Here is a 56,456-nt window from a genome sequence, read left to right as displayed (position 1 = left end):
TCCAGAGCAGCGCGGGCCTGTTTCCACAGGTCGATCACTGACGCACGAGTGTTGATGCGCTGCCCGGTCGGGCCGCCGATGCCTGGGGCTTCGCTGGTGCCGGCTTCAGGATCGGCGCTGATGTACATCTTCGGCACGCCGAGGCGTTTGCCGGCCAGTGCATCGGACTTCACGGCCAACTCGGCGTAGGAGGCCGGGCGCACCGAGTCGACGCTCGGGATCGGCACCCACGGCTGCAGGCGCCACAGATCGCCACGGGTGTCAGGGTCTTCCGCGACCACCACGTCGAGCACTTCGAGCAGGTCGGCCATGGTTCGGGCGTACGGCACCACCACGTCCATGGTCGGCGTCAGCGGCCAGTTGCCGCGCACCGAAATCACCCCGCGTGACGGCGTGTAGGCGCACAAACCGTTGTTCGACGCCGGGCCGCGACCACTCGACCAGGTTTCTTCCGCCAGACCGAACGCCGAGAAACTGGCGGCAGTGGCGGTGCCGGCACCGTTGGACGAGCCGGAGGCAAACGGCGCGGTCAGGTAGGCCGCGTTGTACGGACTTTCGGCACGGCCATAGACACCGCGTTGCATGCCGCCATTGGCCATCGGCGGCATATTGGTCTTGCCCAGGCAGATCGCTCCGGCGGCACGCAGGCGTTCGATGGTGAAGGCGTCGCGATGTGCCACCAGATCGGCGAATGCCGGGCTGCCCGAGGCGGCGGTCAACCCCTTGACCAGATAGCTGTCCTTGGCGGTGTAAGGGATGCCGTCGAGCGGGCCGAGGGTTTCGCCCTTGGCGCGGCGTGCATCGGACGCCTGGGCCTCTGCCAGTGCTTCGGGATTGCGTACGACCACGGCATTCAGTGCAGTGGCGGTGTTCGGGCCGTCATAGGCGTCGATCCGGGCCAGATAGGCCTGCACCAGTTCAACCGCGGTGGTCTGGCCGGCTTCGAGCGCCGCGCGTAATTGAGCAATGGAGACTTCAGTGACTTCGATCATGCTGTTACCGCCGACAGGTTCGCTAAAGGGGTGGGTCATTATGGTTATGGTCGAAACGCATAGAGAATTTCGTATGGACGAAACTCTACCCTGAACTTTGCCGAATGGCATGTGCTAATTCGATAAATATCGACAAACTCAGCGAAAAAATTCCCCCGGTGTCTCGCCAAACTGTTGCCGGAACGCAGCGATGAAAGCCGAGGTCGAGTCATAACCGCAGGCCAGAGCCACGTCGGTGACGCGTTCGCCACGTTCCAGCGGGGTCAGTGCGCCCAGCAATCGCAAGCGCTGACGCCAGGCACGGAAGGTCAGGCCGGTGTCACGTAAAAACAGGCGGCTGAGGGTTTTTTCGGTGACGCCGAATTTGTCGCTCCAATGGTGCAGCATGGTCTGCTGTTCCGGATGTTGCTCCAGGCTTTGATAGATTTGTCGCAGACGGCTGTCCTGGGGCAATGGCAGCATCAGGTCGATCTGCGGCGCCTCGGCCAGTTGATCGAGGATCACCTGGGCCAGGCGGCCATGCGCGCCGCGCTCGTCGTACTCCACCGGGACCAGACTGAACGCGCGAATCAGCTCGCGCAACAGGTCGCTGACGCCCAACACATGACAACGTTCAAGCGCCCAGCCGGCCACGCTGCAGTCGATGTACAGGCTGCGCATTTCCGTGTGCGGCGAGCTGAACACACGGTGCGGTACGCCCGCCGGAATCCACACCGCGCGCTCCGGTGGGGCAACGAAGCGCCCAGCGCCGGTCTGCACTTCGAGCACACCCTGAATCGCGTAAGACAATTGCACCCACGGGTGACTGTGGCGCCGGGTCAGTGCACGATTGGGCAGCGATTCGGTGCGCCCGTATAGAGGACGCGGCAGGCTGGGCAGTCCGGGAATGCTGCGCCGGAAGCTTTTCTCATGTCCTTTAGGCGGCATCTGTTGGCTCTTCGGCGTTAGTCGGTAATTCCCACTCACGTTAGAGTCGCAATCACGTACTGGCAACCCCCGGATGAGCAAACCATGACCCGCCCAAGATTCCTGCCCGACAACTTCACCCTGACCCTGATCAGCGTCGTGCTGCTGGCCAGTTTCCTGCCGGCCAGCGGGCAGGTCGCGGTGGGGTTTGGCTGGCTGACCAACATTGCCATCGCGCTGCTGTTCTTCCTCCACGGCGCCAAACTGTCGCGTGAATCAATCATCGCCGGTGCCGGCCACTGGCGCCTGCACCTGTTGGTGTTCGGCCTGACCTTTGTGCTGTTCCCGATCCTCGGCCTGGCATTGAAACCGCTGCTGTCTCCGCTGATAGGCGACAAGCTGTACATGGGCATGCTCTACCTCTGCGCGTTGCCCGCCACCGTGCAGTCGGCGATTGCCTTCACCTCGCTGGCCCGGGGCAATATTCCGGCAGCGATCTGCAGTGCGGCGGCCTCGAGCCTGTTCGGGATTTTCCTCACGCCGTTACTGGTGACCCTGCTGTTGAACGTACACGGCGATGGCGGCTCGACCCTCGATGCGATCCTGAAGATCAGCGTGCAACTGCTGCTGCCGTTCATTGCCGGGCAAATCGCTCGCCGCTGGATCGGTGCGTGGGTCGGACGCAACAAGAACTGGCTGAAGTTTGTCGATCAGGGTTCGATTCTGCTGGTGGTTTACAGCGCGTTCAGCGAGGCGGTCAACGAAGGCATCTGGCATCAGATCCCGGTGGTCGATCTGCTGGGGTTGGTGGTGGTCTGCTGCATCCTGCTGGCGCTGGTGCTGCTGGCGTCGACCCTGCTGGGCAAGGCGTTCGGCTTCAGTCAGGAGGATCGCATCACCATTCTGTTCTGCGGTTCGAAGAAGAGTCTGGCCACCGGCGTGCCGATGGCGCAGGTGTTGTTTGCCGGCAGCACCATCGGCGTGTTGATTCTGCCGCTGATGCTGTTCCATCAGATTCAGCTAATGGTTTGTGCGGTGCTGGCGCAGCGTTATGCCAAGCGGCCGGAATCGGTGCCGGAGTTGATGGCGCAGGTTGATCCATAAACACTGCTTCCCTGTAGGAGCTGCCGCAGGCTGCGATCTTTTGACTTTCAAGATCAAAAGATCGCAGCCTGCGGCAGCTCCTACAGGGGATTTTGTTGTGTCAATCCTGAGTAACGTGTTTCGGCCCGGCCAGTGCCCAGGCGATCAGGCCAAACAACGGCACGAACACGATGGCGATAATCCACACGCCTTTGTTGCTGCCTTTACCGGCGCTTTTGCGCACCCGGTTGATCGCCCACAATTCAATGAGCACAAGAACGGCGGCGAGTACGATCCAGACGGGTTCAATTTGCATGGGCTACCTCCTGATGGTCTTTCAGTTAGGTGAGCCTCGGCGCGCAGGGTTCATTTAAATTGCGCCACTGCCTCCCGAATACTTCACCGCCGCGGCTGCCCGCGACGGCACATTGAGCGTGCGCAACAACGACGACACATGGATGCGCACGGTGAACGGCGAGATATCCAGTTCCCGGGCGATTTCCTTGTTGGTCTTGCCTTGGGCGATCAGCCGCAACACATCCTGCTGACGCGGGGTGAGGGCGGTGCCGGTCTCCAGCGGCAACAGCCCGGAAGGCGCAAACCTGACCAGCACTTCGCCTTCACGGATCGCCAGAATCGCTTCGCCGATCTCATCCGGGGCGATGTTCTTGCCGATGAAACCGTCGATGCCGGCCGCCATCACTTCACTGATCAGCGCCTCGTCGTCGACCATCGACACCACGATCAGCGTGGTGCGCGGCAGTTTTCGGCGCAGGTCGGCGAGTTGGCTGATGCAGGTCAGGCCAGGGAAGCGCAGGTCGAGAATCAACGTGTCCGGTTCGCTGCCGTTGGGCAGCAAGGCCAGCACGGCGTCGAGGTCCCCGGCTTCTTCGATAGTCGCTTCGGGCAGCAGGCGCTGCACGGTGCGCAGCATGGCCTCGCGAAACATCGGGTGATCGTCGGCTATGATGATGCGGCATGTCATGGCGTGACCCTCCCTGGATCAGTGTTGTTTATGGCATGCACCATAGCACCGCGCGCCAGGGTCGCCTGTCGATTGGTGTTGAATCTGACGACTGTTGCACAAGGACGTTGCCCATGAAGTTCGAGAAAAACACCGAACTCGACCAGGCCAATCTGCGGATCATCATCGCCAGCATTGCCATGGTTTACATCGGCGTGCTCGGTTTGCTGCCGGGTCAGCGCTTCGATACTTATCTGCCGGTAATGACTTACATCTTCGTGTTTCTGCTGGTGTCGGTCGGCTTGCGCCAGGCCATTGCGCGCTGGCCCGGGCATTACCCGGCGCGGCGGATTTTCGGCATGGTCCACGATTACACCGGCACCTGTTTCGGCCTGGTGCTCGGCGGTGAAGCGGCGTTGCCGCTGTATGCAGTGATCATCTGGGTCAATCTGGGCAACGGCATGCGCTACGGCTCGCGCTATCTGGCGATTGCCACCGGTCTGGCGCTGGTGGCGCTGCTGGCGGTGTATCGCTTGACGCCGGTGTGGCAGGCGCAACCGTTCATGGTGTTGATGTTGATGCTCACCAGCACGGTGATCCCGTTCTACGCGCACTTGCTGCTGGAGCGCACGCGCAAGGCGTCGGAAGAAGCCGTCGCGGCCAATCTGGAAAAGTCGCGGTTTCTCGCCCAGGCCAGTCACGATCTGCGTCAACCGATTCACTCCATCGGTCTGTTTACGGCGTGCCTGCGCGAGTCGCGGCTGGGCGAGCAGGAGCGGCAACTGGTCGACAACATCGACCGTTCGTTGCTCAACGTCTCGCAGTTGTTCCGTTCGATTCTCGACCTTTACACCCTCGACAACGGGCGCATCCTGCCGAGGCTGCAGGTGTTCAATCTCGGCGAGTGGCTGGCCGACCTGATCCGCCAGAACGCCGAGGCCGCGCGCTGGGCCGGCGTGGAGTTGCGTCTGCGCCCGTGCAAACACTGGGTGCAGAGCGATCCGGCATTGCTCGCGACCATGGTGCAGAACGTGCTCTCCAACTGCTTCAAGTACGGCGCGCAACGCCCGGTGCTGATTGGCGTGCGCAAACGCGGCGCCGGGCTGGCCATCGTGATTTATGACCGCGGCAACGGCATTGCCGAGGAGCATCTGCCGAAAGTGTTCGAGGAGTTTTATCGGGTGCGTCAGGTGCGCGACAAAGACGTGGAAGGCGTCGGCCTCGGGCTGTCGATCGTCAAGCGTCTGGGGCAGTTGATTGGCGTCGATGTCGCGTTGCGCTCGCAGCTTGGGCGCGGCACGGCGGTCACGCTGTACGGCTTGCCGCTGGCCATGGCACCCCAGTTGCCGGTCAATCGTGACGATGTGCGGCAGGTCGGCCTGTTGACCGGGCTGAAGGTGTGTCTGGTGGAAGATGACCGCAACGTGTTGCTGGCGACGTCCGCGCTGCTGGAGCGCTGGGGCTGCGTGGTGCAGGGCGAGTTGAGCGGACAGGGTCTGGTCACCGATTGCGACATCATCGTCGCCGATTACGATCTGGGAACGCATTCCACGGGTATCGAGTGCATTGACGCTGTGCGGCGCCAGCGTGGTTTTGCGGTGCCGGCGATGATCATCACCGGGCATGACATCGAGAAAATACAGGCGGCCTTGCACGACCGCCAAATTGCCATCCTGTCCAAACCGGTACGCCCGGCCGAGCTGCGCGCGACCTTGCGAACCCTGCGCGACCGGCAAACCGAGCCGGCCGAGCAGGTCTGATTTCAACGCTTGCAGAGGTAGTCCTGAGTGATGGTGGTTTGCAGGCAGTTGAACTGGCCCATGGTGCGGCAGATATTTTTCTCCGAACCGGTCACCTCGGCGTTCTTGTAGCCCCAGGTCTTGCAGCGCTCCATCGCGACAGTCAGGCCTTGCGCGGCGTTGGTTTGGCCGCTTTCAAACTGGCCCAATTCATAGGAGACCTGGACGACACCGTCGTTCTTGCTGCCGCCGGTGGCTTCCCACTGTTTGGGCGTGGCGCAGCCGCTCAGGGCGAGGGCGGTGAGGGTGAGAGTTGCGATCAGGGTTTTCATGATGGAACATAGTCCTTTACCGGGGATGAGGGATTACTGGAACGGAATCGGCGAGGCGCCTTTCGGCAGGCACGACAGTGGCGGGCTCATGATGCCCATGCTCGCCACGGCGACAATCGCGCCGCTGGGCAACTCGCAGTTGTACTCGCCGGCCGGGGTGTAGGCGGTGTAGTAGGTGAGGGTACTGTCGCTGCGGATGTTGTCGATTTTCGACACCGGTTTACCGATGACCGTCTGGGCCCGCTCTTTCATGCTGGCTTCGGTGGGCTTGGCGGTCTGGCAGCCGCTGGCGCCAAGCAGCAGAGCGCTGACGATGGCCACTCTGCAGAGGTTGGAATGCAGTTTCATGGTGTTTCTTCCTTGGTGTTGTTCTGATTTCCAGGCACAACGATCCCGCGCACTGCACAGCGGCAATGTTGGGGAGCATCGGGGGTTGCGAGGGAATATAACGCCGGGTGGCGGGGCGGTCGATTAGCACAAATGTGCTAGTGCGACCTGAGGCGATAGTCGTTTCGCTTCCTTGCAGGCCGGTGCAAAAAAGGAAATCAGTCTAAAAACACTGAGGCGGATCTTGTGGCTTTTGCTAGGCTCAAGGATGTAGGCGAAGACGCAGACTGATGCGCAAGCGGATAGCAAGGGGACGTGGGGCGCGTTCCGAAGGGTACACGGTTAGAAAGATCTCCGCGCTGAGATCCAGCCCTTATGCCGTGTGAGGCAGCAGAGCACCGCTCTTTTTCCATGGTTGCTTTTGTACTGTGAGAGGCCCGATAAACCTTGTAAGCCAGAGACCAGCACTGGCCGCCTGCTCGAACACCAAAGCCCGCATTGCTGCGGGCTTTGTCGTTGTTGCAGGATCAGATTTTCGTCAGTGCGTGCGCCAGATCGGCGCGCAGGTCTTCGAGGTCTTCGACACCCACCGACAGACGCACCAGGCCATCGCCGATTCCAAGTTTTGCGCGGGTTTCAGCGGGAATGGTCGCGTGGGTCATGATCGCCGGGTGCTCGATCAGGCTTTCGACACCGCCGAGGCTTTCGGCCAGGGCGAAGATCTTCACGTTTTCCAGAAAGCGCCGTGCGCCCTCCAGATCACTGTTCAGATCCACCGAGATCATCCCGCCAAAACCGTGCATCTGCCGCTTGGCCAACTCATGTTGCGGGTGCGACGGCAGGCCCGGGTAGTAGACGCGTTTGACCTGCGGTTGCTGTTCCAGCCACTTGGCCAGTTCCAGCGCGTTGCTGCAATGACGCTCCATGCGCAGCGCCAGGGTTTTTACCCCGCGCAGGGTCAGGAATGCGTCGAACGGGCCGGAGATCGCGCCGACCGCGTTTTGCAGGAAGCCGAGTTTTTCCGCCAGTTCAGGGTTCTGCCCAACCACTGCGATACCACCGATCACGTCGGAGTGACCGTTCAGGTACTTGGTGGTCGAGTGCAGCACGATGTCGAAACCCAGTTCCAGCGGGCGCTGAATGTACGGGCTGGCAAAGGTGTTGTCGGCGACGCTGATGATCCCGCGTGCACGGCAGATGCGCGCAATCGCGGCCAGATCCGACAGGCTCAGCAGCGGGTTGGTCGGGGACTCGACAATCACCAGGCGTGTGTCGTCCTGCAGCGCCGCTTCGAACGCCGACAGGTCAGTCAGATCGACGTAGCTGAAACGATGCCCGGCACTGCGCTGGCGCACCTTGTCGAACAGGCGGAACGTGCCGCCGTACAGGTCATTGCCGGAGATCACGTGCGATCCGGCATCGATCAGTTCGAGGACAGTGGAAATCGTCGCCAGCCCGGAAGCGAAAGCGAAGGCGCGGGTGCCACCTTCCAGATCCGCCACACAGCGCTCCAGGGCAAAGCGCGTCGGGTTGTGCGAGCGCCCGTAGTCGAAGCCCTTGTGTACGCCGGGGCTGTCTTGCAGGTACGTGGAGTTGGCGTAGATCGGCGGCATCAGCGCACCGGTGGTCGGGTCAGGCTCTTGCCCGGCGTGGATCACCCGGGTCGCGAAGCCTTGGGATTTATCGTCGTGCTGACTCATGCGAGGGATCTCCGTAATTGGTTGAGCATGTCGGTGCGGGTGATCAGGCCGTGGAAGCCCGAGGCGTCGGCGATGATCGCCACCAGGCCGCGACTGAGCACTGATTCCAGCTCAGAAAGGGGCGCACCGGGGGCGAGGGTTTGCAGCTTGTCGGTCATCACGCTGGAGACCGACTGACTGAAGCGCGCGGCGTCTTCGTGCACGGGCAGCAGGATGTCCGATTCGTCGATCACGCCGACCAGTTGTTTGCCTTCAACCAGCACCGGCAGTTGCGAAACGTCCGCCAGACGCATGCGCTGGAACGCCGTCAGCAAGGTGTCGTCAGGGCCGACGCTGATCACGCGGCCATCTTCGAAACGTCGGGCGATCAGATCGCGCAGGTCGCCATAGCGTTTGCGCTGCAACAGGCCCTGATCGGTCATCCACTGGTCGTTGTAGACCTTCGACAGATAACGCGTGCCGGTGTCGCAGACGAAGCTGACCACGCGTTTCGGCTCGGTCTGTTCGCGGCAGTAACGCAGCGCGGCGGCGAGCAGGGTGCCGGTCGACGAGCCACCGAGAATGCCTTCGGCGCGCAGCAACTGGCGCGCGTGGTCGAAGCTTTCTTCATCGCTGATCGAGTAGGCGTGGCGCACGCTGCTGAGGTCGGTGATCGACGGAATGAAATCTTCGCCGATGCCTTCCACCGCCCACGAACCGGGGGTCGGCATCGTACCGTCACGGCTGTACTGAGCCATTACCGAACCGACCGGGTCGGCGAGGACCATCTCCAGATCCGGTTGTACGCGTTTGAAGAAGCGACTCAGGCCGGTCAGAGTGCCGGAGGAACCGACACCGACCACGATCGCGTCCAGATCATGCTCGGTCTGCGCCCAGATCTCCGGCGCGGTGCTGCACTCGTGTGCCAGCGGGTTGGCGGGGTTGTTGAACTGGTCGGCGAAGAACGCGCCGGGAATGTCTTTTGCCAGTCGTGCGGCCACGTCCTGGTAATACTCGAGGTGGCCCTTGCCGACGTCCGAGCGGGTGATGTGCACTTCGGCGCCCATGGCTTTCAAGTGCAGGACTTTCTCGGTGGACATTTTGTCCGGGACTACCAGCACCACGCGGTAGCCTTTAGCGCGACCGACCAGTGCCAGGCCCAGACCGGTGTTGCCGGCGGTGGCCTCGACGATGGTGCCACCCGGTTGCAGGCGGCCGTCGCGTTCAGCGGCATCGATCATCGCCAGACCGACGCGGTCCTTGATCGAGCCGCCGGGGTTTTGTGATTCCAGTTTGAGAAACAGTGTGCAGAGGCCGGTATCGAAGCGGGTAACTTGTACCAGCGGCGTATTGCCGATCAGCCCAAGTACGGCAGGGCGTGAATCCTTTGACATTTCTTCACCTCTTGTAGTGGTGTTGATCGCGTTCCATTCGCGGGGAAAAGCTCGCGTGCAACATAGGCGCAGACATGATCTGTCGCAACCTTTAGTCAGCCGCCGATACAGCCATTTCGATCTAACCATAGAACAGAATCGAAGCCTGCAAAGGCTGGGTTCCAGAGGGTTTACATCAAGGCGCCATTGAGTATTCAAAGGGCGTCGTAACCGTCCCCCACAGCTTGATATGCGGACGAATATCCTGCAGGGCAAACGGTGTTTTAAGCGAGCACACAGCTGATGACTGATCATGAGAGAAACTCGTGATCATCAAGATTAAAATGAGTTTGTCTCACTAGCGCTCGATCCCGACAATGGCCGCCATCAACAAGACATTGGAGTTGTTTGTCATGGCACTGGCCCATTCACTCGGATTTCCGCGCATCGGTCGCGACCGCGAACTGAAAAAAGCGCAAGAGGCGTTCTGGAAAGGAGAACTGAACGAGGCCGGCCTGCGTGAAGTGGGTCGCGAGTTGCGCAAGGCCCACTGGGCGTTGCAGAAGAACGCCGGGATCGAGCTGCTGCCGGTGGGCGATTTCGCCTGGTACGACCAGGTGCTGACCCACTCGCTGATGTTCGGGGTGATCCCCGAGCGTTTCCGTCCGCACGATGGCAAGGCCAGCCTGCAGACCCTGTTCAGCATGGCCCGTGGCGTCAGCGACAGTTGCTGCGGCGGTGCGCACGCGCAGGAAATGACCAAGTGGTTCGACACCAACTACCACTATCTGGTCCCGGAATTCAGCGTTGATCAACAGTTCCAGCTCGGCTGGGAGCAGTTGTTCGAAGAGGTCGAAGAAGCCCGCGCACTGGGGCATAACGTCAAACCGGTGATCATCGGGCCACTGACTTATTTGTGGCTGGGCAAGGCCAAAGGCGCCGAGTTCGACAAGCTGGAACTGCTCGATCGCCTGCTGCCGCTGTACGGGCAGATTTTCGCGCGGCTTGCCGCCCTCGGCGTGGAATGGGTGCAGATCGACGAGCCGATTCTGGTGCTCGACTTGCCGCAGGAGTGGAAGAACGCTTTCGAGCGTGCCTACAACCAGATCCAGCGTGATCCGCTGAAGAAACTGCTCGCCACCTACTTCGGTGGTCTGGAAGAAAACCTCGGTCTGGCCGCCAATCTGCCGGTCGATGGCCTGCACATCGATCTGGTGCGTGCAGCGGAACAGTATCCGACCATCCTTGATCGCCTGCCGGCCTATAAAGTGCTGTCGCTGGGTGTGGTCAACGGTCGCAACGTCTGGCGCTGCGATCTGGAACATGCGCTGGCGACTTTGCAGCATGCACATGAGCGCCTGGGTGATCGCCTGTGGGTCGCGCCGTCCTGCTCGTTGCTGCACAGCCCGGTGGATCTGGGCCGTGAAGACAAACTCGATGCGGAGTTGAAAAGCTGGCTGGCGTTTGCCGTGCAGAAGTGCGAGGAAGTCGCGGTGCTGGCGCAGGCGGTCAACCAGCCGGAAGCGCCGAAAGTGCTGCGCGCCTTGGCCCAAAGTCGCTCGGTGCAGACCAGTCGCGCCGCCTCGCCACGCATTCATAAACCGGCGGTGCAGGCCCGTGTGGCGGCCATTACCGCGCAGGACAGTCAGCGCCAATCGCCATTTACCCAGCGCATTGCCCAACAACGCGCCGGTCTTGATCTGCCGCTGTTTCCGACCACGACTATCGGTTCGTTCCCGCAAACCGCGTCGATCCGTCTGGCGCGGCAGTCGTTCAAGCAAGGCAAGCTCAGCGAAGCCGAATACACCGAAGCCATGTACAGCGAAATTCGCCACGCCGTACAAATCCAGGAACAGTTGGGCCTCGATGTGCTGGTGCACGGTGAAGCCGAGCGCAACGACATGGTCGAGTACTTCGCCGAGCAACTCGACGGCTACGCGTTCACCCGTTTTGGCTGGGTACAGAGCTACGGTTCGCGCTGCGTGAAACCGGCGGTGATCTTCGGTGATTTGAGCCGTCCGCAAGCCATGACCGTGGAGTGGATTCGCTACGCGCAGGGCCTGACCGGCAAGGTCATGAAAGGCATGCTGACGGGGCCTGTGACCATGCTGATGTGGTCGTTCCCGCGCGAAGATGTGTCCCGTGAAGTGCAGGCGCGGCAACTGGCGCTGGCGCTCCGTGACGAAGTGGTGGATCTGGAAGCCGCCGGGATCAGGATCGTGCAGATCGACGAAGCCGCATTCCGCGAAGGTCTGCCGCTGCGCCGCGCGCAATGGCAGCACTATCTGGACTGGGCAACCGAAGCGTTCCGCCTGTGTGCCTCCGGTGTACGCGACGAAACGCAGATCCACACGCACATGTGCTACAGCGAATTCAATGATGTGATCGAGTCCATCGCCGCGATGGACGCCGACGTGATCACCATCGAAACCTCGCGCTCGGACATGGAACTGCTGGAGGCGTTCGAGGCCTTCGATTACCCGAACGAGATCGGCCCGGGCGTCTACGACATCCACTCGCCACGGGTGCCGGATGCTTCGGAAATGGCCAACCTGCTGCGCAAGGCAGCGCAGCGGATTCCGGCGGAACGGTTGTGGGTCAATCCGGATTGCGGCTTGAAAACCCGTGGCTGGCCGGAGACAGAAGCGGCGTTGGTGCACATGGTTGCCGCTGCCCGCCAGTTGCGCAAAGAATTGGCGTAAAGCGCTAACTCCGTCTCTGTGGGAGCGGGCTTGCTCGCGAAAGCGGAGTGTCAGCTAAATAATTTTCGACTGACACTCCGCCTTCGCGAGCAAGCCCGCTCCCACACTGGAGTGTGCAGGGTGTCAGTGACGGCTCATCAAGCCGTGCAACACACCCAGGCGCAGCCCCGGTTCCGACGGCACCATCTGCGAAATGCCAAACACCTTGAACGCCGCCAGCATCAGCACCAGCCCACCGGGCAAAATGCTCTGGCGATGCGACTGCAAACCTGCCAGCTTCAATTGCTGAACGTTCTTCACTTTCAGCAGCAACAGCGACAAACGCAACAACCCGCCATAGGTAATGCCGTCCTGACCGAAATCGTTCAAGCGATTGGCCTTGAGCACTTTGGCCAGCATCCGCGCCGTGCCCGACGAGCCAATGGTCTGTTGCCAGCCCTGAGCGCGATAACGGCGGGCGACTTTCTCGAATTGCAGGATCGCCACGCGCTCGGCTTCCTGCAGCGCACCGGGCGCAATCCGTCCGTCAGGGAAGTAGCGTGCACCCAGAGTGCCGCTGCCGATGGCGATGCTTTCGGTGAGCAGTGGCTGCGAACCCTGGCCGAGAATCAGCTCGGTGGAACCACCGCCGATGTCGACCACCAGGCGCATGTCTTCAGCGCCCGGCAGGGTATGGGCGACGCCGGCATAGACCAGTCGCGCCTCTTCATGGCCGGAGATGACGTCGATGCGAAAACCCAGATGACGTTCGGCACTGTGCAGAAACAATTGCGCATTGTCGGCCTCGCGCACCGCGCTGGTCGCCACTGCCCGCACCTTGCCGGCCTCGAACCCGCGCAGTTTCTTGCCGAACCGCGCCAGCGCCTGCCAGCCACGATCCAGCGCCATTTCGTCCAGCGCACCGCCATCGAAGCCCTCGGCCAACCGCACCGGTTCACGCAGGGTTTTGACCTCCTGAATCATGAAACCCTTACGACTGCGCACCGACTGACCGATCATCATCCGAAACGCATTCGAACCCAGGTCGATGGCGGCAAACAGCGAGGCGTCTTCTTTCATGGGAATCCCTGCAAAGCATCCGTCGAAGGCTCAAGACGGTTTGCGAGGATTCTGCGGTGCGCTTGATGACATCCTGATGACGGGGCAGGGGCGGTTCAGTGAATTATCGGCTGTCATGACACTGTCATTATCCGGCGACTATCCTGAGCCCAATACATCGCGTGTTCTTAAAGTTTTTGCTGCCTCTTTGGGCAGCTTTTTTTTGCCCGCGATTTGGCAATCCCTACGCAAGGTTTGCAATCGTGGGCGTCGTCTGGCTAATATACGATCCATATATACTTCGTATCGGATTCGGATATGGGCATCGTAAAGATTTCAGAAGACATGCACGAAAACCTGCGCATCTCCAGCAACGCGCTCAGCCGCTCGATCAACGCGCAGGCCGAGCACTGGATGCGCATCGGCATGCTCGCCGAGTTGCACCCCAACCTCGACCACAGCGCCATTTGCCGCTTGCTGATCCGCGCCGAACAGAACGGCGGGCTGGATCTGCATCAACTGACTCAGGAAGCCGTCAGCGCATGAGAAACCAGATCAAGATCAATACCCCCGCCGAAATCGCCCAGTCCCGTGCTGCCGGCAAGCTGGCCGCCGACGTGCTGGCGATGCTGGTGCCGCACGTCAAGGCCGGGGTGACTACCGATGAGCTGGATCGGTTGTGCAACGACTACATCGTCAACGTGCAGAAAGCGATTCCGGCCAACGTCGGTTATCACGGTTTCCCGAAAACCGTCTGCGCTTCGGTCAACGACGTGGTGTGCCACGGCATCCCGTCGGGCACGCCGCTGAAGGATGGCGACATCGTCAACCTCGACATCGCGGTGATCAAGGATGGCTGGTTCGGCGACACCAGCCGCATGTACGTGGTCGGCGAGGCGACGCCTGAAGCACAACACCTGATCAAAACCACCTACGACGCGATGTGTGCGGGCATTCGCATGGTGCGTCCGGGCGCGACACTGGGCGACATCGGTCATGCGATCCAGAGCCTGGCGGAGAGCGAAGGTTTCAGCGTGGTGCGAGAGTATTGCGGGCATGGCATTGGCAAGGTGTATCACGATGAACCGCAGATCCTGCATTACGGCTTTCCCAATCAGGGCATGAAGCTCAAGGCGGGGATGATCTTCACCATTGAGCCGATGCTCAATGCCGGCAAGCGCCATGTGAAGAACATGCCGGACGGCTGGACGGTGCTGACCAAAGACGGCTCGCTGTCGGCGCAGTGGGAGCATATGGTCGCGGTGACGGAGACCGGCTTCGAAATCCTGACGGCGTGGCCGGATCAGATTGAAGGGTTTGCACCTATTAGCTAAGCGCCACAAAAAAACTGTGGGAGCGGGCTTGCTCGCGAAAGCGGTGTGTCATTCAACATAAACAGTGACTGACACACCGCCTTCGCGAGCAAGCCCGCTCCCACAAGGGGATTTGCGGTGTTACCGAGATCCTCAGTGGGCCCCGGCGGCTTTGTTGAGGTCGCTGTCGGTCCATTCGGTGTAGACGCAGGCGTCCGCCGTAGCCCAGCGCACTCGCACCGGATCGCCAGCCTTGAGCGGCATGCCCGCCGCCGACAGCGCTTTAACCGTCATCGAAGTACCGCCCGACGTCACCACGCTGCAGGTCTGGCTTTCGCCAAGAAATAGCACCTCCATGACCTTGGCCGACACTTCATTCCAACCGGCGGCCAACGGCTCGTCGCTCGCCTGCTGCACGCTCAGCGCCACAGCTTTTTCCGGGCGCACCATCAGCAGCACATCCTGCTCGGTGTGCAAGCCGGCAGTCAGGCGAATCGACAACGACTGCCCCTCAAAGCTCGCCGCCGCATTGCCTTGGGCCTTGAGCTTGAGGAAGTTCGAGTTGCCGAGGAACGACGCAACAAACGCATTCGGCGGGTTCTGATACAGGTCATAACCGCTGCCCAAACCAACAATCTTGCCGTGACTGAAAATCGCGATGCGCTGCGAGAGACGCATCGCTTCTTCCTGATCGTGGGTGACGTAGACGATGGTGATGCCCAGGCGCCGATGCAGCTGGCGCAGTTCATCCTGCAAGTCTTCACGCAGTTTTTTATCCAGCGCGCCGAGCGGTTCGTCCATCAGCAGAATCCGTGGCTCATAGACCAGCGCCCGGGCGATGGCGACGCGTTGCTGTTGTCCGCCAGACAACTGCGAAGGGCGGCGATGGGCGAACTGTTCGAGCTGCACCAGTTTCAGCATGGCATCGACACGCTTGTCACGTTCGGCGGCAGCGAGTTTGCGAATCGCCAACGGGAAAGCGATGTTGTCGCGCACCGACAGATGCGGGAACAGCGAATAACGCTGGAACACCATGCCGATGTCGCGTTTGTGCGGCGGCACGTTGACCAGCGACTGACCGTTGACCAGGATCTCGCCGCTGCTCGGGGTTTCGAAGCCGGCGAGCATCGACAGCGTGGTGCTTTTGCCCGAGCCGCTGGAGCCGAGGAAGGTCAGGAACTCGCCGTCCTTGATGTCCAGCGAGATGTTGTCGACGGCGGCAAAGTCGCCGTAGTGCTTGTTCAGATTGCGCAGGCTGACCAGGGGTTTGTCGTTCTGCTGGGATGCGTCTTTGATCACGGCACTCATGTCGTACTCCTGGGCGCTCAAGCGCTGATTTCGTTGCGCCGGCGCAGCGCGGCGGCGATCACCATGACCAACACCGACAGGCCGATCAGCAGCGTCGAAGCGACGGCGATCACCGGGGTCAGGTCCTGGCGCAAAGTGGTCCACATTTTCACGGGAAGGGTTTGCAGGGTCGGGCTGGCCATCATCACGCTGAGCACCACTTCGTCCCACGACACCAGGAAGGCGAAGAGGGCGCCGGCGACCATGCCCGGGCGGATCGCCGGAAAGGTCACCTTGAACACCGCTTGCAAGCGTGAGGCGCCGCAGATCACCGCCGCGTCTTCAATCGACTGATCGAACAGCTTCAGCGAGTTGATGATCGAGATGATGGTGAACGGCAGCGCGACGATCACATGGCTGACCACGAACGCAAACATGGTCCCGGTGTAACCGAGCTTGAGAAACAGCGCGTACACCGCCACCGCGATGATTACCAGCGGCACGATCATCGGCAGGGTGAACAGGCCGTAGAGCATTTCCCGACCGGGAAAACGCCCGCGTACCAGAGCAAACGCGGTTGGCAGACCGAGGGCCACGGCGCAGATCGTGGTCAGCACGGCAACCTTGAGGCTGGCCGCAGCGGCGTTCATCCAGTCGGCGTTGGAGAAGAACTGGCCGTACCATTTCAGCGTCCAGCCCGGCGGCGGGAACACCAGCCACTGCGACGAGCCGAACGACAGCAGAACGATGAACACGATCGGCAACAGCAGGAACAAACCGATCAGCCCGGTGGTTGCATACAAGCCGAAGCGCATCCGCCGGCTCATGGCATTGGGAGTCAGGAGCATCTCGGCTTACCTCGCGTTGCTGGCGCCAACCGGGGATTCCGGCTGAAGCTTCAGGTAGAAGTAGAACAGCACCAGGGTGATCGCGATCAGCAACGCGGCGCCGGCACTGGCCAGGCCCCAGTTGAGGAACGATTGCACCTGCTGAATGATGAACTCCGGCAGCATCATGTTCTGCGCCCCGCCGAGCAGCGCCGGGGTGACGTAGTACCCGAGCGACATCACGAACACCATCAACCCGCCGGACGCCAGACCTGGCCGGCACAGCGGCAGGAACACCCGGAAAAAGTTGGTCCACGGACTGGCGCCGCAGATCGAGCCGGCCTGCAGGATCATCGGGTCGATGGCCTGCATGGTCGCCTGCAACGGCAGGACGATGAACGGGATCATGATGTAGCTCATGCCGATCACCACGCCGGTCAGGTTGTGCACCATTTCCAGCGGCTGATCGATGATCCCCAGCGCCATCAGCGCCTTGTTGATCACGCCCGAGGCTTGTAACAGCACCAGCCACGAATAGGTGCGGGCGAGCAGGCTGGTCCACATCGACAGCAACACGATATTGAGAATCCAGCGGCCCCAGCCGCGCGGCACCAGAGTGATCGCCCAGGCCAGCGGAAAGCCCAGCAACAGGCTGAAAATCGTTACCAGTCCGGCCACCGAAAAGGTGTTGAGCAGCACCCGTGCATACGCCGAGTTGGCGAACAGTTGTTCATAGTTGCCAAGGCCCGGGGTCGGTTCGAGCACGCCGCGCAACAGCAGGCCAATCAACGGCGCGAGAAAGAACAGGCCGAGGAACAGCAGTGCCGGCACGAGGTTGCCGGCGCCGCGCCAGCGTTGTCTGAGGGATGGGGCTTGCGCCATTGCACTCGCCTTGCCTGTGGCCGGACCGGCAGCGCTCGTGGCGCTCCCGGTGGCAGTGGAGGGACGGGACGCGGTGGCCGCCATTTTCATTTGACCAGCCATTCGTTCCACCGTGTCGCGATGGCTTGACCGTTCTTGGCCCAGTACGCGAAATCAAGAGTGATCTGATCCTTAGCGTAGGCAGTCGGCAGGTTCGGGGCCAGCACCGAGTCCAGGCGCGCCACGCTGTCGACGTTGACCGGGGCGTAGGCGGTCAGGTTGGAGAAGTCGGCCTGGCCTTTGGCACTGCTGGCGTTGGCCAGAAACTTCATCGCCGCGTCCTTGTTTTTCGAGCCTTTTGGAATCACCAGAATGTCGGCCATGACCAGGTTCTGTTTCCAGCTCACGCCGACGGGTGCGCCGTCTTCCTGCAGGGCGTGAATGCGGCCGTTCCAGAACTGGCCCATGCTCGCTTCACCGGAGGCCAGCAGTTGCTGCGACTGCGCGCCGCCGCCCCACCAGACGATGTCTTTCTTGATGGTGTCGAGTTTCTTGAAGGCGCGATCAAGGTCCAGCGGGTAGAGCTTGTCGGCCGGCACGCCGTCGGCCAGCAGCGCCAGTTCGAGCACGCCGGGGCTTGGCCATTTGTACAGGGCGCGTTTGCCGGGGTAGGTCTTGGTGTCGAACAGCGCGGTCCAGTCTTGCGGCTTGGCCGCGCCGAGCTTGCCTTCGTTGTAGCCGAGGACGAAGGAGAAGAAGAACGAGCCGACGCCGTAGTCGCTGACGAAACGCGGGTCGATCTTGTCGCGCTGAATGACTTTGAAGTCGAGAGGTTCGAGCAGGCCTTCGGCCGCGGCGCGCAGGGCGAAATCGGCTTCGACATCGACCACGTCCCACTGCACGTTGCCGCTTTCGACCATGGCTTTGAGTTTGCCGTAGTCGGTCGGGCCGTCCTGCACCACGGTGATGCCACTGGCCTTGCTGAACGGATCGGCCCAGGCCTGTTTCTGCGCATCCTGGGTGCTACCGCCCCAGCTGACGAAGTTCACGCTTTCGGCGGCCATTGCAGCCTGGCCGGTCACGCTCAGCAGTCCCGCAAAAAGGATTGCGGTTGCAGCTTTGTTCAACACCATTTTCACGCCCTCATTGTTGTGTTTTTGAGCGGGCTTGCGTTGTTGCCCGCCTGTCGGGAGCAGTAGCCGGACGGTTTTTCAGGTCGTTCGGTCTATGGAATATCATATTATGGTATTCCAAACTTTGTGCAAGCACTTTGCCTTACCGGTTATCTGGCGGAGCCCTTTTTTGTCGTTCGAGGAAATGGGGCTGAAACGCAAAACCCCTTGTGGGAGCGGGCTTGCTCGCGAATGCGTTGGGTCATTCAACATTGATGTCGACTGATACGGCGCCTTCGGGAGCAAGCCCCCTCCCACAGGGGAACGTGGTGTTCTGTGGAGTTATTCGCTGAAGGGGATACTCTCCACCACCTCCAGGTCATACCCGGTCAGCCCCGCATACTTCAGCGGCGGCCCCAGATGCCGCAGCTTGCCCACCCCCAGATTCTGCAGAATCTGCGCCCCGGTACCGACCTCGGAGTAAATCCGCGATTGCGAACGACTGAACTGTCGCGGCGGCTGGGTCAATTGCGGTACGCGCTCAAGCAATGCCTGGGACGATTCATGGTTGGCCAGCACCACCACGACGCCATGACCTTCAGCCGCGACCCGTTGCAGCGCCGCCCACAGCGTCCAGTTGCTCGGCCCGCTGTATTCGGCGCCGACCAGATCACGCAGCGGATCGATCACATGCACGCGCACCAGCGTCGGCTCTTCGCGACGCAGATCGCCCATGACCATTGCCATGTGCACGCCGCCCTCGATGCGGTCTTCAAAGGTGATCAGGCGGAACGTGCCATGCACCGTCGGCAGCTCGCGTTCGCCGATGCGCTCAATGGTGTGCTCGGTGCTCAGACGGTAGTGGATCAAGTCAGCGATGGTGCCGATCCTGATCCCGTGCTTACGGGCGAATACTTCCAGATCCGGACGCCGGGCCATGGTGCCGTCATCGTTCATCACCTCGACGATCACCGAGGCCGGGGTGAAACCGGCGAGGCGGGCCAAGTCGCATCCGGCCTCGGTGTGGCCGGCGCGGGTCAGCACGCCACCTTCCTTGGCGCGCAGCGGGAAGATGTGCCCGGGCTGCACCAGGTCTTCAGCACGGGCGTCTTTCGCCACCGCGGCAGCGACAGTTCGCGCGCGGTCAGCCGCAGAGATGCCGGTGGTGACGCCGACTGCCGCTTCAATCGACACGGTAAACGCGGTGCTGAACACGCTGCCGTTGCTCGGCACCATTTGCTCAAGGCCCAGGCGCTGGCAGTGCTCGTCGGTCAGCGTCAGGCAAATCAGCCCGCGCGCCTCACGCGCCATGAAGCTGATCGCCTCGGGCGTGCAGCAGTCAGCGGCCAGCAGCAGGTCGCCTTCGTTTTCCCGATCTTCGTCATCGACCAGCAGGACCATTTTGCCGAGGCGATAATCTTCGAGGATTTCTTCGATGCTGTTGAAGGCCATGCTGGACTCTCAGGGTTTGTTGGAAATATATTGGTATACCATAATACAAAATCAACAAAGAGGTCACTATGAAGGCGTACTGGATTGCCCACGTGGATGTCGACGATGCCGAGCACTACAGCCAATACACCCAGCGCGCACCGAAGGCGTTTGCCGAATTCGGCGCGAATTTTCTGGCCAGGGGCGGGCGCAGCCAGGCGCTGGAGGGCAGGGCTACGCCTCAGCGTAGCGTGGTGATCGAGTTCGAGAGCTACGAGCAGGCGCTGGCGTGCTACCACTCGGCGGCGTATCAGGAGGCGAAAAGTTATCGCGAGGAATGGGCGAGGGCGGAGATCGTCATTGTCGAGGGCATTGCTCCACTTTAAGCAACACCCCAAATCCCCTGTGGGAGCGGGCTTGCTCGCGAAGGCGTCGTGTCAGTCGATAGAAATGTCGAATGATTGACCGCCTTCGCGAGCAAGCCCGCTCCCACAGGGGGATAGGTGGTGATCAGCGGATGAAGTGGATTTTCCCGCTGTCATCATTGCCCATATAGATCCCATACACCCCGGCCTGACGCTCCTCGATATAGCGCTCGAGGATCTGCCGGATCGCCGGGTAATAGATCTTGTCCCACGGAATGTCCTCGGGGGCGAAGAATTTGTAGTCCAGGGTTTCCGGGCCGAACTGGCCGGTGATCTCCAGCGCGAGGGCGCGGAAGATGATGTACACCTCGCTGATCTTCGGCACGCTGAAAATCGAGTAGGGCGAGACGATTTCCGCGCGCACGCCGCTTTCTTCCCAGACTTCACGCAGCGCCGCCTGCTCGGTGGTCTCGCCGCTTTCCATGAAGCCGGCCGGCAGCGTCCAGGTGCCCGGACGCGGGGGGATCGCCCGTTGGCACAAGAGGTATTTGCCGTCCTGCTCGATGATGCAGCCGGCGATGATCTTCGGATTGACGTAGTGGATATAGCCGCAGCCGCGGCACATCAGGCGCTCGTGCGTATCGCCCGGCGGTACCTGCTGACCGAGGTCAGGGCCACCGCATTTCGGGCAAAAGCTCGGGCTGAACATGTCAGTGACCTATGCGCGGTTCTTTCAGCGCGATCGGCAGGGTGATGTTAGGCGTCGCGCCGGTCTCTTCCTGTTTGCGTTTGAGGTAATCGAGGGCCACGGCGGCCGCGGCGCGCACGTGATCGACGCAGGCCTGATGCGCCGCCAGCGCATCACCGCTCTTGATCGCCTCGACCATTTTTTCCATTTCCTGATTACTCGCGCCGCGACGGTTTTCCTGGGACACCGAAGTCGCCCGCAGGTAGCTGATGCGTGCCTGCAACTGGCGCAGTTGAGTGGCCGCGACATGGTTGCCCGAGCCTTCGAGCAGCACGTCGTAAAAGCCCTGCACCGAGTCGATCACCTGTTGCAGTTCGCCGTCCTTGAGTGCCTTGCGGTTCTCGTCGAGGGCTTTTTCCAGGGCCTTGATGTCCTTGGCCTTGGCGCGCAGGGTGAACAGCTGGACGATCAGGCCTTCGAGCACGCAGCGCAGCTCGTAGATGTCGACCGCATCGGCGAGAGTGATGATCGCCACCCGTGGGCCTTTGGCATCGGCGAACTCGACCAGACCTTCGGACTCCAGGTGACGCAAGGCTTCGCGCACCGATGTGCGACTGACACCGAGGCGATCGCACAGATCGCGCTCCACCAGACGATCGCCGGGCATGAGCTGAAAATTCATGATCGCGCTACGCAGTTTATCCAGCACGATTTCGCGCAGGGTAACGGGGTTGCGATTGACCTTGAAGCTGTCGTCGAGTGGCTGGCGTTTCATGGGGTCCGCTCTTTACTGTGGCTGTCCATGCCAGACGGGCATCAAAACAGCCGAGGGGTTAACTGGAGGCCTCGGCGTCGGCTTCGGCGAAGGCTTCACGGGCGAGCCGGAAACTGTCCACGGCTGCCGGGACGCCGCAATAAATACCGACCTGAAGCAGAATTTCGCGTATTTGCTCACGACTCAGGCCGTTACGCAAGGCGCCGCGCACATGCAGCTTGAGTTCGTGCGGGCGGTTGAGCGCCGAGATCATCGCCAGGTTGATCATGCTGCGCTCCTTGAGCGACAAACCCTCACGCCCCCAGACATGGCCCCAGCAGTATTCGGTGACCATTTCCTGCAATGGACGGGTGAAGTCGTCGGCGTTCTCTATTGAACGCTGCACGTAGGCTTCGCCCAGCACCTGGGTGCGGATCTTCAGGCCTTTTTCGTACTTTTCGTTGCTCATCATTCCTCCTGTCACCCTGGTTCTCCTTGTGGGAGCGGGCTTGCTCGCGAAAGCGTCGTGTCAGTCGACATCAATGTTGAATGATCCACCGCATTCGCGAGCAAGCCCGCTCCCACACGGGGACCTGTGTATCCATCAGGCCAATGTTGGCAACGGCCCGAGCTTGCCCTTGTGATAAATCATCGGCGTCACCGGCTGCTCGGGCAGGATCAGGTTCTTCACCGCGCCGACAATGATCGCGTGATCACCACCGTCGTATTCTCGCCACAACTCGCACTCGATGATCGCCGTGGCCTTGGCGAGGATCGGGTTACCGAGTTCGCTCAAATGCCACTCGATGTGCTTGGCCTTGTCCTTGCCTTTACCGGCGAAGGCGTAGGCCTCGGCGGTCTGGTCGGCGGACAGCAAATGGATCGCGAATTTCTTGCTGTCGCGCAGCACCGGGTAGGTGTCGGAGGCGTAGTTGGGGCAGAACAGCACCAGCGCCGGATCAATCGACAGCGCGCTGAAGGCGCTGGCGGTGATGCCGACGATGGCGCCCTCCGGGTCGAGGGTGGTGACCACCGTGACCCCGGACGGAAACGAGCTCATGACGTCTTTGTAAATGCCGGGTTCGATCATGTCGCAGGACTCCTAGCGCATCACAAACGGATCAGGCATCGGGGCCTGAGAGAGATTGATCCACACCGTTTTCAGTTCGGTGTAGGCCAGCACCGAATCGATGCCGCTTTCGCGTCCATAGCCACTGTTCTTGAAGCCGCCGATCGGCGCCATCGCCGACACTGCACGGTAGGTATTGACCCAGATGATCCCCGAACGCACGTCGCGCGCCAGGCGATGGGCACGGCCCAGATCGCGGGTCCAGATGCCGGCGGCGAGGCCGAACTGCGAGTCGTTGGCAATCGCCAGCGCCTCGGCCTCGTCTTTAAAGCGAATCACTGAAGCCACCGGGCCGAAGACTTCTTCCTGCATGATCTTCATCGAGTTGCGGTCGCACTCGAACAGCGTCGGCTCGTAGAACCAGCCGTCACCCAGATCCGCCGGACGCTTGCCGCCGGTGCGCAAACGCGCGCCTTCAGCGATGGCATCGGCCACCAGCCCTTCGACCACCGCCAGTTGCTGCGCGGTGGCCATCGGGCCCATTTCGCTGTGGTCTTCCTGCGGGTTGCCGATGCGGATGCGCTGGGCGCGTTCGACCAGGCGGTTGACGAACTCGTCGTAGATTTCGTCCTGCACCAACAAACGTGAGCCGGACACGCAGCTCTGGCCCGAGGCCGCATAGATCCCGGCAATCGCGCCGTTGATCGCGCTGTCCAGATCGGCGTCGGCGAAGATGATGTTCGGCGACTTGCCGCCCAGTTCCAGCGACAGCTTGGCGAAGTTTTCGGCGCTGCTGCGCACCACGTGCCGGGCCGTGGCCGCGCCGCCGGTGAAGGCGATCTTGCGGATCAGCGGATGACGGGTGAGGGCGGCGCCGGTGCTCGGACCGTAACCGGTGACGACGTTGACCACGCCCGGCGGAATTCCGGCTTCGAGGGCCAGACGCGCCAGCTCAAGGATGGTCGCCGAAGCGTGTTCGGACGGCTTGATCACAATGGTGTTGCCGGCGGCGAGGGCCGGGGCCAGTTTGATCGCGGTCAGGTACAGCGGGCTGTTCCACGGAATGATCGCGGCGACCACACCCATCGCTTCGTGCACGGTGTAGGCAAACAGGTCGGGCTTGTCCAGCGGCAGGGTGCCGCCTTCGAGCTTGTCGGCCAAGCCTGCGGTGTAATGGAAGAACTCCGGCAGATAGCCGACCTGACCACGGGTTTCGCGGATCAGTTTGCCGTTGTCGCGGCTTTCCAGCTGCGCCAGTTGTTCCTTGTTGTCCGCGATCAGGTCACCGAGACGCCGCAGCAGTTTGCCGCGGGCGGTGGCGGTGAGGCCGCGCCAGGCCGGGCTGTCGAAAGCCGTCTGCGCCGCTTGCACGGCGCGTTCGACATCGGCTTCACCGGCGTCAGGCAGTTCGGCCCAGGCTTGCGCGCTGGCCGGGTTGAGGCTTTCGAAGGTCTTGCCGGAGAGGGCGTCGACCCATTCTCCGCCGATGCACATCTGGAAGCGTGCGAGTGTCATGCAACGATCCCCTTTATATGGTTTTGTCGGGAGTGTGCGTATTCGAGAAATTCCAGCAGCGTCTGGTTGACCAGGCGCGGCGACTCTACCGGCATCATATGCCGTTGCTCGGGCAGCACCGCAACCTTCGCGCCGGGGATGCGTCGGGCCAGTTGCTCGGCCATTTCCGGGGTGGACCCGGGGTCGAGTTCGCCGGTGGCGATCAGCGTCGGCGCCTGAATACTGCCCAGGTCGTCGGCGCGGTACATGTCCTGGGTCGCGAACAATTCGTAGGTGGTCAGGTAACCCTGCGGATCGTTGCCGGCCAGGGTCTGGCGAATGGCCGCGATCTGCGCCGGGTTGGCCGCCTGATATTCACGGCTGAACCAGCGTGACAGCGCCGCTTCGGCGTTGGCATCCGGCCCGTGTTCAGCCGCCTGCGCGGTCCGGGCGATAACCCCGGCACGCTGTTCTTCGCTGCGGTTGAACACACTGTTGAGCACCACCAGGCTTTGCAGGCGCTCCGGGTAGTGCAGGGCAAACGCCCGCGCCACCAGCCCGCCCATGGAGAAACCGATCACCGCTGCCTGAGGCAGATTCAGGTGATCGAGCAGCTCCAGCAACTGATCGGCATAACCGAGCAGGCCGGTGCCGCTGGCCGGGCGCGGGCTGGCGCCGTGGCCGAGCATGTCGTAGGCGATCACCCGGTATTGGGCAGACAGGCCAACGATCTGGCCGCCCCACATTTCTTTGTTCAGGCCCACGCCGTGGATCAAGACCACGGGCTGGCCTTGGCCGGTCGCCAGGTAACTGGTGCCAGCCGGGGTGAGTTCAGCGGTGAGCCGAATCATGGAGCGCTCCTGCAATGCCTTTTTATTGTGATTACTGGGCTTTTTCGGCGGCCAGTTCTTCCAGATCGATGTAGCGGTTGCCGATGCGCGGGTGCAGACGGCCACCGTCGGCGCAACCGAGCACCACCACGATTTCGTCGGCACGCGGCGCGTCTTCGATCTGCATTTCCAGAGTGATGTAGTGCGAACGCTGGCCTTCGTCGTCCTTGTGCATCATCGGGATCTGAATCGAAGTGCCCGGGCCGCCGCGCTTGTTGGTGAAGCTCAGGTAGCTCTTGGCCTTGACCGCTTCGCGGTAGTGATTGCCGAAGCGCAGGGTGTGGATCACGGCCGAGGCGTGTTCGATTTCGCCGTCGGCGCCGACCACTGCAGCCTTGCCGTAAGCCTCGATCTTCTCCGCACCGCCGATGATGCCCACCAGGCGCTCGACCATCAGCGCGCCGAGGTCGGAGCAGTTGGCGCGGATCTGCGGTTTCAGATCCTCGACGAAGCCGTTGCCGACCCAAGGGTTCTTCATCACCACGGCCAGGCCGACCATGGTCACTGGCTTGTCCGTGGCCTTGCCGCCTTCGATGAAGGTTTCTTCGACATAGCTGACGATCTTGCGAATTTCGAAACTCATGAGCTGCTCCGTAGGGGGATTGAGAGTGTCTGTGCGTCTGATGGTATACCATAATACCGATCGTGCAAGTCCCCCACGCAAGATTTGCCGCATCCATCCGGCGAATGGCGGTGTATTCATCCGCCAGCCCCAATCTCACAAACACCATTGCACCCTGTGGGAGGGGGCTTGCTCCCGAAAGCGGTGGATCAGTCGACATCTTTGGTGTCTGACACATCGCCTTCGGGAGCAAGCCCCCTCCCACAGTGGAAATCACCGCTGACAGGAGGCCCATCCGGTTAACAAAAGATAACGTGGCGCCGATTGTCAGACGTTTCCAAAGCCCGATAGGATGAGCCAGCTTCCCAAGGCGCTCTGGACTGCGGGTTTCACGGCTATGCTTGTGACCTGTCAGTCACCACGAGCACCCTTGCGGCGCCCTAAGGCCGAATGGCCTAACAATAATAAATAGGGGAAGGTCTATGAGTCGTTGCCGCCCGCCGGCGTTTCGCAACACCGCGTTGCTGGCCACAGCACTCACCCTGCTGGGCTGTGCTGCCTTGTCGGCACCCGTGCTGGCCGCTGAAGCGCCAGCCGACGGGGTGTATTCCACCGAATCGGCCAAAGCCGCAAAAAGCCTGATGCTCGATGTCGTCCACGCCGGCACCCGGTTGGTGGCGGTGGGGGATCGCGGGCACATTCTCTATTCCGACGACCAGGGCAAGACCTGGACCCAGGCCAAGGTGCCGACCCGGCAACTGCTGACGGCGGTGTATTTCGTCGACGACAAGCACGGCTGGGCGGTCGGCCACGACGCGCAGATCCTCGCCAGCGAAGACGGCGGCCTGACCTGGAGCAAACAGTTCGAAGACCTCAAGCGCGAAGCACCGCTGCTCGACGTCTGGTTCCAGGACGTTAATCACGGTGTTGCGGTCGGTGCTTACGGTGCATTGCTGGAAACCACCGACGGCGGCAAGAACTGGCAAGACGTCAGCGACCGTCTCGACAACCAGGACCAGTTCCACCTCAACGCCATCGCCGCCGTCAAGGACGCCGGGCTGTTCATCGTCGGCGAGCAGGGCAGCATGTTCCGTTCCCCGGACTGGGGCCAGACCTGGGAAAAGCTCCAGGGCCCGTATCAAGGCTCGCTGTTCGGTGTGATCGGCACCGCACAACCCCAGACTCTTCTGGCGTATGGCCTGCGCGGCAACCTCTATCGCTCCACCGACTTCGGCAGCACCTGGCAGCAGGTTGAACTCAAGGCCGCGCGCGGTGCGCTGGAGTTCGGTCTGTCCGGCGCGACCCTGCTTGCCGACGGCTCGATCGTGATCGTCGGCAACGGCGGCTCGGTCATCAGCAGCAGCGATAACGGCGAAACCTTCAGCGTGTTCAACCGCCCGGACCGCATCTCGCTGTCCTCGGTGACGGCGGCCGGCGACGGTAATCTGATTCTTACAGGGCAGGGCGGCGTGCACACCACGCAGCCAAACGGCGCCGAGATCAATAATAAGAAGGCGGGGCTATGACTTCCTTGAGCAATCATCATCAGGACAAGGCGACGTTCCTCGAACGTCTGATTTTCAACAACCGCCCGGCAGTGATCCTGATCTGCCTGGTGGTCAGCATCTTCCTGTTCTGGCAGGCCACGCTGATCCGGCCGTCCACCAGTTTCGAAAAAATGATTCCGCTCAAGCATCCGTTCATCGAGAAGATGATGGAGCACCGCAACGACCTGGCGAACCTGGGCAACACCGTGCGCATTTCGGTGGAAGCCACCGACGGCGACATCTTCTCCAAGGAGTACATGGAGACCCTGCGCCAGATCAACGACGAGGTGTTCTACATCTCCGGCGTCGACCGTTCCGGCCTCAAGTCGCTGTGGAGCCCGAGCGTACGCTGGACCGAAGTGACCGAAGAAGGCTTTGCCGGTGGTGAAGTGATCCCGCAGAGCTACGACGGCTCGCCGGAAAGCCTCGACATGTTGCGCAACAACGTCCTCAAGTCCGGGCAGGTCGGGCGCCTGGTGGCCAACGACTTCAAGTCGAGTATCGTCGACATCCCGCTGCTGGAGTCCTACCCGGACCCGCAGGACCAGGGCAAGTTGCTGGCGCTGGACTATCGCCAGTTCTCCCATGAACTGGAAGACAAGATCCGCAACAAGTTCGAAGCGCAGAACCCCAACGTCAAGATCCATATTGTCGGTTTCGCCAAGAAGGTCGGTGACCTGATCGACGGTCTGGTGATGGTGGTGATGTTCTTCGGCATCGCCTTCGTCATCACCCTGATCCTGCTGCTGTGGTTCACCAACTGCCTGCGCAGCACCGTCGCGGTGTTGAGCACCACACTGGTGGCGGTGGTCTGGCAGCTCGGGCTGATGCACTTCTTCGGTTTCGGACTCGATCCGTATTCGATGCTGGTGCCGTTCCTGATCTTCGCCATCGGCATTTCCCACGGTGTGCAGAAGATCAACGGTATCGCCCTGCAATCCAGCGAAGCCGATAACGCCCTGACGGCGGCGCGGCGCACTTTCCGGCAATTGTTCCTGCCGGGGATGATCGCGATTCTCGCCGACGCCGTTGGCTTCATCACGCTGCTGATCATCGACATCGGGGTGATCCGCGAACTGGCGATCGGCGCCTCCATCGGCGTGGCGGTGATCGTGTTCACCAACCTGATCCTGCTGCCGGTGGCGATTTCCTATGTCGGCATCAGCAAACGCGCGATTGCCAAGAGCAAGAAGGACGCGAATCGCGAACATCCGTTCTGGCGTTTCCTGTCGAACTTCGCCAGCCCGAAAGTCGCACCGATCTCCATCGCTCTGGCGCTGATCGCTTTCGGCGGCGGCCTCTGGTACAGCCAGAACCTGAAAATCGGCGACCTCGATCAAGGTGCGCCGGAGCTGCGCCCGGACTCGCGCTACAACAAGGACAACAATTTCATCATCAACAACTATTCCACCAGTTCCGATGTGCTGGTGGTGATGGTCAAGACCGCCACCGAAGGCTGCTCGCGCTACGAAGCCATGGCGCCGATCGATGAGCTGATGTGGAAGATGCAGAACACCGAGGGCGTGCAGTCGGCGATCTCGCTGGTGACCGTGTCCAAGCAGATGATCAAGGGCATGAACGAGGGCAACCTGAAATGGGAAACCCTGTCGCGCAACCCGGATGTGCTGAACAACTCGATCGCCCGCGCCGACGGCCTGTACAACAACAGCTGTTCGCTGGCGCCGGTGTTGATCTTCCTCAACGACCACAAGGCCGAAACCCTCGACCGTGCGGTACACGCGGTGCAGGAATTCGCCAAGGCCAACAACAAGGACGGTCTGGAATTCATCCTCGCCGCCGGTAACGCCGGGATCGAAGCGGCCACCAACGAAGTGATCAAACAGGCCGAACTGACCATCCTGATCCTGGTGTACATCTGCGTCGCGGTGATGTGCATGATCACCTTCCGTTCATGGGCGGCGACTCTGTGCATCGTCCTGCCGCTGGTACTGACCTCGGTGCTGGGCAACGCGCTGATGGCGTTCATGGGCATCGGCGTCAAGGTCGCGACCCTGCCGGTGGTGGCGCTGGGTGTGGGGATTGGCGTGGACTACGGGATCTACATCTACAGCCGACTGGAAAGTTTCCTGCGCGCCGGGCTGCCGTTGCAGGAAGCCTATTACCAGACCCTGAAATCCACCGGTAAAGCGGTGCTGTTCACCGGTCTGTGCCTGGCCATCGGCGTGTGTACCTGGATCTTCTCGGCGATCAAGTTCCAGGCCGACATGGGCCTGATGCTGACCTTCATGTTGCTGTGGAACATGTTCGGTGCGCTGTGGCTGCTGCCGGCCCTGGCGAAGTTCCTGATCAAGCCGGAGAAAATGGCGGGGCAGAAAGGAAATTCGTTGTTCTCCCACTGATCCGAATGCCGAAACAACAAAGCCGCAACCCGAGGGTTGCGGCTTTTTTTATCCAGTGAACATCACACAATCCCTTGTAGGAGTGAGCCTGCTCGCGATAGCGGTATATCAGGTAGAGAATCACCGAATGACACACCGCTATCGCGAGCAGGCTCACTCCTACAAGGGGAATTGTGCTGTTTCAGGAGCGTTCGGTGCCGAGCACAGCACTCAACGCACTACGCGCATCATCCAGCTGCACCAGCGTCGCGTGGCGGGCACCTAGCGCATCACGGTTTTCGATGGCGGTAAGAATCGCCTTGTGCCGGGGCAGCGCCAGCTCATGCAAATTCGGTCGCTGGTTGGAATGCTTCAACGCCTCGGCAATCGCCACCGACAACATGTTGCACAGGTTCGCCAACAGATCGTTATGGGTCGCATCGGCGATGCGGCTGTGGAAGTCCAGGTCCGGTTGCAGCAAGGCTTCCGGGGTCGGCGCGGCTTCCATGCGCTGATAGGCTTCGCCGATGGCGGCGATGTCGGCCTCGGTCGCGTGCTGGGCGGCGAGGGCGGCGGCGGCCGGTTCGATGATGCTGCGCACGCTGGTCAGCACATTGAAGAATTCATTCTGCGGGCTGCTTTGCATCAGCCAGTGCAGCACGTCCGGATCGAGCATGTGCCATTCACGTCGGGCCTTGACCACCGTGCCGACACGCGGTTTGGAGTACACCAGTCCCTTGGCCACCAGCACTCGCGTGGCTTCACGCAACACCGGGCGGCTGACCGCGTATTCCTCGCACAACAGCGCTTCGGCGGGCAGTTTGTCGTCGGGCAAAAAACGTCCGGAGACGATCTGCATGCCCAGTTCCTGGACAATGCGCGAGTGCATGCTTTTGCGGTCGGAAGGTTTGCGGTAATCCATGGGGAACGGCGCGATCCTGAGCGATGGAGATGCCGCGCATCATAGCAGGCACGACACTGTATTGAGGCAGACACAGTAGCCAAATGTGGGAGCGGGCTTGCTCGCGAAAGCGGAGTGTCAGCCAAAAATATGGCACTGACACTCCGTCTTCGCGAGCAAGCCCGCTCCCACAGTGGGAATGCATTCCAAGGTAGGGGGTGCCGCAGGCTGCGATCTGTTGCTGTTAATGGGAATGGCGGGGGACTTCAGCACCTCGGCAGCCGACCAGGAAATCAAAGTCACAACCCTGATCCGCCTGCAGCACATGGTCGATGTACAACTGACGATAGCCGCCGACCAGTAGCTGCTGCGGTGGCTGCAGATCCGCCATGCGCGCCGCCAGTTCGGCATCCGGAATGTCCAGATGCAAACGCCCGCTGGCGCAATCCAGCTCGATCCAGTCGCCTTCCTGCACCACCGCCAACGGCCCGCCGGCCGCCGCTTCCGGGGCGACGTGCAACACCACCGTGCCGTACGCGGTGCCGCTCATCCGTGCGTCGGAAATGCGCACCATATCGGTCACGCCCTGCGCCAGCAGTTTGGCCGGCAAGCCCATGTTGCCGACCTCGGCCATGCCCGGATAACCCTTTGGCCCGCAGTTCTTCATCACCAGAATCGAATCTTTATCGACATCCAGTTCCGGATCATTGATCCGCGCCTTGTACATATCGAAGTTTTCAAACACCACCGCGCGACCCCGATGCTGCATCAATTCAGGCGTGGCGGCGGATGGTTTGAGCACCGCACCCAGCGGCGCCAGATTACCGCGCAACACGCAGATACCACCGTCAGCGCGGATCGGATTGTCGAGGGTGCGGATCACTTGGTCTTCGCCGTAGATCGGCGCGTCCTGGGTATTCTCGCCCAGCGTCTTGCCATTCACGGTCAGGGCATTCGGATTGGGGATCAGATTGGCCTCGCCGAGACGGCGCAGCACCGCCGGCAAGCCCCCGGCGTAGTAAAACTCTTCCATCAGGAAACGCCCGGACGGTTGCAGGTCGACGATGGTCGGCATGCCGCGCCCGATGCGCGTCCAGTCGTCCAGATCCAGTTCAACGCCGATGCGCCCGGCGATGGCTTTCAAGTGGATCACCGCGTTGGTCGAACCGCCAATAGCCGCGTTGACCCGAATGGCGTTTTCAAAGGCTTCTTTGGTCAGAATCTTCGACAGTCGCAAGTCTTCGCGCACCATCTCCACCGCGCGCATGCCGGACATGTGCGCCAACACATAACGCCGCGCATCGACTGCCGGAATCGCCGCGTTGTGCGGCAACGACGTGCCCAGTGCTTCGGCCATGCAAGCCATGGTCGACGCGGTGCCCATGGTGTTGCAGGTGCCCGCCGAGCGTGACATGCCGCCCTCGGCCGCGAGGAAATCGTCGATGGTGATAGTGCCGGCCTTGACCTGTTCGCTGAGCTGCCAGACCACCGTGCCGGAGCCGATGTCCTTGCCCTTGTGCTTGCCGTTGAGCATCGGCCCGCCGGTGACGACGATCGCCGGCACATCGCAACTGGCCGCGCCCATCAGCAGCGCCGGAGTGGTTTTGTCGCAGCCGGTCAGCAGCACCACGCCGTCAATCGGGTTGCCGCGAATCGCTTCTTCGACGTCCATGCTCGCCAGGTTGCGAGTGAGCATGGCGGTCGGGCGCAGGTTCGACTCGCCATTGGAGAACACCGGGAATTCCACCGGAAAGCCGCCAGCCTCGATCACCCCGCGTTTGACGTGCTCCGCAATCTGGCGGAAATGCGCGTTGCACGGGGTCAGTTCCGACCAGGTGTTGCAGATGCCGATGATCGGCTTGCCATGAAACTGGTGGTCGGCGATGCCCTGATTCTTCATCCAGCTGCGGTACATGAAGCCGTTCTTGTCGGCCGTGCCAAACCATTGGGCCGAGCGCAGGGTGGGTTTCTTCTCAGACATGATCGGTTCTCTTATTGTAAGACTATTGTTTGCGAGCCATGGCTAAACATAAGCGCAAAATCGCCGCTTTGGAAGTGTTGTTGGGTAATTAGTATTACTATATAGTCGTTTTCGGTGGAGGGATTGACCCTGGCGGTTTTCCGCGAGAGGCGTCCCCCGAGGTTCTATAAAAACAACAATCGGAGACCGATCCCATGAGCCAGGAACTGCGGCTTGTCCGGCGCATCACGCTGAAACTGATTCCCTTCCTGATCCTGCTGTACCTGATCGCCTATGTGGATCGCTCGGCCGTCGGCTTCGCCAAGCTGCACATGGGCGCCGACATCGGCATCGGTGACGCAGCCTATGGCCTCGGTGCCGGGCTGTTTTTCATTGGCTACTTTCTTCTCGAAATCCCCAGCAACCTGATGCTCGAACGCTTCGGTGCGCGGCGCTGGTTTGCGCGGATCATGATCACCTGGGGCGCAATCACCATCGGCATGGCCTTCGTCCAAGGGCCGCACAGTTTCTACGTGATGCGCTTTCTGCTCGGCGCGGCGGAGGCGGGGTTCTTCCCAGGCGTTCTGTACTACATCACCCAATGGTTCCCGGTGCGCCATCGCGGCAAGATTCTCGGCCTGTTCATCCTCTCTCAACCGATCGCGATGATGATCACCGGCCCGGTGTCCGGCGGCTTGCTGGGCATGGACGGCATCCTCGGTCTGCACGGCTGGCAGTGGCTGTTCATCGTCATCGGCACCCCGGCGATCCTCCTGACCTGGCCGGTCTTGCGCTGGCTGCCCGACGGCCCGCAGAACGTGAAGTGGATGGATCAGGCCGAGAAAGACTGGCTGACCGGCGAACTGAAAAAAGATCTTCAGGAATACGGCCAGACCCGTCACGGCAACCCGCTGCATGCGCTCAAAGACAAACGCGTGTTGCTGCTGGCGCTGTTTTACCTGCCGGTGACCCTGAGCATTTATGGCCTCGGCCTGTGGCTGCCGACGCTGATCAAACAGTTCGGCGGCAGCGATCTGGTGACCGGTTTTGTCTCGGCGGTGCCGTACATCTTCGGCATCGTCGGTCTGCTGATCGTGCCGCGCAGTTCCGACCGCATGAATGATCGCTACGGCCACCTCGCGGTGCTCTATGTACTGGGCGCGCTGGGCCTGTTTTTCAGCGCGTGGCTGACCTTGCCGGTGGCGCAATTGGCGGCGCTGTGCCTGGTGGCGTTCGCGCTGTTTTCCTGCACGGCGGTGTTCTGGACCTTGCCGGGGCGGTTCTTTGCCGGCGCGAGTGCAGCGGCGGGGATCGCCCTGATCAACTCGGTGGGCAACCTCGGCGGCTATATCGGGCCGTTCGTGATCGGGGCGTTGAAGGAGTACACCGGGAATCTTGCTTCGGGGTTGTATTTCCTGTCGGGCGTGATGGTGTGCGGATTGATCCTCACAGCCATCGTCTACCGCGTGCTCGAGCGCAAACACGTGCTGCCGGCCGAGCAATTTGCCGCCAGCGCACGCGGTGCCACAAGAACCTGACTGGCCGACACCGACCTTGTGGGAGCGAGCTTGCTCGCGAAGAGGTCGGCACATTCAACATTTGTCGTGACTGTTACACCGCCTTCGCGAGCAAGCTCGCTCCCACAGGAATCAGCGGTGTTTTTGAGGGAATAGGAGAAGAATATGCATCTGGTTCAATTCGAATTGATTAACGGCGAGCGCCGCGTCGGCGTGGTCGACAACGGTCTGATCCGCGAAGTGCAGGACGCCCGCACTGTGCGCGATCTGGCCCTGGCCGCGATCGAGGCCGGCAATACCCTTGAACAGCAAGTTCAGACCCTCGGCCTGGGCATCAGTCATGACTATGCGCAGTTGCTCAAAGACCGGCGCATCCTGCCACCGCTGGACCATCCCGATCCTGCGCACCTGCTGGTCAGCGGCACCGGCCTGACGCATTTGGGCAGCGCTTCGGCCCGGGACAAGATGCATCAACAGGCCGGCGACGAAGCGCAAATGACCGACACCATGCGCATCTTCAAATGGGGAGTGGAGGGCGGCAAACCGGCGGCGGGGCAGGCGGGCGTGCAACCGGAATGGTTTTACAAGGGCGACGGCAGCATTGTCGTGCGTCCGGGCGAGGCCTTCCCGTTGCCGCCGTTTGCCGAGGATGCCGGCGAGGAACCGGAAATGGCCGGGCTCTACGTCATTGGTCACGACGGCAAACCCTGGCGCCTCGGTTTCGCGGTGGGCAACGAGTTCTCCGACCACGTCATGGAGCGCAAGAACTACCTGTACCTGGCCCACTCGAAACTGCGCAGTTGCAGCTACGGCCCGGAACTGCGCACCGGCGAACTGCCGCAGCATCTGGCCGGCACCAGCCGCATCCTGCGTGACGGTGAAGTGCTGTGGCAGAACGAATTCCTCAGCGGCGAAGCCAACATGTGCCACAGCCTCGCCAACCTCGAATACCACCATTTCAAATACCGCCAGTTCCTGCGTCCCGGCGACGTGCACATCCACTTTTTCGGCACCGCGACCCTGTCGTTCGCCGATGGCATCCGCACCCAACCGGGCGACCAGTTTGAAATCAGCCAGGCCGAATTCGGCGCACCGCTGGTCAACGGCATCGCGCCGGCAGCAGCGGCTTTCCAACCGGACAGCATCGGCACCCTTTAAGGAGCTCCCATGACTCAGATTCTCGGTCACAACTACATTGGCGGACAGCGCAGCGCCGCGGGCAACGTCAAACTGCACAGCGTCGACGCGACTACCGGCGAACACCTGCCGTACGATTTCATTCAGGCGACTGAAACCGAAGTCGATGCCGCCGCCAAAGCCGCCGCCGCAGCGTATCCGGCCTATCGCAGCCTCAGCGCTGAACGCCGCGCGCAATTTCTCGACGCGATTGCCGATGAGCTGGATGCGTTGGGTGATGATTTCGTGGCCGTGGTCTGTCGCGAAACCGCGTTGCCGGCGGGGCGGATTCAGGGCGAGCGCGGGCGTACCAGCGGCCAGATGCGCCTGTTCGCCAAAGTCCTGCGGCGCGGTGATTTCTACGGCGCGCGAATCGATCTGCCACTGCCGGATCGCCAGCCGTTACCGCGCCCGGATCTGCGCCAGTACCGCATCGGCCTCGGCCCGGTGGCGGTGTTTGGCGCGAGCAACTTTCCGCTGGCGTTTTCCACTGCCGGTGGCGATACCGCTGCCGCGCTGGCCGCTGGTTGCCCGGTGGTGTTCAAGGCGCACAGCGGACACATGGCAACTGCTGAACTTGTCGCCGATGCGCTGATTCGCGCCGCCGAAAAAACTGCGATGCCCATCGGTGTGTTCAACATGATTTACGGCGGCGGTGTGGGCGAGTGGCTGGTCAAGCATCCGGCGATTCAGGCCGTCGGTTTCACCGGTTCACTCAAGGGCGGTCGGGCACTGTGCGACATGGCGGCGGCGCGGCCGCAACCGATCCCGGTGTTCGCCGAGATGTCGAGCATCAACCCGGTGATCGTTCTGCCGCAAGCCTTGGCTGAGCGTTCGGAGTCCATCGCCCGCGACCTGACCGCCTCGGTGGTGCAGGGCTGTGGTCAGTTCTGCACCAATCCCGGTTTGGTCATTGGTATTCGCTCGCCGCAGTTCAGCGCATTTGTCCAGCAAGTGGCCGGGCTGATCGGCGATCAACCGGCGCAGACCATGCTCAACGTCGGCACGCTTGGCAGCTACGGCAAAGGCTTGCAGAAACTCTTGGCGCATTCCGGGATCGAGCATCTGGCGGGCCAGCCGCAGCAGGGCAATCAGGCGCAGCCGCAATTGTTCAAGGCCGATGTCAGCCTGTTGATCAACAGCGATGAAGTGTTGCAGGAGGAAGTGTTCGGCCCGACCACGGTGATCGTCGAAGTGGCGGACAAGGCCGAGCTCAGCGCGGCACTGCAGGGGCTGCACGGCCAACTGACGGCGACGATGATCGGCGAGCAGACCGACTTCGAGCGCTTCCCGGAGCTGACACCGTTGCTTGAGCAGAAGGTCGGGCGGATCCTGCTCAATGGTTATCCGACCGGGGTCGAGGTGTGTGACTCGATGGTGCATAGCGGGCCGTATCCGGCGACGTCCGACTCGCGCGGCACGTCGGTGGGGACGCTGGCGATCGAGCGCTTCCTGCGTCCGGTGTGCTTCCAGAATTACCCCGACAGTTTGCTGCCGGAACCGCTGAAGAATGGCAATCCGCTGCGCATTCAGCGTCTGGTGGATGGCAAGCCTTCGCGCGACGCCTTCTAACCCACACCGCAAATCCCCTGTAGGAGTGAGCCTGCTCGCGATAGCGGTTTCACATTCGACATCTTGGTTGGATGACACACCGCCATCGCGAGCAGGCTCACTCCTACAAGGGCCGGGCACGACAATGAGCTATCATTGGCCCTTTCCCCCCTAAGAAGGACTGTTTGCCATGACTGCCCAAACCCTTCTCAACGCCCTCGAACACTGCGGCATGGTCGAAATCGATGGCTTGCACGCCTTCGAATTCGCCCTCGATAAAGAAGACAATCTGCACATCGAATGCATGGTTGGAAATAAATCCCTGCATTTCGAATTCACTCCGGCGGAAGTTGAAGCAGCGACGTTTGACGCAGACTTGGAGAGCTGGCTGATCATTGGCTATGCCAGCGACACCAAAACCACCGGCGAGCACCGTCTGGTCTGCGTTGGTGATGTAGTCAGCAGCAGCGATGACGAGGATGAAACTGATGAACATGCGTAAATTCTGGCCGCTGCTGATGGCCGGCAGCGTCGGTGCGATGGGCCTTTCCAGTGCCAGCGCCGAGAACTATCAATTGCTGGTCGGCTCCTACACCGCGGGTACCAGCCAGGGCATCTATCGAATGAATTTCGATAGCGCCACCGGCCAGATTGCCGCCAAGCCGCTGCAAGTGGTGAAGAGCGAAAACCCGTCATGGCTGACCCTGTCCAAAGACCAGCATCGGCTGTTCGTGGTCAATGAAAACGGACCTGGTCAGAAAGACCCGGTCGGTCGCGTCAGCAGCTACTCGATTGATCCGAAGACCCACGCCCTGACCCTGATCAATCAGGTGCAGAGCCTGGGCAACGAGCCGACCCACTCAAGCCTGAGCGGCGACGCCAGCCACCTGTTCGTCAGCAACTATTCGGTGATGGAAGATCCGGGTGGCACCCTCGCGGTGTTGCCGGTCGGTGCCGATGGCAAGCTCAAACCGGTGGTGCAGATGAGCGCGCACCCGGCGAGCCGGGTCAACCCCGAGCGTCAGGCGTCGAACCACGTGCACTCGACCGTTTCCTCACCGGATGGCCGCTACGTGTTCTCCAACGACCTCGGTGCGGACAAGGTCTTCATCTACAAATTTGACCCGAAGGCCAACCCGGACCTGCCGCTGACTCCGGCAAAAACCGCTTCGATTGCCTTGCCGGCCGGCAGCGGCCCGCGTCATTTGCTGTTCAGTGCTGACGGCAAACATGCCTGGCTGACCATGGAAATGAGCGCACAGGTGGCGGTGTTCGACTACAACGACGGCGTGCTGACCCAGACGCAACTGGTCGATCTGGCTGCCGGCCAACCGACTTCGGACAAGGCCGGTGCGGCGCTGCATGCCTCGGCGGATGGCAAGTTCCTCTACGTCAGCAACCGTGGCACGGCCAATCAGTTGGTGGTGTTCAGCATCGACCCGGCGACCGGTCAGCTCAAGGAGCTGCAAAAACGCTCGGTGGAAGGTGATCACCCGCGTGAGTTCAGCCTCGATCCGAGTGGCAAATTCCTGCTGATCGCCAACCAGAAGAGCAACGAAATTGTTGTCGTCGAGCGCGATGCCAAGACCGGTCTGCTTGGCAAAACCGTGCAAAAACTACCGATGGACGCCCCGAGCGACCTGAAGTTTCTAGTGCGACAATAAGCCACAGGCCCCGGTTTATGGGGCCTGTCTCTTTGTATTAATCGCGCTGATATCCGGTAATGCTACAAAGCATTTCAAGCGATCAACCCTCGAGCGTTAAGTTTGCTTCACGGCCCAACCGGGCAAAGCAAGCCAACCGAACACGAGGGTTACCGCCATGAACTTCAATCTCTTCTCCGTTATCGCCGCTTCCGCCATCTCTGCCACCGTTGCATTGCCAGCCAGTGCCAACGCTGAAGTCAGCAGCAAAAAATCCCACACCCAGAGCTACACCCAGAAATACCTGCAACAGAGCGCCAACTTCTACGCTGCGCTGGATCACAAAGCCCAACACTGAAATGCCCGCTTCGAACAACTCCCTGTAGGAGCTGCCGAAGGCTGCGATCTTTTGATCTTGAAAGTCAAAAGATCGCAGCCTTCGGCAGCTCCTACACGTATGCGTGATCGAAAAATCTGCGCTCGATAGGTTTTCTCCAACACCGAGATAGAACGCCTAAATAATCAACCAAGCTGATGGTTACTATGGGAAACCCTGAGTGGTTACCGCGGCTTTTTTGATCGATCCTGACGGCACTGAAACATGCCCACGGAGAACATCATGGCCAGTTCAATCATCACCTCAGCCAAGCGCGGCGCTTACCTGGCCATCGGTCTTTACCTGGCCCTGGTGCTGTTCGTCAGCATCGCCGCGCAAACCCAACACAGCTTCGACGCACCGATCGAAGTCGCACACCCCGGCATCCAGTTCGAACACCGCGCAGACGTGCTGGTTGATCGTGCTGAACTCGCAGGAGTGGGCGGAGCATGAAAGGTTACAGACTCTGGGTCATCGCCGGATTGGCACTGATGACCAATGGCGCCGCGTTACTCGGCTTCGGTCAAGGCTCGGTCGGCGCGCTGGCTCGGGCCATAGAGGCCAATCACAGCATTGCTCACAACATCGAACGGGCAAATACCCTGGGGCTGATGGCCGGCAACCCACCGGTAAAAGTCTCGGCCGATTTTCTCGGCCCCTTCGAAGTGGATTGCATGGCACTCGGCATGTGCAACGCACTCGCCTAGACAACACGAACCACTGTGGCGAGGGAGCTTGCTCCCGCTGGGTTGCGAAGCAGCCCCAAATGCGGCGATCGCCTATTTCTGATGATCCGTGTTGAATGGTTTTGCGACTGCTGCGCAGCCGAGCGGGAGCAAGCTCCCTCGCCACAGGTGCTGTGTGAAGCGGGCGTCGGGGTTACTTCTTCATGATCGCCGTAAACAGCTCGGACTCAAGAAAACCCTGCAACCACGCCTGCAATCGCACATAAGGCGTCTGCGCAAACCACTCGCGATCCACATGCGCAAACTGCCGAACGAACGGCAGCAACGCGATATCCGCAAGACACGGATGATCACTCAGCAAATAATCCCGACCTTCAAGCAACCCATCCAGCCTCTGCAAAAACAACGCGCCCTCAGCCCGATAAACCTCCATCGGCTGCTCGGGATAGCGCTCGGCGTATTTGTAGCGATTCAGATGCAGCTTGAATGCCTGATCGTTGGCTTCGATCAACTCGGCAATCCGTGAATCACCGCCAAGCAACCAGTTGTCAGGATCATTCTGTGCCAACGCCCAGCGCATGATCTCCAGGCTCTCATCGACCACCCGACCCGCCGCATCCAGCACCGGCACCGTGCCTTTGGGCGAGATCGCCAGCATCTCGGCCGGTTTGGCCTTGAGGCTGACTTCGACGATCTCCACCGGTACGCCCGAATAACGCAGAGCCATTCGCGCGCGCATCGCGTAAGGGCAGCGGCGGAACGAATACAGCGTGTTCATTTCACCTCCAGCGTGCTCAAACCGTTGCCTTGGCGTTGTACCTGAATCTGCACCGGAATCCGTTCGTGCATTTCCTGGACGTGGGAAATCACCGCGACCTTGCGCCCCTGCGCCTGCAAGCCGTCGAGTGCATCCATGGCCAGTTGCAGCGACTCCGGATCGAGGCTGCCGAAGCCTTCGTCGATGAACAGCGATTCGATCTTCAGCGTGCTCGACGCCATCGATGCCAGGCCCAGTGCAAGGGCCAGCGACACCAGGAAGGTTTCGCCGCCGGACAGCGAATGCACCGAGCGCAGTTCGTCGCCCATCTCGGTGTCCATCACCAGCAGGCCGAGCATGCTGCCGCCGCGTTTCAGGCGATAGCGTTTGACCAGTTGGCGCAACTGCACGTTGGCGTGATGCACCAGCAAGTCGAGGTTGTAGGCCTGGGCGATCTTGCGGAAGGTGTCGCCGGTGGCCGAGCCGATCAAGGCATTGAGTCGCGCCCAGCGCTGGTACTCGGCATAGGCGTCGGCAATCTGCTGCGCGAGTGCCTGATTGGCGTTTTGCCGGCGCTGATCTTCGGCCTGTTCGGCGCGCAGTTCGGCGCACTGTTGCTCGCTGAGATTGAACTGGTTCTGCAGATCGGCGAGGGCGCTGGCGAGTTGTTCGGCATCGAGGTTGCCGTTGTGCTGCGCCTGATGATCGGCCAGACGCTGATCACGTTCCTGCAGCAGCACCTTGGCCTGTTCGATGGCTTTTTCGTTGTGCTGCAAGCGCTGGCGCAATTCGCTGAGCTGCGTGTCATCGACCCGCAGCAAGTCTTCGAGACCACCGTCATCCAGCTCCGGATGACGGCCGCGCCAGTCGGCAATCTTCTGTGTCAGCTCATTGTCTTCGTTTTGCAGTGCCTGCAAGCGTTCCTGCTGCGCCTTGAGTTCGGCGCCAATCTGCACCCGTTGCGTGCGCACGTTCTGCAGTTCCGCAGCCGTGCTGGTCTCGGCGTTGCGCGCCTGCTCCACGGCCTGCTCCAGTTGCTGCTGCCAGTGCTCGGCGCTGTTGTGTTCACCCAGCAGCTGCGCGAGTTGCGCCTGACAGGCCTGTTGCTGTGCGGCCAGTTCGCTGAACTGCTGCTCGGCGCTTTGCAACTGCTGGACGCGGCTGTGCTGGCGATCCTGTTCTTTCTCCAGGGTCTGCTGGCGTTGTTGCTGTTCCGCCAACTCTTCCTTTTGCTGCTCGACATGCGCCAGACGCTCGGCAATCTGCCGATCCAGCTGCATGAAGGTCGCCGCCGGCTCGACGCGCAAGGCTTCGAGTGTGTCGGCCGGCAGCAGGCTGGCGAACGCGGTGAGCTCTTCGTCGAGACGCTGACGGTCGCTGCTCAGTTCGCGCTGTTGGTTGCTCAGGTGCTGCGCCGCTTGCTGATGCGCGGTTTCGGCGTTGCGCAGTTGCTGGGTCAGGCGCGCAGCATCCTGTTGCAGGGTGAGCAGGGCGCTCTGGCGTTGTTCGTCCTGGGTGATGCTCTGGTTCAGCTGATCGGTTTGCCGGGTCAGCCAGGCGTCACGCTTGTCGGCATCCTGATTCAGCAACTGAGGGGCCAGCGGATGCGCCTCCAGACTCGGCGCCAGTGCCTGAAGCTGGGCGGTCAATTGCTCCTGCTGTTGCAACAGCTCTTTCTGTCGGGCGATCACGCCACCGACTTCGGCGCGCAGCTCGGTGAGTTTTTCCTTGAGCTGATCCACCGCTTGCTGCGCGCTGGCCTGCTCGGACTCATCGTGACGGCCGAGGCTTTGCAGCAGCGCTTCCGGCTGATGATACGGATGCTCGTTGCTGCCGCAGACCGGGCAGGGCTGGTCGTCCTGCAACTGCGCGCGCAACTCTTCGACACTGGCACTGCGCGCCAGACGCTGGCGCTCGAGCAGTTCACGGGTGACGCTGAGGGTTTGCTCGGCGATGGTCAGTTCGGCTTTGCTTTTCACCCCATCCTGGGTCAGGCGTTCGCGTTCCTGCTGCGCGTCGAGCAGGCGCTGTTGCAGCTCGGCGCCGCGTTTTTCCAGCTCCTGCTGACTGGCCCACAGCCGCGTCAGGTCTTCGATGGCGCGCAGCTGTTTACGGTTGTCCTGCAACAGAGTGCCGAGGATGCCGATCTGCTCGGCGACCGCATCCGGCTCGGCGCCGGCCTCCTTGAACAGCACTTCCAGTTGCTGCTTTTGCGTGGCCAGCGCTTCGGCGCATTGGCTTGCATTCTGTTCGAGGGTCGCCAGTTCGGCTTGCCCTTTGTTCAGTCGATTACCGATCAGCATCAACTGTTGCAGGCGATCGCGGTAGGCATTCCATGCATCGCTAAGCGGTGCCAGATGAGCGCTTTGTTCGAGCTCGGCGGCCATTTTTTGCAGGCGTTCAGCAACTTCAGTCTGTTTTTCCTGCAAGGCTTGAATGGCGCTCTGGCCTTGCGTGCAGGCCTGCTCGGCGGCTTGCCGGGCGTCGGCGCTGAGGGCGGTGTCTTTGGCGAGGCGGGCGAGGGTGCTTTGCTCTTCAAAAGCCTGACGCAGCAGCGGGGCGCTTTCGCTGTGCCGTTGCTGCGCTTCGGTCAGGGCGATTTTTGCCGCATCGAGTGCCTGCTCCAGTTGCGTCTGACGCTCATTGAGTTCGCTGTGCTGGTGGGTATGCGCGGCAATTTGTGCGGCCAGCGGCGTCAGCTGCGCATCGAGTTCAGTCTTGCGCGCGAATTGGTGCCGTTGCGGGGCAAGTTGTTCCAGGCGCGTCAGCTTCAGGCGCTCGCCGGCCAGGCTTTCCCACTGTTGCTGCGCACTGTGCAGTTGTTCGGCAGCCGCTTGCTGCGCGTCCTGCAACTGGCGCAAATCCTTGAGCCAGCTGTGCTGTTGTTCCAGTTGCTTGAGTTGTGCCTGCTGCAATTTCAACTGTTGCTGGGCCGCGTTGAAACGCTCATCCAGTTCGGCCCGGGCTTCGGGGGCCAGCGGGGTGACGCCCGTGGCTTGATCCTGCAGCAGCTTGTGCGCTTCGCGGGCCTCTTTGGTCTTGTCGAACGCGCGGCGGCCAAGGCGGGTGTAGAGCGCGGTGTCGGTGAGTTTTTCCAGCAGTTCGCTGCGGTCGTTGTCGTCGGCCTTGAGAAACGCACTGAACTCGCTCTGAGCCAGCAGCACGGCGCGGGTGAACTGTTCGAAGTTCAGACCGAGTGCGGCTTCGAGTTGGGTCTTGTACTCGCCTTTCTGGCTGGCGAGCAGTTGATCCTGATCGATGTCACGCAGGCTCTGACGGCTGGCCTGCAACTTGCCGCCAGCCTTTTCCCGGGCGCGGTTGGCTTCCCAGCGTGCACGGTAACGGCGGCCGTCGACGCCAACAAAATCCACCTCGGCATACCCTTCGCCGGTGCCGCGCCGCAGCAAGGTGCGCGGGTCGCCGGTGGCGATTTCACCGTCAGCGTCCGGCACCTTGGCATCGCGACCGGTGTTGTTCAGGCGCGGGACCGCACCGAACAGCGCCAGGCACAGCGCGTCGAGCAGGGTACTTTTCCCGGCGCCGGTCGGCCCGGTGATCGCGAACAGCCCGGCACTGGCCAGCGGTTCGGCGGTGAAATCAATCTCGAACGGCCCGGCCAGCGAGGCGAGGTTCTTCAAGCGAATGGCGAGAATCTTCATGGCTGCTCGCCCTCCAGTTGCACGTCTTGCAGCAGTTCGGCGAAGTCCTTGAGCGTCTGTTCATCGACCTCGTTGCCGTAATTGTCGAGCCAGGCGCGACTGAACAGTTCCTGCGGGGTGAGTTGATCGAGTTCGATCAATGCGCTGCCTTCTTCGGCACCGTCAGCACCGCGATTGCCGGCGTATTCGGCGGCAATCCGCACCAGGCGCACGGCCTTGCCTTGCAGGGCGTTTTCCACTTGATGGCGCAGATCCGGCTGTGGCTCGTCGAGGGTCACGCGCACTTCCAGCCATGGCTGGCGCTGGGTTTCAGCAAGCAGATCGATGTTCGGCAGGTCAGCCAGTTGCAGCAGAATCTCCGCCAGCGGCGCCGGGCCGATGCGTTGCAGGTTAACCGAGCGCGGGATCAGTTTCGGCTCAACGCTGACCAGCGTTTCGCCGTCGAGGATGACGTCGAGAATCTGGTGCTGATAACCGATCTCCGAGAACGACAACGGAATCGGCGAGCCGCTGTAGCGAATGCGCTCTTCACCGTTGACCTTCTGCGGCTTGTGCAAATGACCGAGGGCGACGTAGCTGATGCTCGGCCCGAACAAACTGGCGGGCAGCGCTTCGGCGTTACCGATGATCAGGCTGCGCTCGGAGTCTTCCGAAACCGAACCTCCGGCCATGTGCGCGTGGCTGATGGCGACCAAGGCCTGACCCGGTTGGCGCTTGGCATTCGCCGCTTCGATCAGCCATTCATGCACCTGACCGATGCCACGCAAATAATTGTCGCCCAGATGCGCTCCAGTCACTTCCGCCGGACGCAGGAACGGCAGCGCCAGGCACCACGCGGCGATCTCGCCTTGGGCATTCGGCAGCGGCAGCAGCAGACGTTCGGCGTCGAGCTGGCCGTCATCCAGCCACAACACCCGACCCAGCGCATGGGTGCGCAAACGGCGCATCAACGGCGCCGGCAGCTCGATGCGCGAGCCGGAATCGTGGTTGCCGGCGATCATCACGATGGTCAGCAACGGTTGCTGCTCGTGTGCGCTGACGATGAAGTCGTAGAGGCGTTCCTGGGCTTTGACCGGCGGATTGACCGTGTCAAAGATGTCCCCGGCAATCAGCAGCACATCCGGCTGCGCGAGTTGCAGTTGGCGCAGCAGCCATTCGAGAAAGCACGCATGCTCGAAATCGCGCTCCTGGCCATGCAGGTTTTGCCCAAGGTGCCAGTCGGAGGTGTGGAACAGACGCAAGGTGGACTCCGCTACAGAAATAGGTGATGGCCGCGGGGGAAATGATGGGCGGCTAAAGAGGGGGGAGTTTACTGGCAAACGGGCGGGCTTGCCCAAAGGCTTGAAAAGATCAAAAGATCGCGGCCCCCGAGCCTGAGGCAGCCTCTGCACAAGTCATGCAGGAGCCGCCGCAGGTTGCGATCTTTTTGCTTTTTCTTGGGCAAGCCGTTTGCCGTCCGTCGCTACTGTCAGATCTGACAGTAGGCAGCCACCAGCACCGAGTGGTGGGATTACCGCTGTCGCCAGGCTGTCAGGCCGGGTTGTCTGCCACTCACGGAGTTGCTTGCATGGAAACGAAATCAACATCTGAAGCCACGAATTCTGATCCTGATATCGACGCACTCAGGCCCATGTCCATCAGTAACCTTGCGACCCCCGTGGAGGGCTACGACGGTGGTTTGGGGGTGGCCGGTGTGGAAGGGGGCGTGCATTTTCGGGTGAACCCCTGGCTGCACATGGATGAGGGCGACAAGATCGGGGTTCATTGGGGCGACAGGACGGTGCCGGTCTGGACTAAAACCATCGAACTCGAGGATAAAGACCAAACCGTCAAAGGGGTCATCGACGAGGGGCACGTCCGCAGGGGGGATGCCTATCCCGTGTTCTACAGTGTGACCCGCGCGAACCAGTTCCCCGAGGAGTCGCCGCTTCAGAGGGTTCTGGTCAAACTTGATCGCCCGGGCGGTTTCGATGACGACTTTTCCACGCCCGGCAACCAGAACCTGCGCTACAGCATTCCTCAGAGCATCATCGACAATGGCGTCGGCCCCGAAGAAGCAGCGGCGGGAGTACCGATCACGATCCTGCCGTACCCCTTCATGCGCATCAACGACCGTGTGAAAGTGGCATGGGGCAGTGTGGAGATAACCGTCAAGGTTGAGCAAAGACACATCGACGACCCTGTGCGTAACCCGCTGATCGTGACCTTCGAAAAGAGACTGATCGAGCAGGCAGGTGATAGCGCCGGGGTGATCGTGGTGTACCAGGTGATCGATGAGTGTGGCAATTATCCGGATCCACGGTCACCGTGGTCGGAGGAAACCCGCATCTTGGTGGATCTGAAGGAAAGTCGTCTGGATGCACCTATCGTGCTGGAGGCCGATCCTGTCAGCAATGTCATCGATCTCGACGAGTTGCAAGATGACGACGTGACCGCTCTGGTCAATACCCCCGCTAGCGTCTTCAAGTTGCAGGACATTGTCGCATTGACCTGGCTAGGCACTAACGCCGAGGGCGCGCCAATCAATCATGGCCCGCTGGAGTTGCCGGTGACGCGAGTCGGCGTTGCGCTGACGTTCACTGTCCCGAACGACAAGGTGTGGGCCATCGCCAAAGGCCGGGCCAGTGTGTCTTACATACTCAAGCGAACAGGCGAGGCTGATCGGCCGTCGAAGAGCGTCGGTATCACGGTAGAGGGAGAGACCCTCCGTCTTCCGGCTCCTACGGTGGATGAAGCCCCCGCCGGTACGCTGGACCCGGACGAGCATTGGGCCACCGTGCGCATGCCATGGTTTGCCGGACGTGCCTCCACAGACCTGCTGACACTGATCTGGGAAGCCGCACGCCCCGGTGGAGGCACCGTGTATTACGAAGACCCGCGTCCGGTCGGCGATGTACCGGATAACGAGCCAGTGCTACGCAACGTCTCGAACACGGTGATCCAGCGTTTCGACGGGTTGAAGGTCTCGGTGTTCTATACCGTTGCCAATGATGATGAGGCGACACTCAACGTGCGTGAGTCTTTGCCGTTCGAGATGCAGGTCGGGGAGGTGGTCCCCCTGCTCGACGGACCGTGGGTGGACGAAGCGCGCCGCGAAACGTCTTCGATCGATCCGGAGGACGTGCCGCCGCTGGGTTGCAAGTTGATTGTGCCGTACCTGGAGACGCTGCCCGGCGACGTGGTGCATTATCGCTGGCGCGGTTCGAACAGTGATGGCAGCACCAGAGGTTCGATACCGCTGACGTCGCAAACCGCTGGCAAGGAAGTGCCTTTCACAGTGGCCAGACAATACGTGAGCAATAACCTCAATCACCTGGTCGTCATCGATTACTTCATCGTGCGAGGCGGCAAAACCCTGGCGTACTCGTTTCCCCTGACATTGCGAGTCCTCTCTGCTCATCTGGATCTTGATCCACCAACCGTCGATGGCGCGCGCGGCGGCCAGATCGACGCCAGTGCGGTACCCGGTGTCGGCGCAACCGTAAGACTTGTAGCAGCCTACGGTCTGAAGGTAGGTGACAGCGGTGAGATTCGCTGGATCGGAGCGCCCGGAGGCGGTACCGCCACTGTACCGTTCCAGGTGCAGGCCGGAGAGGCAGGGCGCGACAAGCTCGTGACCGTACCGAGGTCGGTGGTGCTGGAAAACGTCGGGCGGGAAATATCCTTGGATTGCACGGTACTGCGTCAGGTCGGAGGGCGGCATAATTCGCGCGTGGCCGTTTACGACGTGCTCGCCTCCAAAGGCTCTGGACGGTTGCTGGTGATGGGCGCGCGGTCGCGTGGCGATTACCAGATCTATGCTGGCGGGACTTTGTGGCTGACCGCACTGGATGCGACTACCCGGCAGCCGATCAATGCCTCGTGGCGTTACAACGGCGAAGCGGACGAGATCAGCGGCACGACGTTCCGTGATACCCGGCCGGACCGGCTGCTGCATGTGCGGATCAGTGATGATCAGGTGACGATCAATCCGATGAACTTGTGTGGGAACGGTAACCTTATATCCATCCCGCTATTAAATCACGCGGCCTTTGCGGCGCGAACGGAGCGCGGAAACCTTGTGGCATGGGGCAATCCTGGTCGTGGTGGAGATTTGGGGGATTCGTTACCTTCAATTACTGATGCCATATCGCTGAGTGCCTGTGGTTACGCTTTTGCTGCATGTCAGGCCAGTGGCGGTGTGGTGGCTTGGGGGCTGAGTGGGAATGGAGGAGACGTACCTGAATCCATTCGTCTTATGGGGGATATCGTGGCGGTCAGCGGCAACGGTTATGCGTTTGTTGCGTTGCGTCGCAACGGTAGTCTGGCGGCGTGGGGAAATCTTGAATTTGGCGCAACACTCCCAGAGCCGATAGCTGCATTGAGGGACGTTGTCAAAGTGATTGGCAACCTCCGCAGCTTTGCCGCGCTTCGGGCTGATGGTTCGGTAGTCGCTTGGGGGAACCAAGATTGGGGAGGTAAGGTACCGGAGTCCATCGAAGTATTGACTGGCATTGTCGATATAGTCGCTAACGCTTACACCTTTGCTGCCCTGTGCGCCAATGGCGCGGTAGTTGCGTGGGGATACCACGTGACTGGGGGAATCGTGCCTGCCGAGATTGAAGTGCTTACAGGCATTGTTGAACTGCGCGGAACCGAAAGAGCCTTTGCCGCGCGATGCAGCAATGGAAGCGTTGTAGCTTGGGGAGATAGCGCATATGGCGCAAGCGTTCCTGCGCCGATTGCAGAACGGATTGATATCCGCACGGTGACGGGTATCAGTAATTCATTTGTCGCACTGCTTGACAGCGGGCATCTAGTAGGTTGGCCTCAGGCAATTCCTGCGCCGATTGACGCATTACCTGACGTCGTACAGGTTGTATGCGCAAGGACTGCTTTTGCCGCATTGCGCGCCAACGGCACTGTTGTAGCCTGGGGGGCTGCTGATCGGGGTGGTCAAATTCCGGACGCCATTGCGGCCAGATTGGTCAATGTCCGTGCCATTTATGGCAACACCCATGCCTTCGCCGCACTCACCTCCAGCGGAGAAGTAGTGACCTGGGGCAGTGGGCCGGCCGGCGGCAACAGCGATGCCGTCGCCGACCAGCTCAACGGCAAAGTTTTCTACGAAGCCACAGCGTTATCCCGTGGTCTGGGAATACGTGAGGAACGCCTGGCGGCAGTGGAAACCGAGGCAGCAGAAAGTGACGTGAACACGACGGGATAATTGCCCGAAAGCCTGAAAGATCGCAGCCTGCGGCGGCTCCTGCAAGAATCAAGTGCAGGAGCCGTCGCAGGCTGCGATCTTTTTGCTTTTTACTTCGGGTAGAGCGGCGGCAACCCACTGTCACCCACCGGATCCTGCACCCGCTCCGCCGCCGGAATGGTGCGGATTGCCCGCCACAGATCTTCGCCTTGCCAATGCTGCCCCGTCTCGCTGTACAGCGCACCATTCAGGCCATCCAGCGCATCCGACAACGGCACAAACCGCGCCGCCATATCGGCAAGGGTCTCCGGCTGCTGCCGCGCCCATGCATCCAGTGCCTGACGTGTCGCTTGCGGATCGTTGGCTTGACTCGCACGCTTGATGTCGTCCAGCAATGTGCGCGGGCTTGGGCCGGTTTGTGCGGCGCGGTGCACCGCCGGTTGCCAGCGCGCACGCCACCACAGGCCGAAGCCGAGCAGGGTGGTGCAGGCGAGGATCAGGGTGCTGAGTTTCCACCACCACAGCACATCGTTATCGACGACGCTCGGTTGCAGATTGCCGGCCGGGGTGTCGACCTGCAGGCTCGGGTTGTTCGCCACTTGCAGGGTGCGCGCCGGCAGGCTGGTGTGTTCCAGATGATCTTCGAAGGTGTTCCACCAGATCACGTCGACGCTCGGCAACTCGATCGCACCGCTGCGGCTGGGCACCAGCGCTTCGCGTTCTTCACGGCTGCCGATCAGGCCGCGCTCGCCGCTCTGGTTGCTCAGCACCGGTTGATCCGGGTAACGGCGCAGGCCGTTGGCGTCGGTGGCGGGCAGGGCCGGCAGTTGCGAACTGGCCAGACCTTCGGCTTTCAGGGTCAGGCTGCGGGTCAGCGAGTCGCCGACCTGAGTGTGATCCGGCTCCGGGTTCCAGCTTTCGCTCAGACTCAGGCTGCGGGCGGGCAGCCAGGGTGCGTCGGCCGGGTAAGTCAGCGGTTTTGGTTTGACCGTCAGCGGAATCTCCGAGGAACTGACGCGCAGCAGCTTGCCCGGTTTCGGGCCTTGCGCGGTCGCGTCCTGGGCGGGCTGGGTATCGACCAGCGTGGCACTGAACGTCTGCGGGGCGATGGTCAGCAAACCGCTGTGCTGCGGATAGATCGCGTAGCGCATCTCGATCACGCCATGACGCACGCCGTTGATGTCTTTCTCGTAGGTGCGCGTGTCGCCCAACTGCTCGATACGCGCGTCGGCAATCTGCAACGGGGTCAGGCTGCTGTCGTCGTACAGCGACACCGAGTGATAGATGCGCAGGGTCAGGATCGCTTGCGCCTGCACATACACGCTGGACTGGTCGAGGCTGGCCTCGATGAACACCGGATCCGGATTGTTTTTCTCTTCGCGGGTATCGCTCTCGACCACTTGCACGGTGATCGGCTGGCTCTGCACCTCACCCAGTTGCAGCGGCGGAATCGTCACGCTGCCGTTCTCTTTCGGCAGCAGGGTGATGATCCAGCGCGTGGTCGCACGGTTGTCGCCATTGAGGGTGTTCAACTGGTTGACCTGGCGCGTGCCACGCACCTCGAACAACGGTTCCAGCGGCGTCAGGTCGGGCTTGCCGAACTGCGTGACATCGTTGGTTTCGAGGGTGAGTTCGACCGTCTCGCCGGTGTTCAGGCGACTGCGATCCACGCTGGCCGTCAGCTCGGCCGCCTGGGCGGTGGCCATGCAGATCAGCAGGGGCAGCAAGAGAGCGGTGAAGCGGGTCATCGAGTTTTTCCCTGATCCTGATGTTGTTGCTGTTCGTACCAGAATTTGCGTCGCAGCAATTCCCCCGGGTTGTCCGGAATCTTGCCCAGCCATTGTTCCAGTGCCTGACGCTGTTCGCCTTCGAGGGTGTCCTCGCCGGGTTGCAGGATCGGCGCAGTATTCGGTGATTCATCCGGCGGGTTGCCCGGCACTTCGTTGGGTCCCGGTTGCGGTGGTGTGGTCGGCGGCGGTTCGTTGGCCGACTCGCCGGGCTGGGCCTCGCTTGTGGTGTCACTGTTGACCGCCGGTGGCGGCGCGGTCGCTGGCGGTGGTTCATCGCCGGGTACGTTCGGCTGGGCCGTTTGCAGCTGCGGCTCGGCCGGCGGCGGGGTGTTCTTCTGCTTGAGCAGGTTTTCCACCAGAGCCTTGTTGGTCAGCGCCGGACGCAAGTCCGGTTGCAGTTCCAGCGCTTGTTCGTAGGCGTCGATGGCCGCTTCCAACTCGCCACTTTTCGCCAGGGCGTTGCCACGATTGTAGTGGGCGCGGGCATCGCTGCCTTCGGCGAAACGCTGAGCGGCGCCACTGTAATCGCCGGCCTCGTACAACGCCAGCCCTTGCCACTGGTGATCTTCGAAGTGCTCGGCGGCTTCGGCCGGGCGCTTCTGCTTGAGCAGGTGCAGGCCCTGTTGGTCAGGGCGCAGCCACAGGTCTTCGAAATCGAAAGCGTAGCTCGGCTGGGGCAGACAAAACAGCAATGGCAGACAGAACAACCAGCCACGGCGTCCGGCGCAAGCGGCCAGCAGCAACAGTGGCAACAACAGCCAGTAACCCTGATCGGCCCAAGTGTCGAGGCGCACGGTCTGGCCATCGTTGCGCAGACTGCGCGGGCCATCAAGCAGGCCGAGGGCGCGCAAATCGCTCTCGTCCAGACGCGCGCTGTGGTAGTCGCCGCCGACGCTGGCGAGGAATGCGCCGAGGCTCGGGCTGTCGAGTTGCGGCACGCGGATCGCGCCTTGTTCATCCTTGAGGAAACTGCCGTCCTCCTGAGCAATCGGTGCGCCTTCAGCGGTGCCGATGCCGAGCATCAGCAGTTGCGCCGATTGTTTGCCGAGGGCGCGGCGGATGCCTTGGCGTTCTTCTTCGCTCAGCGACGAGCCGATCAGCAGAATCCGCCCCTGCCCGAGGGCGCCTTGCTTGAGCAATGTCAGCGCCTTGATGACCCCGAGGTCAGCGCGGTTGCCGCTTTCCGGCATCAACGACGGCTTGAGAGCGTCGAGCAGATTGCGACTGGTCGCCAGGTCATCCGACAGCGGCACCAGCGTGTGCGCACTGCCGGCGTAGACGACGATCGCGGTCTGCGCATCGCTGCGTGCCTGCAACAGGTCGAACAGTTTGCGCCGGGCCTGTTCCAGTCGCGTTGGCGGTGAGTCGGTGGCGAGCATTTCCGGGGTCAGCTCCAGCACGACAACCAGCGGGTCGGCAGGCTTCTGACTGGTCTGTTCGACCCGCTCCCAGCTCGGTCCGAGCAGGGCGACGATGGTCAGCAGCCACGCCACGCCAAGGGCGACCCACGGCAGCTTACTGTCGCGCCCATTGCCACCGCTGAGCAGCGTCGAGTGGAACGCCGGCGGCAGAATCATCTGCCAACGCCCGGCGCGTTTCTGTCGGTGCCAGAGTTGCCAGAGCAACCAGCCCAGCAGCGGCAGGAGTAGCAGCCACCAGGGGCGGAACCAGTGCGGCCAGAGCGCGATCATCGGCGCCTCCGCAGACGCAAACGCTTGAGGCGTTCGCGCCAGTCAGGCAGCGGACTTTGCAGATACAGCTCCTTGGTGAACAGGCGTTGCAACGGGTTGTCCGGCCACAACTCACGGGCGACCAGCAGCAGGCTCAACAGTAACGCCAACGCCAGCGGCCACTGATACAAGGCTTGCGCGGGGCGCGCCTGGGTCGGTTGCTGAGTGACCGGTTCGAGCTGGTCGAGGGTGTTCTTGATCGCTTGCAGCTCTTTACCATCGCGGGCACGAAAATACTGACCGCCGGTGGCCTGGGCGATTGCTTTGAGCGCCGGCTCATCGAGATCCAGGCTCGGATTGACCCCAAGCAGGCCGGTGCTGCCGCTGGCTTCAGGGTCGGCACCGATGCCGATCGGATAGATCTTTACGCCTTCGCTGGCAGCCAGTTTTGCCGCGGTCAGAGGATCGATTTCGCCGCCGTTGTTGGCGCCGTCGGTCACCAGGATCAACACTCGGCTCTGTGCCGGACGCATGCGCAGGCGTTTCAGCGCCAGACCGATAGCGTCGCCGATGGCGGTGTTTTTGCCGGCGATGCCGATACGCGCTTCATCGAGCCAGACGCGCACGGTGTGGCGGTCGAAGGTCAGCGGCGCTTGCAGGTACGCCTGACTGCCAAACAGGATCAGACCGACACGGTCACCGTCGCGGCTTTCAAGAAAGTCGCCGAGCAGATGCTGGACCAGCGTCAAGCGGCTGACATCTTCGTCCTGCCACTGCATATCGGGGAAATCCATCGAGCCGGACACATCCACCGCCACCAGCAGATCACGCCCGCTGGCGGCTATCGGCAACGGCTCGCCCAGCCACTGCGGGCGCGCGGCGGCAGTCAGCAGCAACAGCCACAGCAGCAGGAGCGGTGCTTGCTGGCGCCACGCCGGCAGATTGGCTCGGGCACGCCGACGGGCGAGGCCTTCCAGATCGCTGAGGAAACTCACTTTCAAGGCGGGTTCGCCGCTGTCGGCCACCGGCAGCACGAGGCGCATCAGCCACGGCAGCGGCAACAGCAGGAAGATCCACGGCCAGGCAAACTCAAACATGCTTGCGGATCCAGGTGTCGACGGCTTGGGTCAGGCCGGCAATGGCTTTGTCGTCGAGTTTGCACTCGGGTTTGTAGGCGCCTTCGACCAGTACCATCCAGCGCGTCAGGCCGGCTGCCGGGCAGCGGTTGTCGAGAAACGCCAGCCATTTGCGGCCGTTGAGCGTGTGGCTCTGGCTGTAGGGGTAATGGTTGCGGCACAGGCGTTTGAGCAGGCCATTGAGTTGTTGCAGCCAGGCGCCGGCGGGTGCGCCGTCGTAGGGTTTGGGCATCTGCGCCAGTTCGGCGAGGGCGGCGATGCGCACCGGGTCGAGCGGTTGTTCGGCGCGCACGATCGGGCGTTTCTTGATCGGAATGAACCGGCGCAGGCGCCACGCGGCGAAGCCGAGCAACGGTAACAACAGAAGCAGCAACCACCAGCCCGGCGCCGGCGGCCAGAAGGCAATCGGTGGTGGGGAAATCAGCGGCTGCAGTTGTTCGAGGCCGTTCATCGTCCTGTCCCCGGACGCTGCGGATTGAGAAACTCGCGCATCTGCTCGACCATCTCGCTTTGCGTGCTCAGCGGCATCAGCAATACCCGCAGTTTCTGCGCGAGCAGCTCCCAGCGGGCGATGCGTGCTTCGGCCTGGGCGCGATACGTCTGGCGCAGCTCGAAATTCAGCGTGTCGAGTTCCAGTTGCGCGCCGCGCTCGGCGAATCGTAATAGCCCGGCGGCGGGCAGGGCGTGATCCAGCGGATCGGACAGCGGCAGCAGCAGCAAGTCGCAGTGCCGTGACAGCAGGCTCAGTTGTTGTTCGGCGCTGTCCGACAGTGCGCGCTCATCGCAAATCACGATGGCCAGGCTGCCCGGGCGCAGCACCTCACGCGCGCGGCGCAGGGCCACGCCAAAGGCATCGTGATCCGGTTCGCGTTCGGTATGCAGCGACTGGTTGACCTTGACCAGGCGGTTGAGCAATTGCAGCAGGCTTTGTTTGCTGCGCCGGGGTTTGATTTCGTAGTGCTCGTTGTCACCGAACACCAGCCCGCCAACCCGGTCGTTGTGGCCGAGGGCCGCCCATCCGATCAGCGCCGCCACTTGCGCCGCCAGCACCGACTTGAACATCAGCCCGGAGCCGAAAAACAGCCGGGTGCTTTGCTCGACCATGATGAAAATCGGGCGCTCGCGTTCTTCATGGAACAGCTTGGTGTGCGGCTCCTGGGTGCGCGCCGTCACGCGCCAGTCGATGGTGCGTACGTCGTCGCCGGCCTGATAGACCCGCACCTGATCGAAGTCGACGCCACGGCCACGGAATTTCGAGTGATGCAGACCGATCAACGGACTGCGCTGACTGGGTGTGGAAAACAGCTGCACTTCGCGCACACGGTGGCGCATCTCGATCAGGTCGGTGAGGCTGATGCGGATGCCCGGTTCGGACGGCAGGGGGGCGTTCATGGGGGTCAAGCGACGGCTACGACGTCGAGAATCCGCTGCACCACCCGATCCTGATCGATGCCGGCGGCTTCGGCTTCAAACGACAGAATGATGCGGTGACGCAACACGTCGAACAGCACGGCCTGAATGTCCTCGGGGCTGACGAAATCGCGACCGGCCAGCCACGCGTGAGCACGGGCGCAGCGGTCGAGGGCGATCGAGCCGCGCGGGCTGGCGCCGTAGGCGATCCACTCGGCCATTTCCGGGTCGAATTTGGCCGGCGTGCGCGTGGCCATGACCAGTTGCACCAGGTATTCCTCCACGGCGTCGGCCATGTACAGACCGAGGATTTCCTTGCGCGCGGCGAAGATCGCTTGCTGGCTGACCCGGCGCTCGGGTTTGGTTTCGCCATTGAGGGCTTCGCCACGAGCCTGTTGCAGGATGCGGCGTTCGACGGCGGCGTCGGGGAAGCCGATCTTGACGTGCATCAGGAAGCGGTCGAGCTGCGCTTCGGGCAGCGGGTAGGTGCCTTCCTGCTCGATCGGGTTTTGCGTGGCCATCACCAGAAACAGCGGTGACAGTTCATACGTGCTGCGTCCGACGCTGACCTGCCGTTCGGCCATGGCTTCGAGCAGCGCCGATTGCACCTTGGCCGGCGCACGGTTGATTTCGTCCGCCAGTACCAGGTTGTGGAAGATCGGCCCTTGCTGGAACACGAAACTGCCGGTTTCCGGGCGATAGATCTCGGTGCCGGTGATGTCGGCCGGCAGCAGATCCGGGGTGAACTGGATGCGATGGAACTGGGCTTCGATGCCCTCGGCGAGTTCTTTGATCGCTTTGGTCTTGGCCAGACCGGGAGCACCCTCGACCAGCATGTGGCCGTCGGCGAGCAGGGCGATGAGCAAACGCTCGATGAGTTTTTCCTGGCCGAGAATCTGCGTTGAAAGAAAGGTTCGCAGCGCCAGCAGCGCTTCACGATGTTCCATCGGTGACTGTTCCTGGAAAGGGTGGCCGCAGGCGTTCGGATAACGCCGTGGCTGGGGGCGTTACTTTAATCCATCGAGGGGGGTGGCGACTAACGGCATTTTGCGCAAAGTGCGGGAAATGACTGGGGCAATTGTTGGAATTTTGTAGCCGGAGAAAGGTGCAGTGTTCTTTCGGGCCTCTTCGCGAGCAGGCTCGCTCCCACATTTGAACGGCGTACACCCATCAATGTGGGAGCGAGCCTGCTCGCGAAGGGGGCAGTCCAGACGACATCAAATTTCGCCCCATCGCTGGCAAGCCAGCTCCCACAGGTATCAGCGGTGCGAATGCGATTTATGCAACACATCGGTCCTTGTGGGAGCTGGCTTGCCAGCGAAGAGGCCGGCTCAGGCACCCTCAAATCTGGCTGATATAGGTCCC

Annotated in this window: 50 protein-coding genes (2 of these 50 running past the window's edge); 17 read left to right on the top strand and 33 right to left on the bottom strand. The window is 61.6% G+C overall.

The genetic code is table 11. The features are described 5' to 3' along the window. Window positions 1-992 carry the 5' portion of an amidase gene (locus ACVHNU_RS12705; RefSeq protein ID WP_473019889.1) on the bottom strand. 721 nt of this gene lie to the left of the window's left edge, so 992 of the gene's 1,713 nt are visible here — the first part of the coding sequence; the start codon lies at window positions 990-992; its stop codon lies off the left edge, out of view. Window positions 993-1,130: 138 nt separating this feature from the next. Beyond that, window positions 1,131-1,919 (bottom strand): AraC family transcriptional regulator, encoded by a 789-nt coding sequence (locus ACVHNU_RS12700; protein WP_473019888.1) that lies wholly within the window; start codon window positions 1,917-1,919, stop codon window positions 1,131-1,133. A gap of 84 nt (window positions 1,920-2,003) precedes the next feature. Between ACVHNU_RS12700 and ACVHNU_RS12695 the strand changes: the two genes are divergently transcribed. Beyond that, window positions 2,004-3,002: a bile acid:sodium symporter family protein gene (locus ACVHNU_RS12695; protein ID WP_103483297.1), complete on the top strand. Its 999-nt coding sequence runs from the start codon at window positions 2,004-2,006 to the stop codon at window positions 3,000-3,002. A gap of 100 nt (window positions 3,003-3,102) precedes the next feature. Here ACVHNU_RS12695 and ACVHNU_RS12690 read toward each other — a convergent pair whose 3' ends face one another. Next, a complete protein-coding gene (locus ACVHNU_RS12690) occupies window positions 3,103-3,297 on the bottom strand; it encodes a PLDc N-terminal domain-containing protein (RefSeq protein WP_262143602.1) in 195 nt (64 codons plus the stop codon). A 54-nt stretch (window positions 3,298-3,351) separates the two neighbouring features. Further along, complete coding sequence (locus ACVHNU_RS12685) at window positions 3,352-3,966, bottom strand: LuxR C-terminal-related transcriptional regulator (protein ID WP_473019887.1); 615 nt, start codon at window positions 3,964-3,966, stop codon at window positions 3,352-3,354. 113 nt (window positions 3,967-4,079) lie between these two features. Between ACVHNU_RS12685 and ACVHNU_RS12680 the strand changes: the two genes are divergently transcribed. Next, window positions 4,080-5,705, top strand: coding sequence for an ATP-binding response regulator (locus ACVHNU_RS12680; protein WP_473019886.1), 1,626 nt, complete (start codon window positions 4,080-4,082; stop codon window positions 5,703-5,705). A gap of 2 nt (window positions 5,706-5,707) precedes the next feature. Here ACVHNU_RS12680 and yecR read toward each other — a convergent pair whose 3' ends face one another. From yecR to ACVHNU_RS12660, 4 genes are all read right to left on the bottom strand, one after another. Then, complete coding sequence (gene yecR / locus ACVHNU_RS12675; RefSeq protein WP_003225737.1) at window positions 5,708-6,016, bottom strand: YecR family lipoprotein; 309 nt, start codon at window positions 6,014-6,016, stop codon at window positions 5,708-5,710. Window positions 6,017-6,049: 33 nt separating this feature from the next. Next, window positions 6,050-6,364 (bottom strand): hypothetical protein, encoded by a 315-nt coding sequence (locus ACVHNU_RS12670; protein ID WP_003225735.1) that lies wholly within the window; start codon window positions 6,362-6,364, stop codon window positions 6,050-6,052. Window positions 6,365-6,870: 506 nt separating this feature from the next. Then, on the bottom strand, window positions 6,871-8,043 hold the full coding sequence (locus ACVHNU_RS12665; protein ID WP_103520846.1) for a cystathionine gamma-synthase: 1,173 nt from the start codon (window positions 8,041-8,043) through the stop codon (window positions 6,871-6,873). Continuing rightward, window positions 8,040-9,416 carry a pyridoxal-phosphate dependent enzyme gene (locus ACVHNU_RS12660; RefSeq protein ID WP_473019885.1) on the bottom strand — a complete coding sequence of 459 codons (1,377 nt, stop codon included), beginning with the start codon at window positions 9,414-9,416 and terminating at the stop codon, window positions 8,040-8,042. The genes ACVHNU_RS12665 and ACVHNU_RS12660 overlap by 4 nt, the downstream gene beginning before the upstream one ends. A 392-nt stretch (window positions 9,417-9,808) precedes the next feature. Here ACVHNU_RS12660 and metE point away from each other — a divergent pair, with 392 nt between their 5' ends. Beyond that, window positions 9,809-12,097 (top strand): 5-methyltetrahydropteroyltriglutamate--homocysteine S-methyltransferase, encoded by a 2,289-nt coding sequence (metE, locus tag ACVHNU_RS12655; protein WP_201138501.1) that lies wholly within the window; start codon window positions 9,809-9,811, stop codon window positions 12,095-12,097. A gap of 123 nt (window positions 12,098-12,220) precedes the next feature. Here the strand turns inward: metE and ACVHNU_RS12650 are convergent, their stop codons facing one another. After that, the gene (locus ACVHNU_RS12650) at window positions 12,221-13,156 is read right to left on the bottom strand and encodes a Ppx/GppA phosphatase family protein (RefSeq protein WP_473019884.1); all 936 of its coding nucleotides are present in this window, start codon (window positions 13,154-13,156) and stop codon (window positions 12,221-12,223) included. Between the two features lie 297 nt (window positions 13,157-13,453). On the opposite strand from ACVHNU_RS12650, the gene ACVHNU_RS12645 reads away from it, so the two are divergent. Further along, entirely contained in the window at window positions 13,454-13,681 is a 228-nt protein-coding gene (locus ACVHNU_RS12645; RefSeq protein ID WP_003225727.1) for a ParD-like family protein, read from the top strand. After that, window positions 13,678-14,469, top strand: coding sequence for a type I methionyl aminopeptidase (map, locus tag ACVHNU_RS12640; protein WP_473019883.1), 792 nt, complete (start codon window positions 13,678-13,680; stop codon window positions 14,467-14,469). The genes ACVHNU_RS12645 and map overlap by 4 nt, the downstream gene beginning before the upstream one ends. A gap of 132 nt (window positions 14,470-14,601) precedes the next feature. Here the strand turns inward: map and ACVHNU_RS12635 are convergent, their stop codons facing one another. From ACVHNU_RS12635 to ribBA, 5 genes are all read right to left on the bottom strand, one after another. Further along, complete coding sequence (locus tag ACVHNU_RS12635) at window positions 14,602-15,756, bottom strand: ABC transporter ATP-binding protein (protein ID WP_103520848.1); 1,155 nt, start codon at window positions 15,754-15,756, stop codon at window positions 14,602-14,604. A gap of 17 nt (window positions 15,757-15,773) precedes the next feature. Next, window positions 15,774-16,583, bottom strand: coding sequence for an ABC transporter permease (locus ACVHNU_RS12630; protein ID WP_025111627.1), 810 nt, complete (start codon window positions 16,581-16,583; stop codon window positions 15,774-15,776). A gap of 6 nt (window positions 16,584-16,589) precedes the next feature. Then, window positions 16,590-17,534, bottom strand: coding sequence for an ABC transporter permease (locus tag ACVHNU_RS12625; RefSeq protein ID WP_003225721.1), 945 nt, complete (start codon window positions 17,532-17,534; stop codon window positions 16,590-16,592). Next, window positions 17,531-18,556: an ABC transporter substrate-binding protein gene (locus ACVHNU_RS12620; RefSeq protein WP_003225720.1), complete on the bottom strand. Its 1,026-nt coding sequence runs from the start codon at window positions 18,554-18,556 to the stop codon at window positions 17,531-17,533. The genes ACVHNU_RS12625 and ACVHNU_RS12620 overlap by 4 nt, the downstream gene beginning before the upstream one ends. A gap of 321 nt (window positions 18,557-18,877) precedes the next feature. After that, window positions 18,878-19,987: a bifunctional 3,4-dihydroxy-2-butanone-4-phosphate synthase/GTP cyclohydrolase II gene (ribBA, locus tag ACVHNU_RS12615; protein WP_041062555.1), complete on the bottom strand. Its 1,110-nt coding sequence runs from the start codon at window positions 19,985-19,987 to the stop codon at window positions 18,878-18,880. A 68-nt stretch (window positions 19,988-20,055) separates the two neighbouring features. On the opposite strand from ribBA, the gene ACVHNU_RS12610 reads away from it, so the two are divergent. Continuing rightward, window positions 20,056-20,352: a DUF1330 domain-containing protein gene (locus ACVHNU_RS12610; protein WP_473019882.1), complete on the top strand. Its 297-nt coding sequence runs from the start codon at window positions 20,056-20,058 to the stop codon at window positions 20,350-20,352. A gap of 124 nt (window positions 20,353-20,476) precedes the next feature. Here the strand turns inward: ACVHNU_RS12610 and ACVHNU_RS12605 are convergent, their stop codons facing one another. The 7 genes from ACVHNU_RS12605 to ACVHNU_RS12575 all read right to left on the bottom strand — a co-directional run bounded on the left by ACVHNU_RS12605 (window position 20,477) and on the right by ACVHNU_RS12575 (window position 25,809). Beyond that, the gene (locus ACVHNU_RS12605) at window positions 20,477-21,040 is read right to left on the bottom strand and encodes an NUDIX hydrolase (RefSeq protein ID WP_003225717.1); all 564 of its coding nucleotides are present in this window, start codon (window positions 21,038-21,040) and stop codon (window positions 20,477-20,479) included. Window position 21,041: 1 nt separating this feature from the next. Then, window positions 21,042-21,794: a GntR family transcriptional regulator gene (locus ACVHNU_RS12600; RefSeq protein WP_045122494.1), complete on the bottom strand. Its 753-nt coding sequence runs from the start codon at window positions 21,792-21,794 to the stop codon at window positions 21,042-21,044. Window positions 21,795-21,852: 58 nt separating this feature from the next. Further along, window positions 21,853-22,242, bottom strand: a complete 390-nt coding sequence (locus tag ACVHNU_RS12595) for a carboxymuconolactone decarboxylase family protein (protein ID WP_007968634.1) — start codon at window positions 22,240-22,242, stop codon at window positions 21,853-21,855. 135 nt (window positions 22,243-22,377) lie between these two features. Then, on the bottom strand, window positions 22,378-22,863 hold the full coding sequence (locus tag ACVHNU_RS12590) for a flavin reductase family protein (RefSeq protein WP_003225715.1): 486 nt from the start codon (window positions 22,861-22,863) through the stop codon (window positions 22,378-22,380). Window positions 22,864-22,875: 12 nt separating this feature from the next. Next, a complete protein-coding gene (locus ACVHNU_RS12585) occupies window positions 22,876-24,357 on the bottom strand; it encodes an aldehyde dehydrogenase (RefSeq protein WP_473019881.1) in 1,482 nt (493 codons plus the stop codon). Continuing rightward, complete coding sequence (locus tag ACVHNU_RS12580) at window positions 24,354-25,187, bottom strand: alpha/beta fold hydrolase (RefSeq protein ID WP_103484453.1); 834 nt, start codon at window positions 25,185-25,187, stop codon at window positions 24,354-24,356. Before ACVHNU_RS12580 ends, ACVHNU_RS12585 begins: the two co-directional genes overlap by 4 nt. 31 nt (window positions 25,188-25,218) lie before the next feature. Continuing rightward, the gene (locus ACVHNU_RS12575; protein ID WP_098964278.1) at window positions 25,219-25,809 is read right to left on the bottom strand and encodes an amino acid synthesis family protein; all 591 of its coding nucleotides are present in this window, start codon (window positions 25,807-25,809) and stop codon (window positions 25,219-25,221) included. A gap of 461 nt (window positions 25,810-26,270) precedes the next feature. Here ACVHNU_RS12575 and ACVHNU_RS12570 point away from each other — a divergent pair, with 461 nt between their 5' ends. Beyond that, window positions 26,271-27,314, top strand: coding sequence for a WD40/YVTN/BNR-like repeat-containing protein (locus ACVHNU_RS12570; protein WP_103521803.1), 1,044 nt, complete (start codon window positions 26,271-26,273; stop codon window positions 27,312-27,314). Then, window positions 27,311-29,695, top strand: a complete 2,385-nt coding sequence (locus ACVHNU_RS12565) for an efflux RND transporter permease subunit (protein WP_103484454.1) — start codon at window positions 27,311-27,313, stop codon at window positions 29,693-29,695. The genes ACVHNU_RS12570 and ACVHNU_RS12565 overlap by 4 nt, the downstream gene beginning before the upstream one ends. Before the next feature lie 181 nt (window positions 29,696-29,876). On the opposite strand, the gene ACVHNU_RS12560 is transcribed toward ACVHNU_RS12565, so the two are convergent. Further along, window positions 29,877-30,596: a FadR/GntR family transcriptional regulator gene (locus ACVHNU_RS12560; protein WP_473019880.1), complete on the bottom strand. Its 720-nt coding sequence runs from the start codon at window positions 30,594-30,596 to the stop codon at window positions 29,877-29,879. A gap of 223 nt (window positions 30,597-30,819) precedes the next feature. Continuing rightward, window positions 30,820-32,556 (bottom strand): IlvD/Edd family dehydratase, encoded by a 1,737-nt coding sequence (locus tag ACVHNU_RS12555; protein ID WP_473019879.1) that lies wholly within the window; start codon window positions 32,554-32,556, stop codon window positions 30,820-30,822. A 194-nt stretch (window positions 32,557-32,750) separates the two neighbouring features. Between ACVHNU_RS12555 and ACVHNU_RS12550 the strand changes: the two genes are divergently transcribed. The 8 genes from ACVHNU_RS12550 (at window position 32,751) to ACVHNU_RS12515 (ending at window position 39,505) form a co-directional block, all read left to right on the top strand. Beyond that, window positions 32,751-34,073, top strand: coding sequence for an MFS transporter (locus tag ACVHNU_RS12550; RefSeq protein ID WP_103522090.1), 1,323 nt, complete (start codon window positions 32,751-32,753; stop codon window positions 34,071-34,073). A 144-nt stretch (window positions 34,074-34,217) separates the two neighbouring features. Then, window positions 34,218-35,210, top strand: a complete 993-nt coding sequence (araD1, locus tag ACVHNU_RS12545) for an AraD1 family protein (RefSeq protein ID WP_473019878.1) — start codon at window positions 34,218-34,220, stop codon at window positions 35,208-35,210. 9 nt (window positions 35,211-35,219) lie between these two features. Then, on the top strand, window positions 35,220-36,800 hold the full coding sequence (locus tag ACVHNU_RS12540; RefSeq protein ID WP_473019877.1) for an aldehyde dehydrogenase (NADP(+)): 1,581 nt from the start codon (window positions 35,220-35,222) through the stop codon (window positions 36,798-36,800). Window positions 36,801-36,969: 169 nt separating this feature from the next. Further along, window positions 36,970-37,281 (top strand): DUF5629 family protein, encoded by a 312-nt coding sequence (locus ACVHNU_RS12535; RefSeq protein ID WP_473019876.1) that lies wholly within the window; start codon window positions 36,970-36,972, stop codon window positions 37,279-37,281. Beyond that, on the top strand, window positions 37,268-38,443 hold the full coding sequence (locus ACVHNU_RS12530) for a lactonase family protein (RefSeq protein WP_003225703.1): 1,176 nt from the start codon (window positions 37,268-37,270) through the stop codon (window positions 38,441-38,443). Before ACVHNU_RS12535 ends, ACVHNU_RS12530 begins: the two co-directional genes overlap by 14 nt. A 157-nt stretch (window positions 38,444-38,600) precedes the next feature. After that, entirely contained in the window at window positions 38,601-38,780 is a 180-nt protein-coding gene (locus ACVHNU_RS12525) for a hypothetical protein (protein ID WP_003225702.1), read from the top strand. Window positions 38,781-39,041: 261 nt separating this feature from the next. Further along, window positions 39,042-39,251 carry a hypothetical protein gene (locus ACVHNU_RS12520; protein WP_095136379.1) on the top strand — a complete coding sequence of 70 codons (210 nt, stop codon included), beginning with the start codon at window positions 39,042-39,044 and terminating at the stop codon, window positions 39,249-39,251. Then, a complete protein-coding gene (locus ACVHNU_RS12515) occupies window positions 39,248-39,505 on the top strand; it encodes a hypothetical protein (protein WP_003225699.1) in 258 nt (85 codons plus the stop codon). Before ACVHNU_RS12520 ends, ACVHNU_RS12515 begins: the two co-directional genes overlap by 4 nt. A gap of 172 nt (window positions 39,506-39,677) precedes the next feature. On the opposite strand, the gene ACVHNU_RS12510 is transcribed toward ACVHNU_RS12515, so the two are convergent. Genes ACVHNU_RS12510 through ACVHNU_RS12500 form a run of 3 tightly spaced genes read right to left on the bottom strand, consistent with a single transcriptional unit; the run spans window position 39,678 to window position 45,141 of the window. Next, a complete protein-coding gene (locus tag ACVHNU_RS12510; protein WP_473019875.1) occupies window positions 39,678-40,262 on the bottom strand; it encodes a glutathione S-transferase in 585 nt (194 codons plus the stop codon). Continuing rightward, window positions 40,259-43,900, bottom strand: a complete 3,642-nt coding sequence (locus ACVHNU_RS12505; RefSeq protein ID WP_473019874.1) for an AAA family ATPase — start codon at window positions 43,898-43,900, stop codon at window positions 40,259-40,261. The genes ACVHNU_RS12510 and ACVHNU_RS12505 overlap by 4 nt, the downstream gene beginning before the upstream one ends. Next, window positions 43,897-45,141 carry an exonuclease SbcCD subunit D C-terminal domain-containing protein gene (locus ACVHNU_RS12500; protein WP_226499131.1) on the bottom strand — a complete coding sequence of 415 codons (1,245 nt, stop codon included), beginning with the start codon at window positions 45,139-45,141 and terminating at the stop codon, window positions 43,897-43,899. Before ACVHNU_RS12500 ends, ACVHNU_RS12505 begins: the two co-directional genes overlap by 4 nt. 326 nt (window positions 45,142-45,467) lie before the next feature. Here ACVHNU_RS12500 and ACVHNU_RS12495 point away from each other — a divergent pair, with 326 nt between their 5' ends. Continuing rightward, the gene (locus ACVHNU_RS12495) at window positions 45,468-49,106 is read left to right on the top strand and encodes an RCC1 domain-containing protein (RefSeq protein WP_473019873.1); all 3,639 of its coding nucleotides are present in this window, start codon (window positions 45,468-45,470) and stop codon (window positions 49,104-49,106) included. A gap of 89 nt (window positions 49,107-49,195) precedes the next feature. Here ACVHNU_RS12495 and ACVHNU_RS12490 read toward each other — a convergent pair whose 3' ends face one another. The 7 genes from ACVHNU_RS12490 to ACVHNU_RS12460 form a co-directional block, all read right to left on the bottom strand. Continuing rightward, window positions 49,196-50,833 carry a BatD family protein gene (locus ACVHNU_RS12490; protein WP_003225687.1) on the bottom strand — a complete coding sequence of 546 codons (1,638 nt, stop codon included), beginning with the start codon at window positions 50,831-50,833 and terminating at the stop codon, window positions 49,196-49,198. Continuing rightward, on the bottom strand, window positions 50,830-52,566 hold the full coding sequence (locus ACVHNU_RS12485; protein WP_473019872.1) for a tetratricopeptide repeat protein: 1,737 nt from the start codon (window positions 52,564-52,566) through the stop codon (window positions 50,830-50,832). The genes ACVHNU_RS12490 and ACVHNU_RS12485 overlap by 4 nt, the downstream gene beginning before the upstream one ends. Continuing rightward, complete coding sequence (locus tag ACVHNU_RS12480) at window positions 52,563-53,642, bottom strand: vWA domain-containing protein (protein WP_473019871.1); 1,080 nt, start codon at window positions 53,640-53,642, stop codon at window positions 52,563-52,565. The genes ACVHNU_RS12485 and ACVHNU_RS12480 overlap by 4 nt, the downstream gene beginning before the upstream one ends. Then, on the bottom strand, window positions 53,635-54,132 hold the full coding sequence (locus ACVHNU_RS12475; RefSeq protein WP_003225681.1) for a DUF4381 domain-containing protein: 498 nt from the start codon (window positions 54,130-54,132) through the stop codon (window positions 53,635-53,637). Before ACVHNU_RS12475 ends, ACVHNU_RS12480 begins: the two co-directional genes overlap by 8 nt. Next, window positions 54,129-55,073: a DUF58 domain-containing protein gene (locus ACVHNU_RS12470; RefSeq protein WP_103520886.1), complete on the bottom strand. Its 945-nt coding sequence runs from the start codon at window positions 55,071-55,073 to the stop codon at window positions 54,129-54,131. The genes ACVHNU_RS12475 and ACVHNU_RS12470 overlap by 4 nt, the downstream gene beginning before the upstream one ends. Before the next feature lie 5 nt (window positions 55,074-55,078). Then, the gene (locus ACVHNU_RS12465) at window positions 55,079-56,038 is read right to left on the bottom strand and encodes an AAA family ATPase (RefSeq protein ID WP_003218556.1); all 960 of its coding nucleotides are present in this window, start codon (window positions 56,036-56,038) and stop codon (window positions 55,079-55,081) included. 394 nt (window positions 56,039-56,432) lie between these two features. Then, on the bottom strand, window positions 56,433-56,456 hold the 3' end of the coding sequence (locus ACVHNU_RS12460; RefSeq protein ID WP_003225678.1) for a hypothetical protein. The gene runs 330 nt beyond the window's last position; 24 of the gene's 354 nt are visible here — the last part of the coding sequence; its start codon lies off the right edge, out of view; it ends in the stop codon at window positions 56,433-56,435.

Source organism: Pseudomonas sp. Ors-4-3C (genome assembly GCF_055755035.1).
The sequence above is the reverse complement of the archived record's forward strand: the minus strand, read 5'-3'. Positions and strand labels throughout refer to the sequence as shown.

Bases quoted from the DNA above. Each gene is read 5' to 3' on its own strand.
- ACVHNU_RS12700 (WP_473019888.1), bottom strand. From the start codon at position 1,919: ATGCCGCCTAAAGGACATGAGAAAAGCTTCCGGCGCAGCATTCCCGGA.
- ACVHNU_RS12695 (WP_103483297.1), top strand. From the start codon at position 2,004: ATGACCCGCCCAAGATTCCTGCCCGACAACTTCACCCTGACCCTGATC.
- ACVHNU_RS12690 (WP_262143602.1), bottom strand. From the start codon at position 3,297: ATGCAAATTGAACCCGTCTGGATCGTACTCGCCGCCGTTCTTGTGCTC.
- ACVHNU_RS12685 (WP_473019887.1), bottom strand. From the start codon at position 3,966: ATGACATGCCGCATCATCATAGCCGACGATCACCCGATGTTTCGCGAG.
- ACVHNU_RS12680 (WP_473019886.1), top strand. From the start codon at position 4,080: ATGAAGTTCGAGAAAAACACCGAACTCGACCAGGCCAATCTGCGGATC.
- yecR (WP_003225737.1), bottom strand. From the start codon at position 6,016: ATGAAAACCCTGATCGCAACTCTCACCCTCACCGCCCTCGCCCTGAGC.
- ACVHNU_RS12670 (WP_003225735.1), bottom strand. From the start codon at position 6,364: ATGAAACTGCATTCCAACCTCTGCAGAGTGGCCATCGTCAGCGCTCTG.
- ACVHNU_RS12665 (WP_103520846.1), bottom strand. From the start codon at position 8,043: ATGAGTCAGCACGACGATAAATCCCAAGGCTTCGCGACCCGGGTGATC.
- ACVHNU_RS12660 (WP_473019885.1), bottom strand. From the start codon at position 9,416: ATGTCAAAGGATTCACGCCCTGCCGTACTTGGGCTGATCGGCAATACG.
- metE (WP_201138501.1), top strand. From the start codon at position 9,809: ATGGCACTGGCCCATTCACTCGGATTTCCGCGCATCGGTCGCGACCGC.
- ACVHNU_RS12650 (WP_473019884.1), bottom strand. From the start codon at position 13,156: ATGAAAGAAGACGCCTCGCTGTTTGCCGCCATCGACCTGGGTTCGAAT.
- ACVHNU_RS12645 (WP_003225727.1), top strand. From the start codon at position 13,454: ATGGGCATCGTAAAGATTTCAGAAGACATGCACGAAAACCTGCGCATC.
- map (WP_473019883.1), top strand. From the start codon at position 13,678: ATGAGAAACCAGATCAAGATCAATACCCCCGCCGAAATCGCCCAGTCC.
- ACVHNU_RS12635 (WP_103520848.1), bottom strand. From the start codon at position 15,756: ATGAGTGCCGTGATCAAAGACGCATCCCAGCAGAACGACAAACCCCTG.
- ACVHNU_RS12630 (WP_025111627.1), bottom strand. From the start codon at position 16,583: ATGCTCCTGACTCCCAATGCCATGAGCCGGCGGATGCGCTTCGGCTTG.
- ACVHNU_RS12625 (WP_003225721.1), bottom strand. From the start codon at position 17,534: ATGAAAATGGCGGCCACCGCGTCCCGTCCCTCCACTGCCACCGGGAGC.
- ACVHNU_RS12620 (WP_003225720.1), bottom strand. From the start codon at position 18,556: ATGGTGTTGAACAAAGCTGCAACCGCAATCCTTTTTGCGGGACTGCTG.
- ribBA (WP_041062555.1), bottom strand. From the start codon at position 19,987: ATGGCCTTCAACAGCATCGAAGAAATCCTCGAAGATTATCGCCTCGGC.
- ACVHNU_RS12610 (WP_473019882.1), top strand. From the start codon at position 20,056: ATGAAGGCGTACTGGATTGCCCACGTGGATGTCGACGATGCCGAGCAC.
- ACVHNU_RS12605 (WP_003225717.1), bottom strand. From the start codon at position 21,040: ATGTTCAGCCCGAGCTTTTGCCCGAAATGCGGTGGCCCTGACCTCGGT.
- ACVHNU_RS12600 (WP_045122494.1), bottom strand. From the start codon at position 21,794: ATGAAACGCCAGCCACTCGACGACAGCTTCAAGGTCAATCGCAACCCC.
- ACVHNU_RS12595 (WP_007968634.1), bottom strand. From the start codon at position 22,242: ATGAGCAACGAAAAGTACGAAAAAGGCCTGAAGATCCGCACCCAGGTG.
- ACVHNU_RS12590 (WP_003225715.1), bottom strand. From the start codon at position 22,863: ATGATCGAACCCGGCATTTACAAAGACGTCATGAGCTCGTTTCCGTCC.
- ACVHNU_RS12585 (WP_473019881.1), bottom strand. From the start codon at position 24,357: ATGACACTCGCACGCTTCCAGATGTGCATCGGCGGAGAATGGGTCGAC.
- ACVHNU_RS12580 (WP_103484453.1), bottom strand. From the start codon at position 25,187: ATGATTCGGCTCACCGCTGAACTCACCCCGGCTGGCACCAGTTACCTG.
- ACVHNU_RS12575 (WP_098964278.1), bottom strand. From the start codon at position 25,809: ATGAGTTTCGAAATTCGCAAGATCGTCAGCTATGTCGAAGAAACCTTC.
- ACVHNU_RS12570 (WP_103521803.1), top strand. From the start codon at position 26,271: ATGAGTCGTTGCCGCCCGCCGGCGTTTCGCAACACCGCGTTGCTGGCC.
- ACVHNU_RS12565 (WP_103484454.1), top strand. From the start codon at position 27,311: ATGACTTCCTTGAGCAATCATCATCAGGACAAGGCGACGTTCCTCGAA.
- ACVHNU_RS12560 (WP_473019880.1), bottom strand. From the start codon at position 30,596: ATGGATTACCGCAAACCTTCCGACCGCAAAAGCATGCACTCGCGCATT.
- ACVHNU_RS12555 (WP_473019879.1), bottom strand. From the start codon at position 32,556: ATGTCTGAGAAGAAACCCACCCTGCGCTCGGCCCAATGGTTTGGCACG.
- ACVHNU_RS12550 (WP_103522090.1), top strand. From the start codon at position 32,751: ATGAGCCAGGAACTGCGGCTTGTCCGGCGCATCACGCTGAAACTGATT.
- araD1 (WP_473019878.1), top strand. From the start codon at position 34,218: ATGCATCTGGTTCAATTCGAATTGATTAACGGCGAGCGCCGCGTCGGC.
- ACVHNU_RS12540 (WP_473019877.1), top strand. From the start codon at position 35,220: ATGACTCAGATTCTCGGTCACAACTACATTGGCGGACAGCGCAGCGCC.
- ACVHNU_RS12535 (WP_473019876.1), top strand. From the start codon at position 36,970: ATGACTGCCCAAACCCTTCTCAACGCCCTCGAACACTGCGGCATGGTC.
- ACVHNU_RS12530 (WP_003225703.1), top strand. From the start codon at position 37,268: ATGAACATGCGTAAATTCTGGCCGCTGCTGATGGCCGGCAGCGTCGGT.
- ACVHNU_RS12525 (WP_003225702.1), top strand. From the start codon at position 38,601: ATGAACTTCAATCTCTTCTCCGTTATCGCCGCTTCCGCCATCTCTGCC.
- ACVHNU_RS12520 (WP_095136379.1), top strand. From the start codon at position 39,042: ATGGCCAGTTCAATCATCACCTCAGCCAAGCGCGGCGCTTACCTGGCC.
- ACVHNU_RS12515 (WP_003225699.1), top strand. From the start codon at position 39,248: ATGAAAGGTTACAGACTCTGGGTCATCGCCGGATTGGCACTGATGACC.
- ACVHNU_RS12510 (WP_473019875.1), bottom strand. From the start codon at position 40,262: ATGAACACGCTGTATTCGTTCCGCCGCTGCCCTTACGCGATGCGCGCG.
- ACVHNU_RS12505 (WP_473019874.1), bottom strand. From the start codon at position 43,900: ATGAAGATTCTCGCCATTCGCTTGAAGAACCTCGCCTCGCTGGCCGGG.
- ACVHNU_RS12495 (WP_473019873.1), top strand. From the start codon at position 45,468: ATGGAAACGAAATCAACATCTGAAGCCACGAATTCTGATCCTGATATC.
- ACVHNU_RS12490 (WP_003225687.1), bottom strand. From the start codon at position 50,833: ATGACCCGCTTCACCGCTCTCTTGCTGCCCCTGCTGATCTGCATGGCC.
- ACVHNU_RS12485 (WP_473019872.1), bottom strand. From the start codon at position 52,566: ATGATCGCGCTCTGGCCGCACTGGTTCCGCCCCTGGTGGCTGCTACTC.
- ACVHNU_RS12480 (WP_473019871.1), bottom strand. From the start codon at position 53,642: ATGTTTGAGTTTGCCTGGCCGTGGATCTTCCTGCTGTTGCCGCTGCCG.
- ACVHNU_RS12475 (WP_003225681.1), bottom strand. From the start codon at position 54,132: ATGAACGGCCTCGAACAACTGCAGCCGCTGATTTCCCCACCACCGATT.
- ACVHNU_RS12470 (WP_103520886.1), bottom strand. From the start codon at position 55,073: ATGAACGCCCCCCTGCCGTCCGAACCGGGCATCCGCATCAGCCTCACC.
- ACVHNU_RS12465 (WP_003218556.1), bottom strand. From the start codon at position 56,038: ATGGAACATCGTGAAGCGCTGCTGGCGCTGCGAACCTTTCTTTCAACG.